The sequence below is a fragment of the Paracidovorax cattleyae genome (assembly GCF_900104515.1).
GTDB classification, from domain to species: domain Bacteria; phylum Pseudomonadota; class Gammaproteobacteria; order Burkholderiales; family Burkholderiaceae_C; genus Paracidovorax; species Paracidovorax cattleyae.
The window spans coordinates 1-41,224 of sequence record NZ_FNJL01000038.1 but is presented as its reverse complement, the minus strand read 5'-3'; the positions used below and the strand labels follow the sequence as shown (position 1 = coordinate 41,224).

General features: G+C 67.1%; 43 protein-coding genes, 2 tRNA genes and 3 pseudogenes. 35 read left to right on the top strand and 13 right to left on the bottom strand.

The annotated features are described in order from the left end of the window. Positions 1-116: 116 nt before the first annotated feature. From BLR05_RS26155 to BLR05_RS22725, 3 genes are all read right to left on the bottom strand, one after another. Positions 117-359 carry a hypothetical protein gene (locus BLR05_RS26155; RefSeq protein ID WP_143015985.1) on the bottom strand — a complete coding sequence of 81 codons (243 nt, stop codon included), beginning with the start codon at positions 357-359 and terminating at the stop codon, positions 117-119. Between the two features lie 225 nt (positions 360-584). Then, positions 585-974, bottom strand: coding sequence for a gamma-glutamylcyclotransferase family protein (locus tag BLR05_RS22730; RefSeq protein ID WP_225979211.1), 390 nt, complete (start codon positions 972-974; stop codon positions 585-587). Beyond that, the gene (locus BLR05_RS22725; protein WP_225979213.1) at positions 971-1,669 is read right to left on the bottom strand and encodes a M24 family metallopeptidase; all 699 of its coding nucleotides are present in this window, start codon (positions 1,667-1,669) and stop codon (positions 971-973) included. The genes BLR05_RS22730 and BLR05_RS22725 overlap by 4 nt, the downstream gene beginning before the upstream one ends. A gap of 430 nt (positions 1,670-2,099) precedes the next feature. Between BLR05_RS22725 and BLR05_RS22720 the strand changes: the two genes are divergently transcribed. Then, entirely contained in the window at positions 2,100-2,447 is a 348-nt protein-coding gene (locus BLR05_RS22720; RefSeq protein ID WP_092839305.1) for a winged helix-turn-helix domain-containing protein, read from the top strand. Further along, a complete protein-coding gene (gene tsaA / locus BLR05_RS22715) occupies positions 2,444-2,941 on the top strand; it encodes a tRNA (N6-threonylcarbamoyladenosine(37)-N6)-methyltransferase TrmO (protein ID WP_092839302.1) in 498 nt (165 codons plus the stop codon). Before BLR05_RS22720 ends, tsaA begins: the two co-directional genes overlap by 4 nt. A 13-nt stretch (positions 2,942-2,954) precedes the next feature. Here the strand turns inward: tsaA and BLR05_RS22710 are convergent, their stop codons facing one another. Both BLR05_RS22710 and BLR05_RS22705 read right to left on the bottom strand, forming a co-directional pair. After that, complete coding sequence (locus tag BLR05_RS22710) at positions 2,955-3,167, bottom strand: TOBE domain-containing protein (RefSeq protein WP_092839299.1); 213 nt, start codon at positions 3,165-3,167, stop codon at positions 2,955-2,957. Positions 3,168-3,251: 84 nt separating this feature from the next. After that, complete coding sequence (locus tag BLR05_RS22705; RefSeq protein ID WP_092839296.1) at positions 3,252-3,758, bottom strand: GAF domain-containing protein; 507 nt, start codon at positions 3,756-3,758, stop codon at positions 3,252-3,254. Between the two features lie 110 nt (positions 3,759-3,868). Here BLR05_RS22705 and BLR05_RS22700 point away from each other — a divergent pair. The 4 genes and pseudogenes from BLR05_RS22700 to BLR05_RS22685 form a co-directional block, all read left to right on the top strand. After that, a pseudogene (locus BLR05_RS22700) lies at positions 3,869-4,018 on the top strand (transposase); the annotation flags it as partial. Between the two features lie 105 nt (positions 4,019-4,123). Continuing rightward, positions 4,124-4,888: a molybdate ABC transporter substrate-binding protein gene (gene modA / locus BLR05_RS22695; protein WP_092839293.1), complete on the top strand. Its 765-nt coding sequence runs from the start codon at positions 4,124-4,126 to the stop codon at positions 4,886-4,888. A 16-nt stretch (positions 4,889-4,904) separates the two neighbouring features. After that, on the top strand, positions 4,905-5,558 hold the full coding sequence (gene modB, locus BLR05_RS22690; RefSeq protein ID WP_225979220.1) for a molybdate ABC transporter permease subunit: 654 nt from the start codon (positions 4,905-4,907) through the stop codon (positions 5,556-5,558). A gap of 1 nt (position 5,559) precedes the next feature. Beyond that, positions 5,560-6,255 carry a sulfate/molybdate ABC transporter ATP-binding protein gene (locus BLR05_RS22685; RefSeq protein WP_167361328.1) on the top strand — a complete coding sequence of 232 codons (696 nt, stop codon included), beginning with the start codon at positions 5,560-5,562 and terminating at the stop codon, positions 6,253-6,255. A 122-nt stretch (positions 6,256-6,377) separates the two neighbouring features. On the opposite strand, the pseudogene BLR05_RS22680 reads toward BLR05_RS22685, so the two are convergent. Beyond that, positions 6,378-6,830, bottom strand: a pseudogene (locus BLR05_RS22680) (recombinase family protein); the annotation flags it as partial. A gap of 36 nt (positions 6,831-6,866) precedes the next feature. On the opposite strand from BLR05_RS22680, the gene rimO reads away from it, so the two are divergent. Then, positions 6,867-8,261, top strand: a complete 1,395-nt coding sequence (gene rimO / locus BLR05_RS22675; protein WP_092839287.1) for a 30S ribosomal protein S12 methylthiotransferase RimO — start codon at positions 6,867-6,869, stop codon at positions 8,259-8,261. Between the two features lie 24 nt (positions 8,262-8,285). Here rimO and BLR05_RS27330 read toward each other — a convergent pair whose 3' ends face one another. Next, positions 8,286-8,522 carry a hypothetical protein gene (locus BLR05_RS27330; protein ID WP_225979222.1) on the bottom strand — a complete coding sequence of 79 codons (237 nt, stop codon included), beginning with the start codon at positions 8,520-8,522 and terminating at the stop codon, positions 8,286-8,288. Beyond that, positions 8,522-8,803, bottom strand: coding sequence for a hypothetical protein (locus tag BLR05_RS27325; RefSeq protein WP_230681213.1), 282 nt, complete (start codon positions 8,801-8,803; stop codon positions 8,522-8,524). The genes BLR05_RS27330 and BLR05_RS27325 overlap by 1 nt, the downstream gene beginning before the upstream one ends. Before the next feature lie 276 nt (positions 8,804-9,079). On the opposite strand from BLR05_RS27325, the gene BLR05_RS22665 reads away from it, so the two are divergent. Both BLR05_RS22665 and BLR05_RS22660 read left to right on the top strand, forming a co-directional pair. Then, complete coding sequence (locus BLR05_RS22665) at positions 9,080-10,402, top strand: Nramp family divalent metal transporter (RefSeq protein WP_092839284.1); 1,323 nt, start codon at positions 9,080-9,082, stop codon at positions 10,400-10,402. Positions 10,403-10,511: 109 nt separating this feature from the next. Further along, positions 10,512-11,825: an MFS transporter gene (locus BLR05_RS22660; RefSeq protein ID WP_092839281.1), complete on the top strand. Its 1,314-nt coding sequence runs from the start codon at positions 10,512-10,514 to the stop codon at positions 11,823-11,825. Positions 11,826-11,832: 7 nt separating this feature from the next. On the opposite strand, the gene BLR05_RS22655 is transcribed toward BLR05_RS22660, so the two are convergent. Further along, positions 11,833-12,369 carry a hypothetical protein gene (locus BLR05_RS22655; RefSeq protein ID WP_092839320.1) on the bottom strand — a complete coding sequence of 179 codons (537 nt, stop codon included), beginning with the start codon at positions 12,367-12,369 and terminating at the stop codon, positions 11,833-11,835. Positions 12,370-12,514: 145 nt separating this feature from the next. On the opposite strand from BLR05_RS22655, the gene BLR05_RS22650 reads away from it, so the two are divergent. Continuing rightward, entirely contained in the window at positions 12,515-13,078 is a 564-nt protein-coding gene (locus tag BLR05_RS22650) for a hypothetical protein (protein ID WP_092839278.1), read from the top strand. On the opposite strand, the gene BLR05_RS22645 is transcribed toward BLR05_RS22650, so the two are convergent. Then, positions 12,999-13,997, bottom strand: coding sequence for a DMT family transporter (locus tag BLR05_RS22645; protein ID WP_225979344.1), 999 nt, complete (start codon positions 13,995-13,997; stop codon positions 12,999-13,001). The two genes, BLR05_RS22650 and BLR05_RS22645, sit on opposite strands and share 80 nt — an antisense overlap. 153 nt (positions 13,998-14,150) lie before the next feature. On the opposite strand from BLR05_RS22645, the gene BLR05_RS22640 reads away from it, so the two are divergent. Further along, positions 14,151-14,714: a helix-turn-helix domain-containing protein gene (locus BLR05_RS22640; RefSeq protein WP_092839275.1), complete on the top strand. Its 564-nt coding sequence runs from the start codon at positions 14,151-14,153 to the stop codon at positions 14,712-14,714. A gap of 113 nt (positions 14,715-14,827) precedes the next feature. Here the strand turns inward: BLR05_RS22640 and efp are convergent, their stop codons facing one another. The 3 genes from efp to BLR05_RS22625 all read right to left on the bottom strand — a co-directional run bounded on the left by efp (position 14,828) and on the right by BLR05_RS22625 (position 17,554). Beyond that, complete coding sequence (efp, locus tag BLR05_RS22635; protein ID WP_013594116.1) at positions 14,828-15,382, bottom strand: elongation factor P; 555 nt, start codon at positions 15,380-15,382, stop codon at positions 14,828-14,830. A 169-nt stretch (positions 15,383-15,551) separates the two neighbouring features. Next, complete coding sequence (earP, locus tag BLR05_RS22630; RefSeq protein WP_092839272.1) at positions 15,552-16,652, bottom strand: elongation factor P maturation arginine rhamnosyltransferase EarP; 1,101 nt, start codon at positions 16,650-16,652, stop codon at positions 15,552-15,554. Continuing rightward, the gene (locus BLR05_RS22625) at positions 16,649-17,554 is read right to left on the bottom strand and encodes a LysR family transcriptional regulator (protein ID WP_092839269.1); all 906 of its coding nucleotides are present in this window, start codon (positions 17,552-17,554) and stop codon (positions 16,649-16,651) included. The genes earP and BLR05_RS22625 overlap by 4 nt, the downstream gene beginning before the upstream one ends. A 105-nt stretch (positions 17,555-17,659) precedes the next feature. Between BLR05_RS22625 and BLR05_RS22620 the strand changes: the two genes are divergently transcribed. The 24 genes and pseudogenes from BLR05_RS22620 to BLR05_RS22505 form a co-directional block, all read left to right on the top strand. Then, entirely contained in the window at positions 17,660-18,883 is a 1,224-nt protein-coding gene (locus BLR05_RS22620) for a CaiB/BaiF CoA transferase family protein (protein WP_092839317.1), read from the top strand. Beyond that, complete coding sequence (locus tag BLR05_RS22615; protein ID WP_092839266.1) at positions 18,880-19,866, top strand: hydroxymethylglutaryl-CoA lyase; 987 nt, start codon at positions 18,880-18,882, stop codon at positions 19,864-19,866. Before BLR05_RS22620 ends, BLR05_RS22615 begins: the two co-directional genes overlap by 4 nt. Positions 19,867-19,950: 84 nt before the next feature. Further along, complete coding sequence (locus BLR05_RS22610) at positions 19,951-20,952, top strand: Bug family tripartite tricarboxylate transporter substrate binding protein (protein WP_092839263.1); 1,002 nt, start codon at positions 19,951-19,953, stop codon at positions 20,950-20,952. A 76-nt stretch (positions 20,953-21,028) separates the two neighbouring features. Then, on the top strand, positions 21,029-22,024 hold the full coding sequence (locus BLR05_RS22605; protein WP_092839314.1) for a Bug family tripartite tricarboxylate transporter substrate binding protein: 996 nt from the start codon (positions 21,029-21,031) through the stop codon (positions 22,022-22,024). 208 nt (positions 22,025-22,232) lie between these two features. Continuing rightward, positions 22,233-23,198: a MurR/RpiR family transcriptional regulator gene (locus BLR05_RS22600; protein WP_092839260.1), complete on the top strand. Its 966-nt coding sequence runs from the start codon at positions 22,233-22,235 to the stop codon at positions 23,196-23,198. Positions 23,199-23,291: 93 nt separating this feature from the next. Continuing rightward, a complete protein-coding gene (locus tag BLR05_RS22595) occupies positions 23,292-24,278 on the top strand; it encodes an isoaspartyl peptidase/L-asparaginase family protein (RefSeq protein WP_092839257.1) in 987 nt (328 codons plus the stop codon). A 53-nt stretch (positions 24,279-24,331) separates the two neighbouring features. Then, a complete protein-coding gene (locus BLR05_RS22590; protein WP_092839254.1) occupies positions 24,332-26,227 on the top strand; it encodes a dipeptide ABC transporter ATP-binding protein in 1,896 nt (631 codons plus the stop codon). 26 nt (positions 26,228-26,253) lie between these two features. Further along, positions 26,254-27,804, top strand: a complete 1,551-nt coding sequence (gene gsiB, locus BLR05_RS22585) for a glutathione ABC transporter substrate-binding protein GsiB (RefSeq protein WP_092839311.1) — start codon at positions 26,254-26,256, stop codon at positions 27,802-27,804. Positions 27,805-27,899: 95 nt separating this feature from the next. After that, positions 27,900-28,820 carry a glutathione ABC transporter permease GsiC gene (gene gsiC, locus BLR05_RS22580; RefSeq protein WP_019700626.1) on the top strand — a complete coding sequence of 307 codons (921 nt, stop codon included), beginning with the start codon at positions 27,900-27,902 and terminating at the stop codon, positions 28,818-28,820. A 40-nt stretch (positions 28,821-28,860) separates the two neighbouring features. Continuing rightward, positions 28,861-29,796, top strand: coding sequence for a glutathione ABC transporter permease GsiD (gene gsiD, locus BLR05_RS22575; protein WP_092839251.1), 936 nt, complete (start codon positions 28,861-28,863; stop codon positions 29,794-29,796). Beyond that, entirely contained in the window at positions 29,793-30,860 is a 1,068-nt protein-coding gene (locus BLR05_RS22570; protein ID WP_092839248.1) for a DmpA family aminopeptidase, read from the top strand. The genes gsiD and BLR05_RS22570 overlap by 4 nt, the downstream gene beginning before the upstream one ends. 67 nt (positions 30,861-30,927) lie before the next feature. Then, positions 30,928-31,746: a M55 family metallopeptidase gene (locus BLR05_RS22565; protein WP_092839245.1), complete on the top strand. Its 819-nt coding sequence runs from the start codon at positions 30,928-30,930 to the stop codon at positions 31,744-31,746. A gap of 283 nt (positions 31,747-32,029) precedes the next feature. Further along, on the top strand, positions 32,030-32,794 hold the full coding sequence (locus BLR05_RS22560; RefSeq protein ID WP_192883893.1) for an aspartate/glutamate racemase family protein: 765 nt from the start codon (positions 32,030-32,032) through the stop codon (positions 32,792-32,794). A 78-nt stretch (positions 32,795-32,872) separates the two neighbouring features. Beyond that, positions 32,873-34,873: an excinuclease ABC subunit UvrC gene (gene uvrC / locus BLR05_RS22555; RefSeq protein WP_092839239.1), complete on the top strand. Its 2,001-nt coding sequence runs from the start codon at positions 32,873-32,875 to the stop codon at positions 34,871-34,873. Between the two features lie 37 nt (positions 34,874-34,910). Further along, entirely contained in the window at positions 34,911-35,477 is a 567-nt protein-coding gene (pgsA, locus tag BLR05_RS22550) for a CDP-diacylglycerol--glycerol-3-phosphate 3-phosphatidyltransferase (protein WP_092839236.1), read from the top strand. A gap of 308 nt (positions 35,478-35,785) precedes the next feature. Next, positions 35,786-36,058 (top strand): HU family DNA-binding protein, encoded by a 273-nt coding sequence (locus BLR05_RS22545; RefSeq protein WP_092839233.1) that lies wholly within the window; start codon positions 35,786-35,788, stop codon positions 36,056-36,058. An 18-nt stretch (positions 36,059-36,076) separates the two neighbouring features. Next, positions 36,077-36,152, top strand: a tRNA-Val gene (locus tag BLR05_RS22540). 60 nt (positions 36,153-36,212) lie between these two features. Further along, positions 36,213-38,141 carry a SurA N-terminal domain-containing protein gene (locus BLR05_RS22535; RefSeq protein WP_092839230.1) on the top strand — a complete coding sequence of 643 codons (1,929 nt, stop codon included), beginning with the start codon at positions 36,213-36,215 and terminating at the stop codon, positions 38,139-38,141. Between the two features lie 52 nt (positions 38,142-38,193). Further along, positions 38,194-38,269 (top strand) — tRNA-His (locus BLR05_RS22530). 367 nt (positions 38,270-38,636) lie between these two features. Next, entirely contained in the window at positions 38,637-39,074 is a 438-nt protein-coding gene (locus BLR05_RS22525; protein WP_092839227.1) for a type II toxin-antitoxin system RelE/ParE family toxin, read from the top strand. Then, the gene (locus BLR05_RS22520; protein ID WP_007858653.1) at positions 39,071-39,511 is read left to right on the top strand and encodes a helix-turn-helix domain-containing protein; all 441 of its coding nucleotides are present in this window, start codon (positions 39,071-39,073) and stop codon (positions 39,509-39,511) included. The genes BLR05_RS22525 and BLR05_RS22520 overlap by 4 nt, the downstream gene beginning before the upstream one ends. 320 nt (positions 39,512-39,831) lie before the next feature. Beyond that, positions 39,832-40,026, top strand: a complete 195-nt coding sequence (locus tag BLR05_RS22515; protein ID WP_092839224.1) for a hypothetical protein — start codon at positions 39,832-39,834, stop codon at positions 40,024-40,026. After that, on the top strand, positions 40,004-40,825 hold the full coding sequence (locus BLR05_RS22510) for a hypothetical protein (protein ID WP_208606052.1): 822 nt from the start codon (positions 40,004-40,006) through the stop codon (positions 40,823-40,825). The genes BLR05_RS22515 and BLR05_RS22510 overlap by 23 nt, the downstream gene beginning before the upstream one ends. Before the next feature lie 125 nt (positions 40,826-40,950). Continuing rightward, positions 40,951-41,211 (top strand): annotated as a pseudogene (locus BLR05_RS22505) (transposase); the annotation flags it as partial. Positions 41,212-41,224 lie beyond the last annotated feature (13 nt).

Here is a 41,224-nt window from a genome sequence, read left to right as displayed (position 1 = left end):
CGTCGTTCTCACCGCCTGCGGCGGGGCAGACGCAACTGCTGGCGAACTACCAGAGCCAGCTGGAGACGACCCTGGCGGCCAACTGGAAGTGAGTCGCGGCACGGTGCGCCCTGCGTTCAGGGGCCGGGCGCATCGCGCTCACCGGTATCAGGACCGGCGGCCTGACCGTGGGTATCGCAGTCTTTGCTGGTCTTCAACCGCAGGAACGGGTTGTTCGGCGGAGGCTCGGACGGGGCCGATACCGTGCCTGCAAGGTCGATGCTGGCAGCAAGCGCGTTGTCGCCACTGCCTCCGCAGCCGGCCAGAGCCAAAATCAACAGTCCGCTGATGCCGTGGACGGCCGATGTCATCCGTTTCATGGGTTTCAGCTTTCGCTATGTTCTGCTGGATGCACCGGTCTGGAAGTGCACCTGATAGTCGGGTTTGTCAGCCGTGCGACGGCTGCACGAAACACGACCTATGCCCATCGATCGATATATTCGCGATCCAAGTGTCTGAGCAACTGAAAGAGCCCGTGTCGGACCATTTCAGTGCAGTGGTCTGAACTCGTTGCCACCGAAAACCGGTTCACGGGCCAGCAGTGTTCAAGTCTGAGTCCTGGCATCGGCGTAGACCCAGGCCTTCATGCCAGAGGCCAACGTGACCCGGATACGCCGGTAGTCCGAGACTTCGTAGGCATCGGCCTGCGCCAGTTCGCTTCGCGAAATCTCAAAAACCGTGCCCTCTACGAAAGCTACGGTCCGATCATCTGTGCGCACCAGGATGGGGTGGTGGGTCTTTCCACTGGCAGCGACCACGGCAGCGTCGCGGATTTCCAATTGCTCCAGCCGGAAGCCCGGCAACCGATCTGCATGGCCGACCAGGCGCCGTCCAAAGGTTGAGAGCTGCACAGCCTCCAACTGCAGCGTTCCGTAGGAGAACAGGCGCTCAGCTTCTTCAGGGGAATTCATTTCCAGAACGCTCGGCGATGTCATTGCACCTCTTCCTCCAGAAGCAAGTCCTCGTAGAACGCGCCAAACGGGCGTGATGGATGGGCAATCTGGATCTCCAGGATCCAGAGTCCGGTGGCAGGGCATAGACCGAAGTCCCCCAGGTTGCCTGCCTTGTAAATGGCATGCGGGAAATCGCAGACCCGGTGGCCCTTGATGTCTTGATTCAAACGCCAGCCCATGGCCTCTGCGCGCTCTGCTGCGTAGGCATACAGGGCTTGGCCGCTCGTCTTGTGGTGCCGCCAGTGTCCGGCAACCTCGTGCCATAGCGCACGAGCAGCCTGTGCACAGGCATGCATTTCAGGATCATCGCCCACGACGAAGGTATCACCCGCGTCGCCCTCATGGGCCTGCCATACAGGGCCGATGTCCACGAAGAAGATGTCTCGATCGCCGAGAACGCGCGTGGGGTCCGTGCGTTCCCTGAATGTGGCGAGTGTTGCTTCTCCAAAGCGGATGATGATGGGATGCCAGATACGGTCCATGCCCATTTGCTGGAGCACCCCTTTGGCGTGTTCCTGAGCTTGCTGCTCGGTCATGCCGGGGCGTATGCCCTCGGCCATCCGGGCGACGGCCTGCCAGGACTGATCTCGTGCGTACTGCATGCTGGCCAGGGAGAATTTTGTGCCCGTGGCTTGCCGCCGGTCCGGAACATCAATCGTGTCGGTTGTCATTGTCATGGAGTGGGCGATCCTGAAGGTGGGCCTCGGTTTAAAAACTGGGTGTGCTGCACGGGTCTGTATTTCGCGGATGCCGGCGAGACCGCAGATCTATCGGACCGGGGGCCAGGCCGATGAATCTCGCCAGATCTGCGCTCCAACACCGGAGCGACCAGAGGCTGCGCTGGACTGGATGAAGCACTGCTCGAGTTTCTCTGTGGCGAAGCAAAAGTCCCACGCCCACGCCTGTTCTTCGAGTTGCATCGAGGGAGTCCAGGTGGGAATGGGCAATCGCTGTATTCTATTGAACATATCGGGTTCTGCGGGTCTCCCTGCTGGGGTTGCGCGTCCCGTGTTCATGGTTTGACGATGGAACTCCCCGCTGCCGCTGCCCCTGAACGGGTTCGGCCATGGGGTACGCTCCAGTGCCTCTTTCTGACCCGCCCTCGCTATGAAGTCCAAAGTCCAGTTTCGGGTGCGCATCTACCGGGATGACAGCATCGCCATCGGTCCCGGCAAGGTGCAACTGCTGGAGGCGATTGCCCAGACCGGTAGCATCTCGGCCGCAGCCCGCCAACTCGACATGTCTTATCGCAGGGCCTGGTTGCTGGTGTCCGAGATGAACAACGCGCTCATCGAGCCCGCCGTCAGTACAGCCAAGGGCGGCTCCCACGGCGGTGGCGCAAATCTATCGCCTACTGGCATCCTTCTGATCAAGCACTATCGCGCGATGGAGGCCGCTTCCCGGGCCGCCGCGTCGGCTGAAATCGCGGCTTTGAACCGGCTGCTGGCGCCATGACCACGCCCGACCACGCCCCGATCATTTGCCGTGCGATAGGCATCGCCCGCAGCACATTCATGGAAACGGCCGGCATGCCTGTCCAGACGGCGGGTTCGCCGGACGAGCCTGGGCATGTGGAAGTGTTCGAAGAGTTTCGCCCAGGCCTGCGCGATATCGAGGGATTCGAGTACCTGATATTGTTGACGCACCTGCACCGTGCACAGGAGCGCCTGGAGATCGTGCCTTTTCTGGACGACGAAAGTCACGGGGTGTTCGCCACGCGAGCGCCGGCCCGGCCCAATCGCATCGGCCTGTCCATCGTGCGGCTGGTGGCCGTGGAGACGGGCGGCGTGCTGCGTTTTACCGGCAACGACATGGTGGATGGCACGCCGGTGATAGACATCAAGCCCTACGTACCTCGCTTCGATGTGCGTGATACCGAGCGCATCGGCTGGTTTGCCAAGCAGATCGGCCGGTTACCCGCCATACGCTCGGACGGGCGCATGGGTTGAGCCCCGCAGCGGATCAGTCGTCGGTGCCGATCATCACGCTCGATGCCTTGATCACTCCGTACGCGTTGGAGCCTTCCTTGAGCTTGAGCGATTCGGCGGAGTTGCTGGTGATGGTGGAGACGATTTGCACACCAGGTGCGATTTCCAGCGTGACTTCCGTCGTCACCGGCCCACGGACGATGGAAACGATGGTGCCGGAAAGGCAGTTGCGTGCGCTGATCTTCATGATGGTCCTTTCAAAGCCTCGAATTCTGGCAGACGCGCTGGCACTACCAGGCTGATGGCTAGAGCGGATATCAAGAACCAGTCATCAAGGCCAGTCGGTGGCCCGCACCAACAGTGCCAGCGCTCCATCCAGGCCGCGCGCGTCTTCTGCGTCGAAGCGGGCGAGGGACGGGCTGTCGAGGTCAAATACTGCGCGCAGGCGACCATTCACCATCACCGGCAGTACCAGCTCCGACCGTGATGCCGAATCGCATGCGATGTGGCCGGGGAACGCGTGCACGTCTCGAACCAGCTGTACTTGTTGCGTGCGGGCACAGGCACCGCATACCCCGCGACTGAAAGGAATGCGAACGCAGGCCAGCTTGCCCTGGAAAGGGCCAAGCACCAATTCTTCCCCATGGGCCAAGTAGAAGCCGGCCCAGTTCAAATCAGGGACAGTGCCGTAGATCAGCGCGGAGAACTGCGACAGGTTGGCGAGCCAGTCCCGTTCACCATCGAAGACGGAACGCACCTGCGCGAGCAGCGTGGCGTAAGCGTCCTGCTTGGCTTGCGGGCTTGACATGTCAAGATGAAGTGCCGAGTCAAAACTCATGGTGCAGACGGGGTATCGGGATGCCGGTAATTGTGCATTGGTATCCGATGTGGCTGAAGCCGCCTCACAGTCACCCACCTAAGATAAGAGGTAGGCATATGACTGTGTTTATGACCAACACGAAGAACGAGAGTGCAACGGAAGTGGTCGGCCCCGAGCGGCGCCGACGCTGGTCGCTGCAGGACAAGCTGCAGATGGTGCGCGAGAGCTACGAGCGGGGTAACTCGGTGTCCATGGTGGCCCGACGCCATGCGGTGTCCGCCGGTATCGCGCTCCTGAACTGCTGACACCCTTCAACCAAGTACAAGCGACGGTTGCTATGATTCCGCTATTACCTTCTGTAATAGCGACCTCAAGGACGGGAAATGAACACCTCTACACGTTGGTTTGGAAAAGCAGTACTGCTCACCGCACTGTCCATGGGATCAGTGGCATTGCACGCCCAGGAGGTAGTGGTCTCCGCGGCGGCCAGTCTGACCAATGCGTTTCAGTCTATCGGCCAGGCGTTCGAGAAGTCGAAGCCGGGCACCAAGGTAACGTTCAACTTCGCAGCGTCCGGTCCGCTCCTGGCCCAGATCCAGCAGGGCGCACCCGTTGATGTGTTCGCATCCGCCGATCAAGAGACCATGGACCGGGCAGCCAAGGCTAACCTGCTGGCTGAAGGCACCCGTGCAGATTTCGCTCGCAACACACTGGTGCTGATTGTCCCGGCCACCGCAGCCAATGTGCCTCAGAAGCTGGCGGATCTTGGAGGCGATAACTACAAGCGCGTTTCGACCGGAAGCCCCAGCACCGTTCCCGTCGGCCGCTACACCATGGCATCCGTACAGGAGGCCGGGTTGACGGCGGCGCTTGAGCCGAAGTGGATCTACGGTGAGAGCGTGCGCCAGGTGCTGAACTACGTCGCTCGTGCAGAAGTCGACGCTGGCTTCGTTTACCGTACCGATGCCTTGATCGAGAAGGACAAAACACGCATCGCGCTGACCGTTCCTACGGTAACCCCTGTGAGCTACCCCATTGCGCAGATTGCTGCCAGCAAGAATGCAGCCCTGGGCAAGGAATTCATCGCGTTCGTGCGCAGCGATGCTGGCCAGAAGATCCTCGACGGATTCGGTTTCTCCAAGCCTTGATCCTGGCGGTCCGTCGTTGCTCGCCCCCCTCTGGTTAACGCTCAAGATTGCCCTGCTCGCCACATTGATGGCAGGTGTGGTGGGCATTGCACTCGGCTGGTGGATGTCTCAGCGGCGCTTTGCCGGCAAGAATGCTGTGGATGCGCTGCTGATGCTGCCGATGGTGTTGCCGCCCACCGTATTGGGCTACTACCTCATCGTCGTTATTGGTCGCAATGGCGTGATCGGAAAGTATCTCTACAGCTGGCTTGGCATCAACCTGATGTTCACTTGGCAAGGTGCGGTGATTGCCGCGGCCCTGGTATCACTGCCGTTGATCTACAAGGCGGCGCGAGCAGCCTTTGAAGATGTCGATGGCCGTTTTTTGCACGCAGCCCGTACGCTGGGAGCGGGTGAGTTCGAGATCTTTCTGCGAGTGACACTTCCACTGGCTGTGAGAGGAATAACGGCAGGAATGATGCTGGCGTTCGCTCGGGCGATGGGCGAATTCGGCGCCACATTGATGATTGCCGGCAACCTGCCTGGCAAGACGCAAACGCTTTCTATAGCCATCTATGATGCCGTCCAAGCAGGCAACGACGCGCAGGCGCTCTGGCTCACCCTGGTGATCTCTGTCGTATGCGTCGTGGTCCTGGTGGTCTCGAGCCGCATGCTCCAAGCAAAGCACTAGCATGATGCCGGTATTGGATCTCCATGTGCAGACGACCCTCGAGTCGCCTGGCCGTAGTTTTGTGCTCGATGCAAAGTTCGTCTCCAACACTTCGCGCACTGCATTGATCGGCGCTTCAGGATCGGGAAAGTCCACCGTCTTGATGGCCATAGCCGGGCTTGCGCACCATGCCCGTGGACATGTAAGGGTGGCCGGAAGAACGCTTTTGGACACGATGCAGGGCGTCAACCTGCCTGCGCGCGATCGTCGAATCGGGCTGGTGTTTCAGGATTACGCGTTGTTCCCGCACATGACGGTCGAACAGAATCTTGCGTTCGGCTTGTGCCGGCATGGCAAGAGGCCGAGCGAGCCGGAGCGCGAACGTATTGCCGCACTCGTGCGGCAGTTTGACCTCGAGGCGCTACGTGGCGCGTGGCCTCGACATCTCTCAGGCGGTCAGCGGCAGCGCGTCGCCCTGGCCCGAGCGCTTGCGCCCGAGCCGAAGCTGCTCCTGCTCGACGAGCCGTTGTCGGCGCTGGACACCCAGCTGCGTACCCGTCTGCGCGGAGAATTGGCTGAGATGCTGGACCGGGTACAGGTGCCGACCCTGCTCGTGACCCACGACCCCAGCGATGTAGAAGCATTGGCGCAGTCAGTGATTCATCTGCAGAGCGGGCAGGTAAAGACGTCATCCAGCTTCGCGCCTACCCAAGAATAAGGCCGAGGAGAGCCTGAAAACGGGGAGATGAGAGGAGAGGCCGCCCAACGCCATGGCGTGCCCCGCTCCACAGCGTCAGTGGCCACATCAGAGGCAACTGACTGCGAACTCGGCGTTCTCCCACGTGTGCAAGCCTTGCCCCGCTTGCCCTTGGTATCGCTCTCTTCGTGGGCGCGGATCATCAGCAAAAGGCTATAGACGAGGTCCATGGGATTCGCCTTCAGTCGCTCCCTGCTGCAGACCTTGCCGTCGCTGGCGGTGACTACCGTGATCCCGGCATTTACAATCTGGGCCAGTTGCGCCTGTGCCTGGATCGGCTCGGCGCGCGAAAGCCGGTCGAGTCCTTCGACGACCAGCACCGATCCCGCCTCGATCCGCCCGGCCTGTACCCCCGCCAGAAACGCTCCAAGCGCCCCTGACGTCACGTGCCGCTGGTGATAGGCTGACAGCCCTTCATCCAGCATCGTGAGCTTGTTGTCCAGCTGCAGACCGTGCTCCGCCGCCCACTTCGCCGCTTAGGCCTCCTGGCGCTCGCGGCTGTGGCCGGCCGCCTGGCTCGGGTCGGAAAAGCGCATGTAGCTATAGACAAGACTATTTACAGTTCACCCCACATGACAGAAACGACTGCACAGGCGGCCCGCCAGCCGCGTATAGGTATGGTAAGCCTTGGGTGTCCGAAGGCCCTCACGGACTCCGAACTGATCCTCACGCAATTGAGCGCCGAGGGTTACCAGACTTCCAAGACCTTCGAGGGCGCCGACCTCGTTATCGTCAACACCTGCGGCTTCATCGACGATGCCGTCAAGGAAAGCCTCGACACCATCGGCGAGGCCCTGGCGGAGAACGGCAAGGTGATCGTCACCGGCTGCCTGGGCGCGCGCGCGGGCGAGGGCGGCCGCAACCTGGTGCGCGAGATGCACCCGAGCGTGCTGGCCGTCACCGGACCGCATGCCACGCAGGAGGTGATGGACGCCGTCCACCAGAACCTGCCCAAGCCGCACGACCCGTTCATCGACCTCGTGCCCGGCGGCTTCGGCCTGGCGGGCGTGAAGCTCACGCCCAGGCACTATGCGTACCTGAAGATCAGCGAGGGCTGCAACCACCGCTGCACCTTCTGCATCATCCCCTCGATGCGCGGCGACCTGGTCTCGCGCCCCGTGGGCGACGTGCTGAAGGAGGCCCAGGCGCTGTTCGAGGGCGGCGTGAAGGAGCTGCTGGTGATCAGCCAGGACACCTCCGCCTACGGCGTGGACGTGAAGTACCGCACCGGCTTCTGGGACGGCAAGCCCGTGAAGACGCGCATGCTGGAGCTGGTGCAGGCGCTGGGCGAGATCGCCGAACCCTACGGCGCCTGGGTGCGCCTGCACTATGTGTACCCGTACCCCAGCGTGGACGAGGTGATCCCGTTCATGGCCACGGGCAGGATCCTGCCCTACCTGGACGTGCCGTTCCAGCACAGCCACCCGGACGTGCTCCGGCGCATGAAGCGGCCCGCCAGCGGCGAGCGCAACCTGGAGCGCATCCAGCGCTGGCGCGAGGCCTGTCCGGAGCTGGTGATCCGCAGCACCTTCATCGCCGGCTTCCCCGGCGAGACCGAAGAGGAGTTCCAGCATTTGCTGGATTTCCTGCGCGAGGCGCAGATCGACCGGGCCGGCTGCTTCGCCTACAGCGACGTGGACGGCGCCGTCGCGAACGAACTGCCCGGCATGCTGCCGATGGAAGTGCGAGAGGAGCGCCGCTCGCGCTTCATGGCCGTGGCCGAGGAGGTCTCCATCGCCCGCCTGCAGCGCCGCGTGGGCGCGACCATGCAGGTGCTGGTGGACCACGCCCCGGCGCTGGGCCGCAAGGGCGGCAGGGGCCGCAGCTATGCCGATGCGCCGGAGATCGACGGCGTGGTGCACCTGCTGCCGCCCGAGAAGATCAGCAAGCAGCTCAAAGTGGGCGAATTCACGCGCGCGCAGATCGTGGGCGTGCAGGGCCACGATCTGGTCGCCCGGCCTGTATGACGGGCCGGCCCGGGGCGCAGGGCGTCAGCCGGCCGCGGTGCGGGATGGGAGCGGTGGCTGCGGGAACGCCCTGTGCCGCACGGCCATCCATTGCAGGAAGGCCTGCAGCCGCGTGGTGAATTCGCCGGGACCGGCCGTGGGTTCGAGGGATTCGGCCATGAAGAAGGCCGTCTCGCCCCGCACCGCGGGGTGGTACCGCAGGAAGAGCTGCGCATGGTCGTCCAGGGACCATGGCCATTCTCCGGAACCTGTGTCCTGCATCACCGGGGTGGCACGCAGCAGCTTGCGCGATGCAGGAGGTGCCTTTCCCGGACGGTGCCGGCGTGGCCGAGGCATGCCAGATAGCCCGCCAGCACGGTCCCGAAGTCGCCGTTCATCCCCAGCGCGATGCCGCGCGAAGGGCGGAAGGGCCCGAAGCGGCGCGACAGGTCGTTGCCCCACAGGCCCCGGCAGTGGTGCCGCAAGCAGAAACCCCAGCGGTTTGCCTGGCCGGGGTCGAGCGCTTCCGCGCGGCTGCCGATATCCACATCGATTTTCACCACCTCGGGGTGGCGTGTCTCCAGTGCGCGGCAGACGTCCGCGAGGAGGGGGGCGAACGCAGGCTGCAGGGGCGCGTCCGCCGACGCGAGATGGAACCCTGTGCATCGACTCCCGGAAGGGTGAAGGGGCGGGCCATGGAAGCTCCGGAAGAAGTGGGGGAAGACATGCCGTCCCGTCTGCGATCGTGCATGCCGGGCAGGTGGCAAGGGGTCCGGGCCTATCCGCACGATAGCCGACCCGTGGCCCCCGCGGGCCCTCCGCTTGCATAAGATCAGGGCATGTTCTTCCCGCTGCCGCGCACCGCCACCGCACCGTTCTGTCCTTCGGAGGTGAAGGGCTCCGTCCGAATTGATCCGGGGCTGCCGTTCCACCGGAAGCTGCTGCGCTATGCAGGCCCCGGGTTGCTGGTGTCGGTGGGCTACATGGACCCGGGCAACTGGGCGACGGACATCGAGGCGGGGTCGCGGTTCGGCTACGGGCTGCTGTTCATCGTGCTGCTGGCCAGCCTGGCGGCGATGCTGCTGCAGGCGCTGTGCGTGCGGCTGGGGCTGGTGGCGCAGAAGGACCTGGCGCAGCTGTGCCGGGAGCGCTACCGGCCCGCTGCCAACCGTTTCCTGTGGGCAGGGGCCGAACTGGCCATCATCGCCTGCGACCTGGCCGAGGTGCTGGGCGGGGCGCTGGCCCTGCACCTGCTCTTCGGAGTGTCGATTCCCGTGGGCATCGGCATCACCGCGTTCGATACGGTGCTGGTGCTGGGCCTGCAGGGCGCGGGCTTCCGGCGGGTGGAGGCGATCGTCCTGGGGCTGGTGGGCACCATTGCCGCCTGCTTCGCGGTGGAGCTGGCATTCGCGCAGCCGCTCTGGTCCGAGGTGGCCATCGGTTTCGCGCCCAGCCTGGAGCGGCTGCAGCAGCCGGGCGCGCTGTATCTGGCCATCGGCATCGTGGGCGCCACGGTGATGCCGCACAACCTGTACCTGCATTCCTCGGTGGTGCAGACCCGGCTGGTGGAGGACAGCGACGCCGGCCGGCGCGAGGCGATCCGCTTCTGCACGCTGGACGCGGTGCTGTCCCTGTCGCTCGCGCTGCTGGTGAACGCGGCCATCATGGTGCTGGCCGCCAGCGCCTTCCATGGCAGCGGCCACCGGGACGTGGCCGACATCGGGGACGCCTACCGGCTGATCGAGCCGCTGGTGGGCAGCGCGCTCGCCGCCACGCTGTTCGGCATCGCGCTGCTGGCTTCCGGGCAGAGTTCCACCTTCACGGGCACGATCGCCGGGCAGATCGTGATGGAAGGGTTCCTCCAACTCAAGATCCCCTGCTGGCAGCGCCGCCTCATCACGCGCGTGCTGGCCCTGGTGCCGGCCCTGGTGGGCGTGTGGTGGCTGGGCGACGAGGGCGTGGGCAAGATGCTGGTGCTGAGCCAGGTGGTGCTGAGCTTCCAGCTGCCGTTCGCCATGTGGCCATTGATCCGGTTCACGGGCGACCGCTCGGTGATGGGGGCTTTCGCCAGCGGCCGGACGGTGCGCGTGCTCGCCTGGGGCCTGTTCGGCGTGATCTCGGTGGCCAACGTATGGCTGATGGGTTCCGTGCTGGCGGGGTGAGCGGCGTACGCATTTCCACGTAATGCTTTCGCGTACGGTTGGGCTCTAATTTCAGGGTGTCCACTTCCGGTCGCGCCGCCTCCGTCGATGGCGCTGCCTCCTGCCTCCCATGACTCCCTCTCACCATTCCTCCATGGCTTCCGGCAGCGAAGCCGCTCCTTCCGCGCCCGCTTCGTCGAAGCTGGCCACCGTCCTGCGGGTGACGGGCGGCAACTTCATGGAGATGTTCGATTTCTTCCTGTTCGGCTTCTACGCCACGCAGATATCCAAGGCCTTCTTCCCCGCCGGCAACGAGTTCGCGTCGCTGATGCTGACGTTCATGACCTTCGGCGCCGGCTTCCTGATGCGTCCGCTGGGCGCGGTTTTCCTGGGCGCCTATGTGGACCGGGTGGGCCGCCGGAAGGGACTGATCGTAACGCTGGCGCTGATGGCGCTGGGCACGCTGCTGATCGCCTGCGTGCCGGGCTACGCCACCATCGGGCTGGCGGCGCCGCTGCTGGTGCTGATCGGGCGCCTGCTGCAGGGCTTCTCGGCCGGCGTGGAGCTGGGCGGCGTGTCCGTGTACCTGTCGGAGATGGCGACGCCGGGCCGCAAGGGCTTCTACGTGAGCTGGCAGTCGGCCAGCCAGCAGGTGGCGATCATCGTCGCGGCAGCGCTGGGCTACTGGCTCAACGTAACCTTCGTGCCGCAGGAGATCGCCGACTTCTACTGGCGCGTGCCGTTCTTCGTGGGCTGCCTGATCGTGCCGGTGCTGTTCATCATCCGCCGCTCGCTGCAGGAGACCGAGGAATTCAAGGCGCGCAAGCACCGCCCCTCCACGCGCGAGATCTTCCGCTCGATCATGTCCAACTGGGGCCTGGTGATCGCGGGGATGATGATGGTGTCGATGACGACCGTGTCGTTCTACCTCATCACCGTGTACACGCCCACCTTCGGCAAGAACGTGCTGCACCTGAGCACCACGGATGCGCTGATCGTGACGCTGTGCGTGGCGCTGTCCAACTTCTTCTGGCTGCCGGTGATGGGTGCGCTGTCCGACCGCGTGGGCCGCAAGCCGCTGCTGGTGGCCTTCACCGTGCTGACCATTTTCACCGCCTATCCGGCACTGAAGTGGCTGGTGGCTGCCCCGGACTTCGCCCGCATGCTGGAGGTGGAGCTGTGGCTGTCCTTCCTCTACGCGAGCTACAACGGCGCGATGGTCGTCGCGCTGACCGAGGTGATGCCGGTGGACGTGCGCACGGTGGGCTTCTCGCTGGCCTACAGCCTGGCGACTGCGGTGTTCGGGGGCTTTACACCGGCCGTCGCCACGGGCCTGATCGAATGGTCGGGCGACAAGGCCGCGCCGGGCTGGTGGATGACGGCCGCCGCAGTCTGCGGCCTGCTGGCCACGCTGCGGCTGTACCGCCGGGCGGCCGGCCGATAGCCCGGCCTCAGTTGGTCGGATAGGCCGTGAGGAGGATCCACTGGCCGCCGACTACCTCGAAATCGAGCTGGACGTTCGAGTACTGCGAGGCCGTCTTGGCGGTGCATTGGCCCTGGCCGTCCGCGGCGGTGCAGTTGAAGCCCCCGATCCGGTCCTTCTTGAGCACGCTGTAGACGGTCACCTTCTGGTGCGCGCTTTTTCCGGAACAATTGACCGCATTGCCGGTGTATTTCTTCGGGTCGAGATAGTTGTTCCAGAAACCCTTGTATTCCTCCACGCTGGAAAACAGGGTCTTGGTGGCCTGGCTGCTGCCTTGTGGCGGCGTGGCGCCGAAGATGTGCTGGTTGAGGTGTCCGCCCGCGGCATTGTTGTTGGCCGAGACCCCGCTTTGCTGCACGGATGCGATCGCGCGGCACGGCTCGGCCTGCGCGCCCTGGGTGTACAGGCCTGCGGCAAGAAGCAGCGCGGCGAGCAGGGGCGTGGCGGTGGGCCCGCGGGTGGGGCGGGGAAAGCGCGTGGCCGGGGTCGGGTCGGTGGTGGTCATGGTGTGTTCTCCCTGGAGAAAAAGCTCCGTGGCCATTTTTGGCAGTGCCCGGCGCCCTGCACTGAAGGGCGGCTGAATCGTTCTGAAAAGCGCTGAACGGCCGGCGCGGCCTCGCCAGGGAGATTTCCGGTCCAATAATGGGCGCATGAGCCTGATCGACCACTACCTGCCGCGCCATCAGTTCGCAGAGGAGCACAGCCGGCATATCCCGGCCTCGCCGGCCCGCGTGCTCGATGTGCTCGGCCGTCCCGAAGTGCTGGACGACCCGATCGCCCGCGGATTGATCGCGTTGCGCGAGACGCCCGACCGCCTCGCCGGCCGGCTGGGATTCACCTCCCGCCTGAAACACCGTCCCGCGTTCAGCGTCGCCAACTTCACGCCCCTCGGGCGGGACGGCGACCGTGAACTCGCGTTCGGCCTGGCAGGCCGCTTCTGGCAATCGGACTATGGACTGATCGAGATGCGCGACGCCGCGGCCTTCGATGCCCTGGATGCGGCGGGCATCGCCAAGCTGGTGATGAACTTCACGGCGGCCCCGGAGGGCGCCGGGACGCGGCTGACGACGCGCACCCGCGTCTGGTGCGGCGATGACGCCGCACTGCGGCGCTTTCGCCTGTACTGGCTGCTGATCAGGCCGGCGAGCGGCCTGATCCGCCGGCGCCTGCTGCAGCGCGCGCATGACGCGGCGCTGCAGTCTCTTCCTTCCTGACGGCGTTGTCGGCCCCGCTGCAGCCTCCGGGCCACGCTCGGCGGCGCAGGGAGCCGATCCGCCAGCCGAAGTGGGTCCCCGCCACGGCCCACAGGATCGCTACCGCGCCGCCGATCTGCACCCGCCCGAGCCAGTGCCCGAACGCCCAGGCATCGACCAGGATGGCCACGATGGGATAGATGAACGACAGCACGCCGACTGTGGACGTCGGCAGCTTCTGGATGGCGCTATAGAGCAGTGTGGACATGAGGCCCGTGTGGACGCCTCCGATAGCTGCCAGCAGGGCCCAGACTGCCGGTGCCGATGCGCCCGTGGGCAGGGCGGCGAACGGCAGCAGAAGCACGCTGCCCACGATGAGCTGGATCAGCACGATCAGGCGGGCCGGCACATCGTGCAGTTTTTTGGTGACGGCGGCTGCCAGCGCGTAGAAAAATGCGGCTGCCAGCGCGAGCCCGAACCCGGACAGGTAGGCGGACGGCGGCACGCCGGATGTCGTTGCGCCGATGACGATGAGCACCAGCCCGACGAATGCCAGGCCCAGCCACCCCCCTTGTGAAGGTGTCATCCTTTCGCCGAAGAACAGCGCGCCGAGAGCTGCCAGCATGAAAGGCTGGGTGTGGTAGGTGACGGTAGCAATGGCGATGGACGCATGCGAATAGGCTGCGAAGAGCAGAGCCCAGCTGGCGGCGAGCGCCACGCCACCGAGCGCTGCCATGCCTGCCTGCCCCAGGCCGATGCCACGAAGGCTTGTCCGATGTTTGCCGATGACGATCCATGCAAGTGCCAGAGCCCCGAATGCGCAGCGCCAGAACACCACCGAAGCCGCCGGCATTCCGGTCAGCAGTACGCACCAGCCTACGGTGCCGGCGATAACCATCGCCGTGGTCATCTGCAGCATGCCGGCGGTTATCGGGTTCATGAGCGGACTCCGTAGGGGACGCACCGGGATCGGCGCCAAAGGGGGAAGGGGGATTCGTTCTCTTGTTCGTCAAAAAGAACAATCGAGCGGTATGATGGGCTTTCATTGGTCGTTCGTCAAATCGAACGATTGTTTGATTTGTTGAATGAAAACATGGCCCCCGTACCCCTGTCATCGCCGATCGACCTGCTGGCCTCCGCCGTCCGGCGTGAACGGGAGCGATTGGGCCTTTCCGTGTCGGAATTGGCCAAGCGCGCCCGGATCGCCAAATCCACCCTGTCGCAGCTGGAGGCCGGCAGCGGCAACCCCAGCCTGGAAACACTCTGGGCGCTGGCGACGGCCCTCGGGGTGCAGGTGACGCGGCTGATCGCCGAACCCTCCGCCCACGTGCATGTCGTCCGGGCGAACGAAGGCGTGGCGCTGGCGTCCGAGCAGGCGAACTACGCCGCAACGCTCCTGGCAGTGTGTCCCGCCGGCATGCAGCGCGATCTTTACCGCCTGGTGGTGCAGCCTGGAGAACCCCGGGCGTCGGACAGCCATCTGCCCGGTACGGTCGAGCATATCGTGCTGTGCAGCGGCCGCGCCCGTGTCGGGCCGGCCGACCGGCCGGTGGAACTGGCCCCGGGGGACTACGCCCGTTATGCGGCGGACGCGAGGCATGTGTTCGAGGCGCTCGAGCCGCACACCACGGCAGTCCTGCTGATCGAGCATCCCTGAGCCCCCTCACGCGCCTGCCCTGGCCGTGCAATGAAAAAGGCACCGGCCATGTGAATGGCGGGTGCCTTTTCCAGGGTGAACGGGATGGGCGCGCCGTGTGGCGCGCAACCTGCTCAGACGCGCTTGCGGTACTCGCCCGTGCGGGTGTCGATTTCGATCTTGTCGCCCTGGTTCACGAACAGGGGCACCGGCACTTCGAAGCCGGTGGCGATCTTGGCGGGCTTGAGCACCTTGCCGGACGTGTCGCCCTTGACAGCGGGCTCGGTCCAGGTGATTTCGCGCTCGACGCTGGTGGGCAGTTCGACCGAGATGGCCTTGCCGTCGTAGAACACCACTTCGACGGACATGCCGTCTTCCAGGTAGTTCAGCGCGTCGCCCATGTTCTCGGCTTCGACTTCGTACTGGTTGTACTCGGAGTCCATGCACACGTACATCGGGTCGGCGAAGTAGGAGTAGGTGCACTCCTTCTTGTCCAGGATCACGTTGTCGATCTTGTCGTCGGCCTTGAACACCACTTCGGTGCCCATGTTGTTCAGCAGGGCCTTGAGCTTCATGCGCACGGTGGCGGCGCCGCGGCCGCCGCGTGCGTATTCGGTCTTGAGGACGATCATCGGGTCCTTGCCGTGCATGATCACGTTGCCGGCGCGGATTTCTTGAGCGATTTTCATAGCAGGTCTGCCTGGGTTGGGGCCGCTCAACGCACCGGAGCGCCCCCCGAAGGCCGGCGGCGAGCGCGGCGGTGCGGCAGGGCGCCGGGCAGGTTCCGCGGCGGGGGGATGCGCCGGCCGGCATGCGGAAATACGCATGCCGCCCCTTTTGGGCGCAAAACCCTGGATTTTAGCTTTTTTCCTGGACGAACCCGAGCAGTTGCGTCACGAGGTCGTCCTGCGCGAACAGGCGGCCGCGCGCCGCCTGCACGCATTCGCGCCACTCGGCGAGGCGGGAGGCCGTCGGAGCGGGCAGGCCGGCCGGATCCGCGATGCCGTTCCAGGCGTGGTGGAAGTGCCGCAGGGCGGCCGGTGCCAGCAGCCAGTCGAGGAAGGCGTCGAGCTTGGCATGGTGCGCGCCGTCGTCCTGCGGGTAGATGTGCCAGACGAAGGGCTGGCCGGCCCAGAGCGCGCGCACCAGCGAGTCTTCGCCGCGCACGGCGTTCAGGTCGCAGGCCCACAGCATCTCGTCGAATGCGGGCTGCGGGCAGTGCGGCAGATAGGTGATGTCCGGCTGGCCGGGGGGCGGGGCCTTCGCGGCCGGGCCGCCCGCCAGCGCGGCGCGCACGGCGGCGGTGGCGCGCCCCGGGGTGGCCAGCAGGTGGGCGCGCGGCGCTTCGCCGAGGTGGCGCAGCAGCGCGGGCAGCCCGGCCGGCTCATAGCAGAACAGCGAGACGGCCAGCGCGTCCGCGGCCACGCCATGGCGGGCGCGCCAGGCGGTGCGGTCGAAGGTTGCCTGGCGCGCGGCCAGGTCCGGCTCGTGCAGCAGGCCGCCCGTGCGCTGCGTGAAGCCCGGGTAGAAGAACCAGCGGGTGCGCCCGGCGCCGGGGCCGGAGAAGAGCGGCGAGGGCAGGCGGTGGCTGCGCTCGACGCAGGCCTCGGCCGAAAGGTACTCCAGGTTGATCCACACGGGGCGCCGTGCGGCCTGCGGTCCGCCGGCGGCGGGCAGGCGGGCGAGGAATGCCCCGGGCACGTCGCAGCCGAAGGCCTCAACGAGCACGTCGCCCGGCCCGGCGGACACTGTTTCGGCGGCAGGCCAGGGCAGCACCTGCACGCCCGGTGCGCCCTCCGGTGCCATCCAGGCGAGGGCGGTGGCGTCGTCCGTCCACAGCCGCACGCGGTGGCCGAGCGCGCCGAGCTGGGCCGCGAGCCGCCAGCAGACGCCGATGTCGCCGAAGTTGTCGATGACGCGGCAGAAGAGGTCCCAGGCAAGGGGCGCGGCGGCGGTCATGGCGCGGCCTCCGCGGTCGGATCCGCGCGCAGGTGGTCCGCGAGCAGGCGTGCCGCGCTGGAGAGCGCGTCGCCCGCCCGTACGCACAGCGACAGCTGGCGCCGTGCCCAGGGCTCGGCCAGCGCCACGGTGCGCAGCGGCAGGGTGCCCAGGTAGAGCCGGGCACTGCCGCGCGGCAGCACGCCCACGCCCAGGCCGGCGGACACCATCAGGCAGAGGGCGTCGTAGCTGGTCACCTGGATGCGCAGCCGCAGGGGCTGGCCGGCTTCCGCGGCCGCGCGCGTGAGCAGGTTGTTGATGGCGCTGCCCGGGTGCACGCCGACGAAGTCGCAATGCAGCGCCTCGGCCAGGCGCACGCTACGGCGCCGCGCCAGGGCATGTCCCCGCGGCGCCACCAGCACCAGCTCGTCCTCCCGGTAGGGCAGCAGCGCCACGCGGTCGCCGTAGTTGCCGTGGTTGAGGATGCCGATGTCGGCCGCGTTTTCCGCCACGGAGCGGGCGATGGCGCTGCTGATCTGCTCCTCCAGGCGCACCTGCACCTGGGGATGGGCGGCCATGAAGCGCTGCAGGTCTCCGGGCAGGAACTGGGTGATGGCCGAGATGTTGGCCACCACGCGCACCTGGCCCCGCACCCCGGCGCGGAAGTCGCCCATCTGCGCGGCGATGCCGTCCAGGTCGTTGAGCACGCCGCGCGCCATGTGCAGCAGCGCATAGGCGGCGGCCGTGGGCTCGCTGCCGCGGTTGCTGCGCGCGAACAGGTCCACGCCCAGGGCATCCTCCAGCTCCGCGAGACGGCGGCTGGCGGCCGAGGCGGCGATGTGCTGGCGCGCGGCGGCGCGGGCGATGGCGTTTTCCTCCATCACTGCCACGAACAGGCGCAGGGACACGGGATCGAGTTTCATGGGCGATAGTCTGCCATGCCGTTTTGCGATGGCACCTTCTCGATTGGGCGTTTTGCGGGCCGTGCCGGCCTGGGCATGATCCGCGCCATGCAGGAAACGACACGCATGGAAGCAACGCAGGCACCGGCGCAGGACGCCACCCCCTCGGCCCTGGCGGGCGTGCGGGTGATCGAGATGGGACAACTGATCGCCGGGCCGTTCTGCGGCAAGACCCTGGGCGAATTCGGCGCCGAGGTGGTGAAGATCGAGGCCACCGGCACGGGCGATCCGCTGCGCAACTGGCGCATGCTCAAGGAGGGAACGTCGGTCTGGTGGCAGGTGCAGTCGCGCAACAAGCGCTCGGTGGCACTGGACCTGCGCCTGCCCGAGGGTCAGGACATCGCGCGCCGGCTGATCGCCGAGGCCGACGTGCTGATCGAGAATTTCCGCCCCGGCACGCTGGAGGGCTGGGGCATGTCGCCCGAGGAGCTGCACGCGCTCAACCCCGGGCTGGTCATCCTGCGCATCTCGGGCTACGGTCAGACGGGGCCCTACCGCGACCTGCCGGGCTTCGGCGTGATCGGCGAGGCCATGGGCGGCCTGCGGCACCTGACGGGCGAGCCGGGCCGCGTGCCGGTCCGCGTGGGGGTGTCGATCGGCGACACGCTGGCGGCGCTGCATGGCGCCATCGGCGTGCTCACCGCGCTCTACCACCGCAAGGTGAACGGCGGACAGGGGCAGGTGATCGACGTGGCGCTGCACGAGGCGGTGTTCAACGTGATGGAAAGCCTGATTCCGGAATACAGCGCCTTCGGCGCGGTGCGCGACGCCGCCGGCAGCGCACTGCCGGGCATCGCGCCTTCCAACGCCTACCCCTGCACGGACGGCTGGGTGCTGGTGGCGGGCAACGGCGACAGCATCTTCCGGCGGCTGATGGAGTCCATCGGCCGGCCGGACCTCGCCGCGGCGCCCGACCTCGCGAGCAATGCCGGCCGCGTGGCGCGCGTGCAGGAGATCGACGCCGCGATCGGCGCCTGGACGGCCCGCCGCACCGTGGCCGAGGTGATGGAAACGCTCGCTGCCGCGCGCGTGCCGGCCGGCAAGGTCTATACGGCGCGGGATATCGCGGAAGACCCGCACTACCGGGCGCGCGGCATGCTGCTGCCGCAGGCGACGCGCGACGGCTACACGGTGGAGGTGCCGGGCATCGTGCCCAAGCTCTCGGCCACGCCGGGCACCATCCGCTCCAGCGCCCCGCACCTGGGCGACGACACCGACGCGGTACTGCGCGAGGCGGGCCTGAGCGACGCCCAGATCGCGCTGCTGCGCGAGAAGGGGGTGGTGCAATGAACGGCAACGCGACCGAACCCGTGTGGCACGGCGCCGGGCGCCGCATCCACATGCAGGAGGTGGGCACGCGCGACGGCCTGCAGATGGAGCAGGCCTTCGTGCCCACCGAAGACAAGATCGCACTGGTGGACGCCCTGTCGGATGCGGGCCTGGCGAAAATCGAGGTGACGGCCTTCGTGTCGCCCGCGGCGATTCCCGCGCTGCGCGACGCCGAGATCGTGATGCGCGAGATCGTGCGCCGCCCCGGCGTGGCCTATGCCGCGCTGGTGCCGAACGTGCGCGGCGCGGAGCGCGCGATCGAGGCGCGCACCGACGAACTGAACCTGGTGATGTCCGCCAGCGAGACGCACAACCTGGCCAACCTGCGCATGACGCGCGCGCAGTCCTTCGCGTCGCTCGCGCAGGTGGTGGCGACGGCGCAGGGCGCGGGCGTGGCGGTGAACGTGTCGCTCTCGTGCGTGTTCGGCTGCCCGATGGAGGGCGACGTGGCCGAGGCGGAAGTGTTCGGGTGGGTGCAGCGCTTCGCGGACCTGGGCGTGGGCGGCGTCACGCTGTGCGACACCACCGGCATGGCGTACCCCGCGCAGGTGGCGGCGCTGGTGGCCGCCGCGCGTGCCCGCTGGCCTGGCATGGTGTTCACCCTGCACTTCCACAACACGCGCGGCATGGGACTGGCCAACGTCCTTGCGGCGATCGATGCGGGCGCGGACCGGTTCGACGCCTCGCTGGGCGGGCTGGGCGGCTGCCCGTACGCGCCGGGTGCCTCGGGCAATGTCTGCAGCGAAGAGGTCGTGCATGCGCTGGAACTGATGGGCTATGACACGGGCGTGGACCTGCCCGCGCTGCTCGCGGCGGCGCGGCGGCTGCCTGCGCTCATCGGGCACGACATTCCCGGCCAGCTCGCCAAGGCCGGCCGGCGCCTGGACCTGCACCCGGTGCCGGCGGATTTCGGTGCCATCCGGGAGCGGGCGATGGCGCGATAAGGCCGGCCGGGACAACTGCCGCGGCGGCGCGAACGCCGGGCAGAGCAGACCAGAACAACACGACGACGACAGGAGACAAAACCCATGCCCACGCTCCCTTTCCTCTCCGGCCATCTGCCGCGCCGCTGCGCGCTGCAGGCCCTCGCTGCAACCCTCTGCGCTCCCGCTCCATTCGCCCGGGCGCAGGACGGCTACCCCTCCAAACCCGTCACGCTGATCGTGCCCCAGGCCGCCGGCGGCGCCAACGACGCGATCGCCCGGGTGGTGGCGCAGCGCCTGTCCGAGCAGATGGGCCAGAGCGTGGTGGTGGACAACCGCCCCGGCGCGGGCGGCACGCTCGCCACCGCGGCCACGGCGCGCGCGAAGCACGACGGCTACACCCTTCTGCTCACGGCCGACAGCGCTCATGTCATCGGCCCGGCGCTCTACCGCAATCCCGGCTTCGATCCGGTGAAGGATTTCGAGCCCGTCGCGCCCGTGGCCACGGCGGGCTACGTGCTGGTCGCGCACCCGTCGTTCCCCGCGAACGATATCGCGGGCCTCATCGCGCTCGCCAGGGCGAAGCCCGGGGAATATGCGATCGCCTCGGCGGGCAACGGCACGCTCAACCACCTGATCGGCGAGATGCTGCAGAAGGCTGCGGGCATCCGGCTGCAGCATGTGCCCTACAAGGGATCGGCCGCCGCCGCGACGGACGTGGCTGGCGGGCAGGTGCCGCTGTCGGTGCAGAGCCTGCCTTCCTGCATCGCGTTCATCAAGGCCGGCAAGCTCAAGGTGCTGGGCGTGGTCAACAGCCGCCCCGTGGCTGCGCTGCCCGGCGTGCCGACCATCGGCCAGACGCTGCCGGGTTTCGGCCAGTCGCCCTGGTACGCGCTGTTCGCGCCGGCAGGTACACCGGCGCCCATCGTCGCGCGCCTGCAGGCCGAGGTGGCCCGCGCGCTGGACCAGAAGGACGTGGTGGACAAGCTGGCCGGCGTGGGCTGCGAGCCGTTCAAGGGCACCTCCGCGCAGCTCGGCGCGCTGGTGCAGGCGGAACTGCCGCAGTGGGCCCGCGTGGTGAAGGAAACCGGCGCCACCGTGGATTGACGGCCGCGCCGCGGTGCCACGCGGCGCGGCGCGCGAAGCAGGCAACGAAACAGATAACGACCCAGGAGACAACGACATGCGACATTCCTTCCCCCGCCGGCCCGTGCTGGCCACCCTCGCGGCTGCGGCCTGCGCTGCCTGCGCAGCCCTGCCGCTGGCCGCGGCGGCGCAGGGCAACTACCCCTCCAAGCCGGTCACCCTCGTCGTGCCCACCGCGGCCGGCGGCACCACCGACCTGTCGGCGCGCATGCTCGCGCAGGCGCTGGGGCCGGTGCTGGGCCAGTCGGTGGTGGTGGACAACAAGGGCGGCGGCAACGGCAACATCGCGGCCGGCGCCGTGAAGCGCGCGGAGCCGGACGGCTATACGCTGCTCATGCAGTATTCGGGCTACCACGTCATCTCGCCGTTGCTCACGGCGCAGAAGACCTGGGACATGGGCGACTTCCAGCCCGTGGCGAACGTGCTCTCCGCGCCGCAGATCATCGTGGTGCGCGAGGGCCTGCCCGTGAAGACGCTGGGCGAGCTGATCGCCTATGCGAAGGCCAACCCCGGCAAGCTCAATTACGCCTCGTCGGGCAACGGCTCGCTGCAGCACGTGACGGGCGCGATGCTGGAGCAGCAGGGCGGCGTGAAGATGGTGCACGTGCCCTACAAGGGCACCGGCCCCGCGCTGCAGGACCTGCTGGGCGGGCAGGTGGACCTGACCTTCGGCACGGCACCGCCCTTCATGCCGCACATCCAGTCGGGCAAGCTGCGCGTGCTGGCCGTCACGGGCAGGGAGCGGCTGCCCAGCCTGCCCAACGTGCCCACCACGGCGGAGGCGGGCTATCCCAAGGTGGATGCCACGTCCTGGTTCGCGCTGTTCGCGCCGGCGGCCACGCCCCGCGCGGTGGTGGACAAGCTGGTGGCCGACGTGCGCACCGTGGTGCAGAACCCCGCGTTCCAGCAGAAGGCGCAGGAGCAGGGCGCCACGGCGGACTACCAGGGACCGCAGCAACTGGGCGCACGCGTGAAGGCCGACCTCGCCAACTGGGCGCAGGTGGTGAAGGCCGCGAATATCCAGGCGGAATAAATCCAGGCGGAATAAAAGCCGGCGCGCCTTTTTTAAGGGTTTCCCCCATTGCGGCCGCGTGCCGCATTTCAGGGCCTCCATGCACCGCATGGGGGCCTTTTTCTTGCGCCGTCGCACCATGCGGGTGCGGTAGCGAAATCGCTTTGAATGATTGATTTTTTTCTTTAATATGACGACGTTGTAAATTTTTTCTCACGGCATCCAGCCCATGTCCGACCTGTCCGAAACCGCCAGCGAAGCCATGTCGATCGCGATCCGCATCGGCCGCGCACGCCCCACGCTGACGCGTTCGCACCAGCAGATGGCGGACTACGTGCTCGCGCATCCGCTGCAGGCGGCGACGATGCCGATCGACGAACTGGCATCGGCGGTGGGGGTGTCCATCGCCACGGCCAACCGCTTCGCGCGGGCCGTGGGCCTGGATGGCTATCCGATGCTGCGCGCCGAGCTGGTCAAGGGGTTCGAGGCCATGCTGGCGCCCATCGAGAAGATGCGCATCAAGCTGGAAAAGCCCACGTCCATCCACGACGTGTTCGCGGCCGCGCTGGAGGAAAGCCAGCGCAATATCGCCGCCACGCGCGATGCGCTGGACCCAGTTGCCTGCGAGGCCGCGGTACAGGCGCTGCTGGGCGCGCGGTGCATCTACCTGGCGGGCTTCGGCGCGAGCGGCTGGCTGGCCGGTCTGCTGCAGCGCGGGCTGGATGCGTACTGCGACAACGTGCACCTGCTCTCGGGCGTGGGCGGAGCCTCGTACGGCGCTCGCCTGCTGCCGCGCATGGGGGCCGAAGACCTGTTCGTCGCGATCAGCTACCCGCGCTATCTCACCGATACCGTCGTGCTGGCACAGGGCGCCTTTGAGCGCGGCGTGCCCGTGCTGGCGCTCACCGACGGTGCGCGCTCGCCGCTCGTGCCGTTCGCGCGCGTCTGCCTGTTCGCGCAGACCGAGAACCAGTACGCGGCCAACTCCGAATCCTCGGCGCTGGCGCTGATCGAGGCGCTCACCAGCGCCGTGGCGCACCAGTCCCGCGAATCCGTGAAGACCGCGGCGCGCATGACCGAGGCAGTGCTGCCGTGGCTGCACGACAGCGCGCACAGCCGGCTTTCGCCGCGGTCCGCCGAAGCCGGAATCCGCAAGACGGAGCTCCGGTCGGCCCCCCGGGGCCCGGGGCGCTGAGGCCGCGCGCCGAGTGCCTTTTCGCTTCCTGTCCGCAGCCCGCCGTTGCCCCGTCCGCCGCCTGGCCCTTCCTCCGATCCATTGCCCGTCCGCATGACCGCTTTCCACGCATCCCCTTCGACTCCCGCCCCGGTCATCGCCATCCATGGCGGTGCAGGCACGCTCAGCCGCGCGCACATCAGCCCCGCACAGGAGCAGGCCTACCACGCCGCGCTGCAGGACGTGCTGCGCGCGGGCCAGGCCGTGCTGGCGCAGGGCGGCAGTGCGGTGGATGCGGTGTGCGAAGCCGTGCGTCTGCTGGAGGAATGCCCGCTGTTCAACGCCGGCCACGGCTCGGTGTTCACGGCCGATGCCACCCATGAGCTGGATGCCGCGGTGATGGACGGCGCGAGCCTGGCCGCCGGCGCCGTGGCGGGCGTGGCGCATGTGCGCAACCCGGTGCTGGCCGCCCGCATGGTGATGCAGCACGGCCAGCATGTGCTCATGGCCGGGGAGGGCGCCGAGCGCATGGCGCGCGACGCCGGCCTGGCGATGGTGGAGCCATCGCATTTCTCGACGGATGCGCGCCGCGCGCAGCTGGAGACCGCGCGCGCCAGCCTGCACGGCGCCGTGCTGGACCACGATGGCGCCGCGGCGCTGGCGGGCCGGGCGCTCGACGAAGACCGCAAGATGGGCACGGTGGGCGCCGTGGCGCTGGACGCGCACGGGCACCTCGCCGCCGCCACCTCCACGGGCGGCATGACCAACAAGCGCCCCGGCCGCGTGGGCGACAGCCCGCTGATCGGCGCTGGCACCTATGCCGACGACCGCACGGCGGCCGTCTCCTGCACCGGGCATGGCGAGAGCTTCATCCGCGTGGCGGCCGCGCACGACGTCTGCGCGCGCATGGCCTATGGGGGCCTCGGGCTCGCGCAGGCCGCCGATGCGGTGGTGCACGGCGCCCTGGCCGCCATCGGCGGCACCGGCGGCCTGATCGCCGTGGACCGCCTGGGCAACGTCTGCCTGCCGTTCAACACCGAGGGCATGTACCGCGGCCTGACCCGCGTGGGCGCATCGCCCGAGACCTTCATCTACCGCTGAGCGCCCGGCATCCGCCTGCACGCCGCCAACGACCGCATTTCCTCCCGGCCCCCATGAAACCCAACGCCCCGACTTCTCCCCAGACCCTCGTCCTGCCCGAGCAGCGCGTGCTGGCCGTGGACGACCTGACCATCCGCTTCGCCAACTCCGAGCGCACGGTGGACGCCGTGCGCCACCTGTCCTTCCACGTGGACCGTGGCGAGACCCTGGCCATCGTGGGCGAATCGGGCTCGGGCAAGTCGGTGACTTCGCTGGCGCTGATGCGGCTCGTGGAGCATGGCGGCGGCAAGATCATCGGCGGCTCGGTGGCGCTGCGCCGCCGCAACGGCCAGGTGCTGGACGTGGCGCGAGCCGGCAACGCCGTGATGCGCGACGTGCGCGGCGCCGACGTGGCCATGATCTTCCAGGAGCCGATGACCTCGCTCAACCCGGTGTTCACCGCGGGCGAGCAGATCGCCGAATCCATCCGCGTGCACCAGGGCAAGGACCGGGCCGCCGCGCGCGCCGAGGCGCTGCGCATGCTGGAACTGGTACGCATTCCCGAGGCGCGCAACGTGCTGGACCGCTTCCCGCACCAGCTCTCGGGCGGCATGCGCCAGCGCGTGATGATCGCCATGGCGCTGTCGTGCAAGCCGCAGCTGCTGATCGCCGACGAGCCCACCACCGCGCTGGACGTGACCATCCAGGCGCAGATCCTGCAGCTCATCCGGCAACTGCAGGACGAGATGCACATGGGCGTGATCTTCATCACCCACGACATGGGCGTGGTGGCCGAGGTGGCCGACCGCGTGCTGGTGATGTACCGCGGCGACAAGGTGGAAGAGGGCGCCGCGGACCGCATCTTCGCCGCGCCGCAGCATGCCTACACCCGCGCGCTGCTGTCGGCCGTGCCCAAGCTGGGCGCCATGCAGGGCGCGGACCTGCCCCGCCATTTCGAACTGCTCGGCGCCGATGGCACGATCCAGGCGCAGCCGGTGCTCGAATCCACGTCCGCGGACACCCGCCCGGCGGGCGCGCAGCCCATCCTGCGCGTGAAGGACCTGGTGACGCGCTTCGACCTGCGCGCCGGCCTGCTCAACCGCGTGAAGCGCCGCGTGCACGCGGTGGAGCGCGTGAGCTTCGACCTCCATCCCGGCGAGACGCTGGCCCTGGTGGGCGAGTCCGGCTGCGGCAAGTCCACGACCGGGCGCTCGCTGCTGCGCCTGGTGAACAGCCAGGGCGGTGCCATCGAATTCAGCGGCCGCAACATCCTGGATTTGCCCACGTCCGAAGTGCAGGCCCTGCGCCGCGACATCCAGTTCATCTTCCAGGACCCGTTCGCCTCGCTCGATCCGCGCCTCACGGTGGGCTTCTCGATCATGGAGCCGCTCCTCGTACACAAGATCGGTACTCGCGAGGAGGCACAGGCCCGCGTGGACTGGCTCATGGAGAAGGTGGGCCTGCCGCGCGAGCATGCGCAGCGCTACCCCCACGAGTTCTCCGGAGGCCAGCGCCAGCGCATCGCCATCGCGCGCGCCCTGGCGCTCAACCCCAAGGTGGTGGTGGCCGACGAATCCGTCTCGGCGCTGGACGTGTCCATCCAGGCGCAGATCGTCAACCTGATGCTGGACCTGCAGCGTGAGCTGGGCGTGGCCTTCCTCTTCATCTCGCACGACATGGCGGTGGTGGAGCGCATCAGCCACCGCGTGGCGGTGATGTTCCTCGGCCAGATCGTGGAGATCGGCCCGCGCCGCGCGATCTTCGAGAACCCGCAGCACGCCTACACGAAAAAACTCATGGCCGCCGTGCCCATCGCCGATCCGGCGCGCCGCCATCTCAAGCGGGCGCTGCTGGACGGCGACATTCCCAGCCCCATCCGCGCCATCGGCGACGAGCCCGCGGTGCAGCCGCTGGTGGAAGTGGGGCCGGGCCATTTCGTCGCGCGCCACGCCATCGCCAACCTGTATTGATGTTCCTTCCCCAACCGGAGTCCACCATGAAGAAGACCCTCGCATCCCGCCGCGTCGCCGCCAGCCTGCTGGCCCTGGCCGCCCTGTCCGCCACCGGCTCCGCACTGGCCGCCGGCAATGCCGTGCTGGCCATCTACCAGCAGCCCGAGACGCTGGACCCCTACAACACGAACACGACCATCACCACGGCCGTCACCAAGAGCTTCTACGAAGGCCTGTTCGCTTTCGACAAGGACATGAAGCTCAAGAACGTGCTGGCCGAGAGCTACGAAGTCTCCAAGGACGGCCTGGTGTACACCTTCAAGCTGCGTTCGGGCGTGAAGTTCCACGACGGCACCGACTTCAACGCCGCCGCCGCCAAGGCCAACCTGGACCGCGTGATGGACCCGGCCAACCGCCTGCTGCGCGCGAACCAGTTCAACCGCGTGGCCAAGGTCGAGGCCGTGAACCCGCAGACCCTGCGCATCACGCTCAAGGAGCCCTTCGGCCCCTTCATCAACGCGCTGGGCCACGCCTCCGCCGCGATGATCTCCCCGGCCGCGCTTGCCAAGTGGGGCAGCAAGGATATCGCCTTCCACCCCGTGGGCACCGGCCCGTTCGAGTTCGTGGAATGGAAGCAGACCGAAGCCATCGTGGGCAAGAAGTTCGCCAACTACTGGAAGAAGGGCTATCCCAAGATCGACCAGATCACCTGGAAGCCCGTCACCGAGAACAACACCCGCGCCGCCATGCTGCAGACGGGCGAGGCCGATTTCGCCTTCACGCTGCCGTATGAGCAGATCGCCACGCTGAAGAAGAGCGACAAGGTGGACGTGGTGACCGGCCCGTCCATCATCCAGCGCTTCCTGGTGCTGAACAACCTGCAGAAGCCCTTCGACAACGTCAAGGTGCGCGAGGCCATCGGCTACGCCATCAACAAGGAGGCGCTGTCCAAGGTGGCGTTCAACGGCTACGCCTTCCCGGCCCAGGGCTTCGTGCCCCAGGGCGTGGAATACGCGGTGAAGATGCAGCCGATTCCCTACAACGTGGCCAAGGCCAAAGAACTGCTGAAAGAAGCCGGCTACCCCAACGGCTTCGAATCGACGCTGTGGAGCCACTACAACAACACCACCAGCCAGAAGGTGATCCAGTTCCTGCAGCAGCAACTGCAGCAGGTGGGCATCAAGGTGACGGTGGAGGCGCTGGAGCCCGGCAAGCGCGTGGAGCTGGTCGATGCCTGGCCGGATCCCAAGACCTCCAAGCTGCGCATGCACTACGTGGGCTGGTCCTCCTCCACCGGCGAGGCCGACTGGGCGCTGCGCCCGCTGTTCTCCACCGAGTCGTGGGCGCCGAAGCTGGCCAACTACGCCTTCTACAGCAACCAGGTGTTCGACGACGCCATCGCCAAGGCGCTGGTGACCACCGACGGTTCCGAGCGCGCCGCGCTCTACAAGACCGCGCAGGAGCAGCTCGCCAAGGACCTGCCGCGCATCCCGCTGGTGACCGAGGAAATCCTCTACGCCCACACCAAGCGCCTCTCCGGCGTGTACGTGATGCCCGACGGCAACATCAACAGCGACGAGATCTCGCTGAAGTAAGCCCCGGTGTCCGGCCCCCCGCGCGCCGCGGGGGCCCTTTTCCCGTTTCCGCTCCGCTCCCGTCTTCCCCTCGCTGCGCACCGCAGCGCCGCATCATGCTGAACTATTTCCTCAAACGACTGCTGGGGCTGCTTCCCACGCTGCTGATCGTGGCGGTACTGGTGTTCCTGTTCGTCCACATGCTGCCGGGCGACCCCGCACGCCTGGCCGCGGGCGCCGACGCCGACGAGGCCACCGTGCAGGTCGTTCGCCAGGAGCTGGGCCTCGACAAGCCCCTGCCCGAGCAGTTCGTGCACTTCTTCTCGCGCATGGTGCAGGGGGATTTCGGCACCTCGATCCGCACGCGCCGCCCCGTGGCCGCCGAGATCGGCGAGCGCTTCATGCCCACGCTGCTGCTCACCGTCGCCGCCATGGCCTGGTCGGTGGTGCTGGGCATGGGCATCGGCATCCTGTCGGCCGTGTACCGCAACCGCTGGCCCGACCGTCTGGGCATGACGCTCGCGGTGTCCGGCATCTCCTTTCCCGCCTTCGCGCTCGGCATGACGCTCATGCAGGTGTTCTCGGTGGAGCTCGGCTGGCTGCCCACCGTGGGCGCCGACAGCTGGAAGCACTACATCCTGCCCTCCATCACGCTCGGCGCCGCGGTGGCCGCGGTGATGGCCCGCTTTACGCGCGCCTCCTTCGTCGAGGTGGTGCAGGAGGACTTCGTGCGCACCGCGCGCGCCAAGGGCCTCAACGAGCGCACCGTGGTGCTCAAGCACTGCCTGCGCAATGCGCTCATCCCGGTCGTCACCATGATGGGCCTGCAGTTCGGCTTCCTGCTGGGCGGCTCCATCGTGGTGGAAGCCGTCTTCAACTGGCCCGGCCTCGGCCGCCTGCTGGTGGACGCCGTGACCATGCGCGACTACCCCGTCATCCAGACGCTGGTGCTGCTTTTCTCGCTGGAGTTCATCCTCATCAACCTGGTGGTGGACATGCTCTACGGCTTCATCAACCCGACCATCCGCTACAAGTGAAGCGCGCGGACCGCAACCCTCCCACGGACGAAGACCCGGTATGACCACGCCCTCCATTCCCACGCCGCCCGACGCCGCCCAGCTCGCGGCGGCCTCGGTGGCCCCCGCCGCCGGCGCCTCCACGGTGCGCACGCCCTGGCGCGAGTTCTGGCGCAAGTTCAAGAAGCAGCACGTGGCCATGGCCGCGCTGGTGTTCGTCGTGCTGCTCGTCGCCGTGGCCGTGCTGGCCCCGGTGATCGTGCCGTTCGACGCGGAGAACTTTTTCGACTACGACCGGATCAACGACGGCCCCTCGGCCATGCACTGGTTCGGCGTCGATCCGCTGGGCCGCGACATCTTCAGCCGCATCCTGATGGGCGCGCGCATCTCGCTGGCCGCGGGCTTCCTCTCGGTGGCGATCGGCTGCCTGATCGGCACCACGCTGGGCCTGCTCGCCGGCTATTACGAAGGCTGGTGGGACCGCATCGTGATGCGCATCTCCGACGTGCTGTTCGCCTTCCCCGGCATCCTGCTGGCGCTGGGCGTGGTCGCCATCCTGGGCAGCAGCATGACCAACGTGGTCGTGGCCGTGGCGGTGTTCAGCGTGCCGGCCTTCGCGCGGCTGGTGCGCGGCAACACGCTGGTGCTCAAGCAGATGACCTACATCGAGTCCGCGCGCAGCATCGGCGCCTCGGACTGGACCATCATCGTGCGGCACATCCTGCCGGGCACCATCTCCTCGATCGTCGTGTACTTCACGATGCGCGTGGGCACCTCGATCATCACGGCGGCCAGCCTGTCGTTCCTGGGCATGGGCGCGCAACCGCCGACGCCGGAGTGGGGCGCCATGCTGAACGAGGCGCGTGCCGACATGGTGAATGCGCCGCACGTGGCGCTGTTCCCGAGCCTGGCCATCTTCCTCACGGTGCTGGCCTTCAACCTGCTGGGCGACGGCCTGCGCGACGCGCTGGACCCCAAGATCGACCGGCAGACATGAGCGTGCGCGAACTCACCGCCACGGCGCCGCCGCGCATCGGCCTGCTGGATGCCGGCCCCCTGGACGCGATCACGGACGTGGCCGGCATCACCGTCGGCCATGCCACGCTGGACGATGGTCCGGTGCAGACCGGCGTGACGGTGATCCATCCCCACGCGCAGGATCCGTACCGCCACAAGGTGCCGGCCGGTGCGGCGGTCATCAACGGCTTCGGCAAGAGCACGGGCCTGGTGCAACTGGAAGAGCTGGGCCAGCTAGAGACGCCGATCGCGCTCACCAATACCTTCTCCGTCGGTGCGCTGGCGCAGGCGCAGATCCGCGACTGCGTGCGCGCCAACCCAGAGACCGGGCGCGCGCTGCCCACCGTCAATCCGCTGGTGCTGGAGTGCAACGACGGCTACCTGAACGACATCCAGCGCATGGCCGTCGGCGAGAGCCACTACCGCGCGGCCTGCGACGGCGCGGGCGTGCAGGTGGCCCAGGGTGCGGTGGGCGCGGGGCGGGGCATGTCCAGCTTCCAGTGCAAGGGCGGCGTGGGCACCGCGTCGCGCCGCGTGCCCCTGCACGGCGGCGATACCTGCACGGTGGGAGCGCTGGTGCTCGCCAACTACGGCCTGCTGCCGAACCTGGTCTGGGGCGGAACGCCTGCCGGCGCGGCGCTGGCCACCGCGCTCCATGCCGAGGAGCAGGTGGCTGCCCGTGCCGTGGAGAAGGGCTCCATCATCATGGTGCTCGCCACCGATGCGCCGCTGGACGCGCGCCAGCTGCGCCGCCTGGCCTGGCGGGCCGCTGCGGGCCTGGCGCGCACGGGCTCGGTCTATGGCCACGGCAGCGGCGACATCGCCCTGGCGTTCTCGACCGCCTACACCCTGCCGCACCTGTCGCACGAGCCCATGCCGGCCGTGGCGATGGTGCACGAGGGCCTGCTCGACGGGCTGTTCCAGGCCGCGGCCGACAGCGTGGAGCAGGCCATCGTCCATGCGCTCTGGCATGCGGAAACCGTCACCGGCAGGGACGGGCACCGCCGCCGCGCGCTGCGCGACCTGCTCGCCCGGGCCGGCTGAACCCATCCGTCCTCAGCCCGCCGCGCCCTTCCTTTCCTTTCCTTTTCCGCCCAGTGCAGCGTTCCCCATGAAAATCCTCATCTCCGTCGATATCGAAGGCGTGGCCGGCGTCTACCACCCCGAGCAGGTGCGCGCCGGCAACCCGGAATACGAGCGCGCCCGGCGTCTCATGGCCGCGGAGGCGAATGCCGCCATCGCCGGAGCGTTCGACGGCGGCGCCGCCGAGGTGTTCGTCAACGATTCGCACGGGGGATTCCGCAACATGCCGCCCGACCTTCTCGATCCGCGCGCCCAGGCCATCCAGGGCAAGCCGCGCTACCTGAGCATGGTGGCCGGCGTGGAACTGGACCTGGATGGCGTGTGCTTCATCGGCTACCACGCCAGATCGCGGGCCCACGGCATCCTGGCCCACACCATCAACAGCTTCGCGTTCGCCCGCATCGCGCTCAACGGGCGCGAGCTGGGCGAGGCCGGCATCTACGGCGCGCTGGCGGGGGCCTATGGTGTGCCGGTCATCGCCGCGTCCGGCGACGATGCCTTCATCGCGGAGACGCGGGACCTGTTCCCGCACGCGCAGTTCGTGCAGACCAAGCGCGCCACGGGCGCCAACAGCGGCATCAGCCTGTCGCCCGAACGCGCCTGCACGGCCATCCGGGAAGGCGTGTCCCGGGCAACGGCCCGGGCCGGACAGGCCCGGCCGTTCCGCATCGACGGCCCGGTCACGGTGGATCTGGAGGCGCAGTCGGTGGCGCTGGCCGACCTGTTCTGCCAGTGGCCCACGCTGGAGCGCACGGCGCCCGACACGGTGCGGTTCACCGCGCCCGATACCGAATCGGCCGTGCGGATCATCAACTGCCTTTCGGCCATGTCGAGCATGTTGAGATGAGGACGAGTACACCCCCTGAGGCGCTGCGCGCCTTCCATGCAGCCGCCAGAGGCGGCAGCCCTTCGGGCACGTCCAGGCCTGCGCAGGCAGGCTCGGAGCCACGGCCTCAGCCCCTTTCTGGCCGTGCTGTGCACGGCGGGCAGGGGGACGACGCCAGTGGCCCGGCGAAGCCGGTTCCACGGCGTCTGCTGGTGTGGCCTGCTCCGCGGCCTTCTTTCTGATGGGTGACGCTGGGCCTGTTGCATGGATTGCGCACTATGCGAGTGATTGTTGGGATGACGAGATGACTGAAACTGCAAATCCGTCCGCTGGCGTCGTGCCTGCGATGACCGTCGGCATCGTGGCCGGCATGGGCCCTGCCGCGGGCGTGGATTTCGCGCGCCTGTTCGTGCGCGCGTCGGAGCAATGGCTGCGCGCACACGGCCAGCCGGTGCGCGACCAGGCGTTTCCCGAGCACTGGATCGCCCAGGTGCCGGTGGCGGACCGCACGCAGGCACTGCGCGATCCGGCGGCGCCCCAGCCGCTCGAGGGGCTGGTGTCGGCGCTGGAGCGGCTGGTCGCGGTGGGGGCCCGAGCGGCAGCGATGTCGTGCAATACCGCGCATGCCTGGCATGCGGCGCTGCAGGAGCGCGTGCCCGGCGTGGAGCTGCTGCACATCGCGCGCGAGACCGCCGCCGAACTGCAGCGCCGCGGCATCCGTCGCGCGGCGCTGCTGGCCACGCAGGGCACCTACGGCATGGGCCTGTACGACGAGGCCTTCGCCACGCACGGCGTGGAATGCGTGCTGCCTTCCGCCGAGGCGAAGGAATGGCTGATGGAGGGCATCTACGACGGCGTGAAGGCCGGCGACATGGCCCTGGCACGTCGCCGGTTCGCCAAGGTGGGGCAGGCGGTGCGCGCGCAGCACGGCGACGTTCCGCTGGTGATGGCCTGCACGGAGATCCCCCTGGCGCTTCCCGATGCGCCGGAGGCCGCCGGCTGGACAATGGTGGATCCGTCCGAGATCCTCGCGGCGGCCCTGGTGAGCCGCGCCTACGGCGGCCGCTGACGGACAAAGCCCCCGCCGGCACGGGCCATCGGACGGCCCTGCCCGGCGCGGCCGTGCGTGCCGGCCACAATACGCACCATGTCCGATGTGCACTCCGATGAACTGCTCGCGCAGGTGGCCTCGCTGCCGCCCCTGCCGGGCGTGTACCGCTATTTCGACGCCCAGGGCGGGCTGCTCTACGTGGGCAAGGCCCGCAACCTCAAGAAGCGCGTCTCCAGCTACTTCACCAAGACCCATGGCGGCACGCGCATCGGCCACATGGTTGGCAAGATCGCGCGGCTGGAGACCACCGTGGTGCGCTCCGAGGCCGAGGCGCTGCTGCTGGAAAACAACCTCATCAAGTCGCTGAATCCGCGCTACAACATCCTGTTCCGCGACGACAAGAGCTATCCCTACCTGAAGATCACGGGCGTGGCCGCGCGCGACGGCACCGGCGAGCAGCCCGGCCAGCGCTTTCCGCGCGTGGCCTACTACCGCGGGTCCGTGGACAAGCGGCACCGGTACTTCGGTCCCTATCCCGGCGCCTGGGCGGTGAAGGAAACCATCCTGCTGCTGCAGAAGGTCTTCCGGCTGCGCACCTGCGAGGACACCGTCTTCGCCAACCGCACGCGCCCCTGCCTGCTCTACCAGATCAAGCGCTGCTCGGGCCCCTGCGTGGACCTGATCTCTCCCGAAGCGTATGCGCTGGACGTGTGCAATGCCGACGCCATGCTGCGCGGCGAGACCAGGGAACTGCTGGAGGCCCTGGAGGCGCGCATGATGGAGCATTCCGCGCAGCTGGAGTTCGAGCAGGCAGCGGACATCCGCAACCAGATCACGGCGCTTTCGCGCGTGCTGCACCAGCAGGCCATCGAGACGGTCTCGGACAAGGACGTGGACATCCTGGCCGTGAAGGTGCTGGGCGGTCGCGCCTGCGTCAACCTCGCCATGGTGCGCGGCGGCCGCCACCTGGGCGACCGGCCGTACTTTCCCGTCCACGTGGAAGACGCGGCCGCGGTGTATCAGCTGGAAGATGGCGATGGTCCCGATGGCGCGGCCGAAGCGGAAGGCGCAGCGGAGGCGTCCCCCGCCGCACCCCGTGCCCCGCAGCGATCGCTGGAGGTGCAGGTGCTGGAGGCCTTCATCGCCCAGCACTACATCGGCGTGCCCGTGCCCCCCGTGCTCGTCACCAGCGAGCCGGTGGACCGCGCGCTGCTGGAGGCGCTCTCGCAGCAGGCGGGCGTCCGCGTGGGCGCGGTGCACCAGCCGCGCGAGCAGCGCCGCGCCTGGCTGGAGATGGCGCAGAAGAATGCCGACATCCAGCTCGCGCGGCTGCTCTCGGAAGAGGGCTCCCAGCAGGCACGCACGCGCGCGCTGGCCGAGGCGCTGGATCTGCCCATGGAGGATCTGGAGACGCTCACCATCGAGTGCTTCGACATCTCGCACACCGCGGGCGAGGCCACGCAGGCCTCGTGCGTGGTGTTCCACCACCACCGCATGCAGAGCAGCGAGTACCGGCGCTACAGGATCGAGGGCATCACCGGCGGCGACGACTACGCCGCCATGCGGCAGGTGCTCACGCGCCGCTACAGCAAGGTCGTGGAGGCGCAGCGCGAGGCCGGCGGTGCCGATCCCGCGCCGGGGCAGGCGCGCCTGCCGGACCTGGTGCTGATCGACGGCGGCAAGGGGCAGGTCAGCATGGCGCGCGAGGTGTTCACCGAACTGGGCCTGGACCTCACCCGCATCGTCGGCGTGGAAAAAGGCGAGGGCCGCAAGGTCGGGCTGGAGGAACTCGTCTTCGCCGACGGCCGTGAGAAGATCTACCTCGGCCGCGATTCCGCCGCGCTGATGCTCGTCGCGCAGATCCGCGACGAGGCCCACCGCTTCGCCATCACCGGCATGCGCGCCGCGCGCGCCAAGGTGCGCGTGGGCGGCGGGCAACTGGAGGAGATCGCCGGCGTGGGCCCCAAGAAGCGCGCGCGCCTGCTGCAGCGCTTCGGCGGGGTGAGGGGCGTGGCGGCGGCCAGCGTGGAGGATCTGGCCACGGTGGACGGCATCTCGCTGGAGCTCGCGCAGGAGATCTACCGGGCGCTGCGCTGAGCAGGCGGCGGTCATGGTGGCATGACACAATCGACCCATGTTCCTGACCATCCCCACCATCATGACCTGGACGCGCATCGTCGCGATACCCTTGATCGTGGGCGTGTTCTACGCGCCGCTGGAGCCGGCCACGCGCAACCTCATCGCCACGGTGATGTTCGTGGTCTTCGCCGCTACCGACTGGCTCGACGGCTACCTGGCGCGCAAGCTCAACCAGACCTCGTCCTTCGGTGCCTTCCTCGACCCGGTGGCGGACAAGTTCCTGGTCTGTGCATCGCTGCTCGTGCTGGTGCACCTGCAGCGCGCCGACGTGTTCGTGGCGCTCATCATCATCGGTCGGGAGATCGCGATCTCCGCCCTGCGCGAGTGGATGGCGCAGATCGGCGCCTCCCGCAGCGTGGCGGTGCACATGCTGGGCAAGGTGAAGACCACGGTGCAGATGGTCGCCATCCCGTTCCTGCTCTACGACGCGCGCATCGCCGGCATCGACACGGGCGTCTGGGGCACGTGGCTGATCTGGCTCGCCGCGGTGCTCACCGTGTGGTCCATGGTCTATTACCTGCAGAAGGCTTTGCCGGAGATCCGCGCGCGCGTCGAGCGCTGACCCGGGCGGCCCTGCCTCATGTCAATGGGGGCTTGCGATAGCGAGTGCGGCGCCCGTGTCACAAACTCAGTGCATCGCCTGGCAGCCCTGGAATTGCCGCTAAAATCCACCGCTTGCGCCGTCGCAAAACGGCCCGTTGTATTGACACTCGGAAAGTCGATGGCTTTAATCTGGCACAGCGGCATCTGCCCCATGCCAGCCCCTCCCTCGCCCCGTACGAACCCCGCACTGCAGCGGCTGTTCCGGCGCGTGTGAAGGCCAGATTCGCGCCAGACATTCCCTCCACACCCTTTCCCGAGAGGCTTCTTGTGAACAAGTCCGAACTGATTGAGCAAATTGCTAACAACGCCGACATCTCCAAGGCCGCCGCTGCGCGCGCCCTGGAATCCATGATCGAGTCGGTCAAGAAGACCCTGAAGAAGGGCGGCACGGTGTCTCTGGTCGGTTTCGGTACCTTCGCGGTGGGCAAGCGCGCTGCGCGCACGGGCCGCAATCCCCGTACGGGCGATACGATTAAAATCAAGGCTGCTAAAGTTCCGAAGTTCCGCCCCGGCAAGGCATTGAAGGATGCCCTCAACTGAGGCTCAAGGTTCAAGGTGGGGTGCTTAGCTCAGTTGGTAGAGCGGCGCCCTTACAAGGCGTAGGTCGGCGGTTCGACCCCGTCAGCACCCACCACCGATCAAAAGGCGAACGAGAGTTCGCCTTTTCTTTTGTCGCCATTGAAAGATCGAAACCATGTTCGAATCCATCCGCAAGCACTCCAAGGTCGTCATGATCGTGCTGTTCTTGCTGATCATTCCGTCGTTTGTGCTCGTGGGCATCGACCGGAACTACTTCACCAGCAAGAGCACCGTGGTGGCGCGCGTGGATGGCCATGACATCACCCAGGACGACTGGGACAACGCGCACCGGATGGAAACCGACCGCATCCGCGCGCAGTCGCCCTCGGTCGATGCCAGGCTGCTCGATTCGCCCCGTGCGCGCTACGCCACCCTGGAGCGCCTGGTGCGCGACCGCGTGATGCAGGCCGCCGCCGTCAAGATGCACCTGGTCACGAGCGACGCCCAACTGGCCCGCACGCTGCAGGGCATTCCCGCGATCGCCGCGCTCAAGCGCCCCGATGGCTCTCTGGACGCCGAGGCCTACCGCGCGCTGGTGGGCTCCCAGGGCCTCACGCCCGAGGGCTTCGAAAACAATGTGCGCCGCGAGCTGTCGCTCAGCCAGGTAATGGGCGGCGTGATGGGCTCCGCCTTCGCGGCCCAGGAGCCGGCGCGCCTCGCGCTGGACGCGCTCTACCAGCGCCGCGAAATCCGGATGGCCCGCTTCGACGCCAAGGACTTCGCCGCCAAGGTCACGCCGACCGACGACGAACTCCAGGCCCACTACAAGGCCCACGAGGCGCAATTCAGCCAGCCCGAGCACGCCGACGTGCAGTACGTGGTGCTCGATCTGGATGCCGTGCGCGCCAGCATCACGCTGAGCGAGGACGACCTGCGCAGCTACTACAAGGAAAACCTGGAGCGCCTCTCCGGCAAGGAGGAGCGCCGCGCCAGCCACATCCTGATCAACGCGCCCAAGGACGCCCCCGCCGCCGACCGCGAGAAGGCCAGGGCCCGCGCGCAGGCGCTGCTGGAGCAGGTGCGCAAGGCGCCCGGCACCTTCGCCGAGGTGGCCCGCAAGAATTCGCAGGACACCGGCTCCGCGCCCTCCGGCGGCGACCTCGGCTTCTTCAAGCGCGGCGACATGGTCAAGCCGTTCGAGGACGCCGCTTTCTCGATGAAGAAGGGCGACATCAGCGACCTGGTGGAGAGCGAATACGGCTACCACATCATCCAGCTCAACGACGTCAAGACGCCGAAGCAGCCGACCTTCGAGGAATCGCGCGCCAAGCTCGAGACGGAAGCCAAACAGCAGCAGGCGCAGCGCAAGTACGCCGAGCTGGCCGAAGTGTTCTCCAACACGGTGTACGAGCAGGCCGACAGCCTGCAGCCCGTGGCCGACAAGCTCAAGCTCAAGGTGCAGACCGCCAGCGACGTGACGCGCACGCCGCGCCCCGGCGCCCAGGGCCCGCTGGCCAACGGCCGCTTCCTGGAAGCGCTGTTCGCCTCCGACTCGGTGCAGAACAAGCGCAACACCGAAGCCATCGAGACCGCGCCCAGCACCCTGGTGGCCGGCCGCATCGCCACCTACACGCCGGCTTCCACCCCGGCCTTCGACCAGGTGAAGGCCCGCGTGCGCGAACTCTTCGTGGCCGGGCGCTCCGCCGAGCTGGCGCGCAAGGAAGGCGAGGCCAGGCTGGCCGCATGGAAGGCCGCTCCGGCCAGCGCCACCGGCCTGGGCGCCCCCGTGACCGTCTCGCGCGACAAGCCCGAAGGCCAGCCCCGCCCCGTGGTGGATGCCGCCCTGCAGGTGAATGCCGATACGCTGCCCGCCTTCGCCGGCACCGCGCTGGGCGCCCAGGGCTACGCCGTCATCAAGGTGGACCGCATCGTGCCGCGCGACCCCTCGGACCCGGTCGTGGCGCGCCAGCAGCAACAGCAGTACGGCGAAGCCGAGGCTCAGGCCGAGGCCATGGCCTACTACGAACTGCTGAAGGACCGCTTCAAGGTCCAGTTCAAGGTGACCCGCCCGACGGGCGACGGCACCCCTGCCGCGGAAAATTGATGCAGTGAACATGGCCGGAGGAGGTTTTATCCGGCTATAATTCAAGGCTACGGTGGCTGTAGCTCAGTTGGTAGAGTCCAGGATTGTGATTCCTGTCGTCGTGGGTTCGAGTCCCATCAGCCACCCCAAAAAATGCTAGTAAAAACAAGGACCTTCGGGTCCTTGTTTCGTTTCAGGGGCATGCCAGGGGCGAAGCGGGAATCGCTGACGGTTGTCCTGTGCTTTGGTGGCCTCATCGGACTGCCAGACTTCGACGGGTCTTTGCTGCGTCTAAGCAGATCGACTCACTCAGGCATTGCCCGCAGGCACTGCCTCAATACGTCATGCGGAATGCATGTCGCCTTTGACTGCTGCCATCAATATGTCGCTTCGAGGTGGGGATCCTCTGTCCTGAGTCGAGCAGGCTGCGGGCAGGGCCTGTCTTGACAGCGCGATCTCTGACAGCCATGCTCTGCTTGTGGGATAATTTTAAAGTGATATCACGTTAAAATTATTATGGCGGGAAGATCCAAGAAATCGTCGTCGGCGTCCGAACCTGCTGTACCGGCACCCTCGGAGAAGTGGGAAGTCATCTTTCACGATGAGTTCCTGCTGGAGTTCCGCGCGTTTGACTTGGACGTACGCCGCGAACTGGCTGCTGCTGCCAAGGCCATTGAGCTGGCAGGACCGAAGACAGGACGGCCTCATGTCGACACGCTCAATGGCTCGAAGCACGACAACATGAAGGAGTTGCGCTTCAAGGCCCACAACGGCTCGGAGATCTGGCGGGCGGCTTTCGCCTTCGATCCCCAGCGAAAGGCCTATGTGCTGGTGGCTGGCGATAAGCAGGGGCAGGACGAGGCAGCGTTTTACAAGACCCTGATCAAGACTGCCGACAAGCGGTTTGACGCCCACCTGAAGAAGCTCGCCAAGGCGAAGAAGGCATCACCATGAGCACCACTCTGCAAAGCATCATCGAAGAATTTTCTGCTGAGGATCAGAAGCTCATCCAGAGCAAGGCGAGCGTCCTGGCCGAAGAGATGGTTCGCCACGCGGACTCGCTGGCCGAGGTCCGCGCGGCATTGGTCAAGACCCAGGACGAAGTGGCGCGAGTGCTCAATGTCAAACAAAACGCCGTGGCTCAGCTGGAGAAGCGTTCGGACCTGCTGCTCTCGACGCTGCGCAAGTACGTGGAAGCCATGGGCGGAGAACTGGCCGTGGCTGTCAGAACGGGCGCGGGGACCGTGATCATGCTTGATAGCCTGAGCTCCCTGGCCAAGTCATCGACACCACATCGCGCGCGCGCGTCCGGTGTGGCTCGCAAGTCGGCAGCTCGTTCTGCCAGCAAATCCAAGCTCAAGGTCAAGCACGAAGGAACTGCGGTTGCCTGACGCTTGGCTCCGACGGCGGAACGACAGGAGTTCCGTGTGATGCTGCCAATCAGCAGCATCGCAAGACCGCCACGCTCAACTGCCAGGGGTAGACGCATTTCGAGGCGCTGCTCGCTCGCATTCACCAGTGCATCGGCGATGCGAGCACACTGCAGCTTTACTTGGCCGGCATCAGCTTACGCCGCCGATCACAGCAAGCCATGTCAGCCATGTCGCGACATCTTCGTTTCGAGGCTAAGCAACTGAAACTGTCGCGGCACATACACATGGATTGAGCCGGGACGCGAGATTCCTTGAATGTTGGACGGCGTCGATTGCGCATGACGTACCAAGAAGTGCCGATCGGCGAGGCACAGCGCGAAATGATTGGCGACCGCGTCGTCATCCTCCTTGGTGAGGCGCTGGTCTTTGCCAAGCACTCGTTTTCCCAAGGGGCCGATGCGGCCAGTTTGTCTTGTTGCGGTTACAAATCTACCGGACAGCAGGGCGTAGATGCCCGGATTCACACCGAATAAAGCGGTGGGCGCGCCGGGTACGAGCGGGGGAATTCGCCGCAAGCCTGAGGCAGGGAATGAGGCCGCGGTGATTGGCCGGGACGCGCACAAGGAGGGAATGATGGAAGACCCAGGAAAGCTTTTCGTCGACGAGCGGTTGACGGGGATTTGCGTTTACTGCGGGACGATGCCTGATACGAGGGATCATTGCCCCTCGAAGGTTCTGCTGGACGAGCCCTATCCGCCCAATCTGCCAGTGGTTGAGGCCTGCTTAGCATGCAACAAGTCCTTTTCGCTGGACGAGCAATACCTAGCGTGCTTTTTGGAGTGCGTCATGTGCGGGTCGACCGAGCCGAAGGAGCTGCGTCGCGAGAACATCAAAAGGATCCTCTCAAAGACGCCGAGGTTGGCCGCGGAAATTCAGTCCACCGTTACCGTCGACGAAAATGGGGGCAAGACTTGGCACCCGGACATGGATCGCGTGCGCAATGTGGTCCTGAAGCTCGCGCGCGGCCATCTGCATTTCGAGCTCAGCGTTCAGGAGCGGGACGATCCCGATGTCTTTGAGATCGCACCGCTTTCGGTCTTGACGGCCGAGAGCCGCGAATTCTTCGAGTGCCCTGAGCCGGGGCCCATGGCGGTCTGGCCAGAGCTGGGGTCCCGCGCTTTCCTCAGGGCGTTGCCTTTAAGAGGTCAGATGCCCGACGGCTGGCTGGATGTGCAGGAGGGGCGCTATCGCTATTTGGTTGGCCAAGGCCACGGGAACTACGCCCACATCGTGATTGGCGAGTATTTGGCTTGCTGGGTCGCATGGGGTTGAAAGCGGCGCGGGAGAGGCCGCCAGGAGAGGTGGGCCTCATCCCCACGGAGCGGCCGATTGACCTGCTCCCCATAGGGCGTACCAATAGAAGGTTAGTAGAGTCCGTTTTCAGAGGAAGAACGGACATGAAGAAGAGCAGATTCACCGACGAGCAGATCATCGGGTTCCTCAAGCAGGCTGAAGGCGGCATGCCGGTCAAGGAACTGTGCCGCCTGGGCGGCTTCAGCGACGCGACCTTCTACAAGTGGCGCGCCAAGTTCGGCGGCATGCAAGCCAGTGAGGCCACACGACTACGCGAGATCGAGGGCGAGAACGCCAAGCTCAAGAAGCTGCTGGCTGAGGCCCACCTGCACATCGAAGCGTTGAAGGTGGGCTTCGGGGTAAAGCGCTGACCCCGCA

What these genes read in the sequence shown, in the direction of transcription:
- BLR05_RS22610 (WP_092839263.1), top strand. Translation starts at nt 19,951, where the DNA reads ATGCCCACGCTCCCTTTCCTCTCCGGCCATCTGCCGCGCCGCTGCGCG.
- tsaA (WP_092839302.1), top strand. Translation starts at nt 2,444, where the DNA reads ATGACCACGCCCGACCACGCCCCGATCATTTGCCGTGCGATAGGCATC.
- BLR05_RS22625 (WP_092839269.1), bottom strand. Translation starts at nt 17,554, where the DNA reads ATGAAACTCGATCCCGTGTCCCTGCGCCTGTTCGTGGCAGTGATGGAG.
- pgsA (WP_092839236.1), top strand. Translation starts at nt 34,911, where the DNA reads ATGTTCCTGACCATCCCCACCATCATGACCTGGACGCGCATCGTCGCG.
- BLR05_RS26155 (WP_143015985.1), bottom strand. Translation starts at nt 359, where the DNA reads ATGAAACGGATGACATCGGCCGTCCACGGCATCAGCGGACTGTTGATT.
- BLR05_RS22605 (WP_092839314.1), top strand. Translation starts at nt 21,029, where the DNA reads ATGCGACATTCCTTCCCCCGCCGGCCCGTGCTGGCCACCCTCGCGGCT.
- BLR05_RS22570 (WP_092839248.1), top strand. Translation starts at nt 29,793, where the DNA reads ATGAGCGTGCGCGAACTCACCGCCACGGCGCCGCCGCGCATCGGCCTG.
- BLR05_RS22685 (WP_167361328.1), top strand. Translation starts at nt 5,560, where the DNA reads ATGATGCCGGTATTGGATCTCCATGTGCAGACGACCCTCGAGTCGCCT.
- BLR05_RS22525 (WP_092839227.1), top strand. Translation starts at nt 38,637, where the DNA reads ATGGCGGGAAGATCCAAGAAATCGTCGTCGGCGTCCGAACCTGCTGTA.
- BLR05_RS22730 (WP_225979211.1), bottom strand. Translation starts at nt 974, where the DNA reads ATGACATCGCCGAGCGTTCTGGAAATGAATTCCCCTGAAGAAGCTGAG.
- BLR05_RS22725 (WP_225979213.1), bottom strand. Translation starts at nt 1,669, where the DNA reads ATGACAATGACAACCGACACGATTGATGTTCCGGACCGGCGGCAAGCC.
- earP (WP_092839272.1), bottom strand. Translation starts at nt 16,652, where the DNA reads ATGACCGCCGCCGCGCCCCTTGCCTGGGACCTCTTCTGCCGCGTCATC.
- BLR05_RS22520 (WP_007858653.1), top strand. Translation starts at nt 39,071, where the DNA reads ATGAGCACCACTCTGCAAAGCATCATCGAAGAATTTTCTGCTGAGGAT.
- BLR05_RS22535 (WP_092839230.1), top strand. Translation starts at nt 36,213, where the DNA reads ATGTTCGAATCCATCCGCAAGCACTCCAAGGTCGTCATGATCGTGCTG.
- BLR05_RS22655 (WP_092839320.1), bottom strand. Translation starts at nt 12,369, where the DNA reads ATGACCACCACCGACCCGACCCCGGCCACGCGCTTTCCCCGCCCCACC.
- BLR05_RS22595 (WP_092839257.1), top strand. Translation starts at nt 23,292, where the DNA reads ATGACCGCTTTCCACGCATCCCCTTCGACTCCCGCCCCGGTCATCGCC.
- BLR05_RS22560 (WP_192883893.1), top strand. Translation starts at nt 32,030, where the DNA reads ATGACTGAAACTGCAAATCCGTCCGCTGGCGTCGTGCCTGCGATGACC.
- BLR05_RS22660 (WP_092839281.1), top strand. Translation starts at nt 10,512, where the DNA reads ATGACTCCCTCTCACCATTCCTCCATGGCTTCCGGCAGCGAAGCCGCT.
- rimO (WP_092839287.1), top strand. Translation starts at nt 6,867, where the DNA reads ATGACAGAAACGACTGCACAGGCGGCCCGCCAGCCGCGTATAGGTATG.
- BLR05_RS22515 (WP_092839224.1), top strand. Translation starts at nt 39,832, where the DNA reads ATGACGTACCAAGAAGTGCCGATCGGCGAGGCACAGCGCGAAATGATT.
- efp (WP_013594116.1), bottom strand. Translation starts at nt 15,382, where the DNA reads ATGAAAATCGCTCAAGAAATCCGCGCCGGCAACGTGATCATGCACGGC.
- BLR05_RS22615 (WP_092839266.1), top strand. Translation starts at nt 18,880, where the DNA reads ATGAACGGCAACGCGACCGAACCCGTGTGGCACGGCGCCGGGCGCCGC.
- BLR05_RS22600 (WP_092839260.1), top strand. Translation starts at nt 22,233, where the DNA reads ATGTCCGACCTGTCCGAAACCGCCAGCGAAGCCATGTCGATCGCGATC.
- BLR05_RS27330 (WP_225979222.1), bottom strand. Translation starts at nt 8,522, where the DNA reads ATGCAGGACACAGGTTCCGGAGAATGGCCATGGTCCCTGGACGACCAT.
- gsiB (WP_092839311.1), top strand. Translation starts at nt 26,254, where the DNA reads ATGAAGAAGACCCTCGCATCCCGCCGCGTCGCCGCCAGCCTGCTGGCC.
- BLR05_RS22565 (WP_092839245.1), top strand. Translation starts at nt 30,928, where the DNA reads ATGAAAATCCTCATCTCCGTCGATATCGAAGGCGTGGCCGGCGTCTAC.
- gsiC (WP_019700626.1), top strand. Translation starts at nt 27,900, where the DNA reads ATGCTGAACTATTTCCTCAAACGACTGCTGGGGCTGCTTCCCACGCTG.
- BLR05_RS22510 (WP_208606052.1), top strand. Translation starts at nt 40,004, where the DNA reads ATGCCCGGATTCACACCGAATAAAGCGGTGGGCGCGCCGGGTACGAGC.
- BLR05_RS22705 (WP_092839296.1), bottom strand. Translation starts at nt 3,758, where the DNA reads ATGAGTTTTGACTCGGCACTTCATCTTGACATGTCAAGCCCGCAAGCC.
- uvrC (WP_092839239.1), top strand. Translation starts at nt 32,873, where the DNA reads ATGTCCGATGTGCACTCCGATGAACTGCTCGCGCAGGTGGCCTCGCTG.
- BLR05_RS22710 (WP_092839299.1), bottom strand. Translation starts at nt 3,167, where the DNA reads ATGAAGATCAGCGCACGCAACTGCCTTTCCGGCACCATCGTTTCCATC.
- BLR05_RS22650 (WP_092839278.1), top strand. Translation starts at nt 12,515, where the DNA reads ATGAGCCTGATCGACCACTACCTGCCGCGCCATCAGTTCGCAGAGGAG.
- BLR05_RS22720 (WP_092839305.1), top strand. Translation starts at nt 2,100, where the DNA reads ATGAAGTCCAAAGTCCAGTTTCGGGTGCGCATCTACCGGGATGACAGC.
- BLR05_RS22665 (WP_092839284.1), top strand. Translation starts at nt 9,080, where the DNA reads ATGTTCTTCCCGCTGCCGCGCACCGCCACCGCACCGTTCTGTCCTTCG.
- modA (WP_092839293.1), top strand. Translation starts at nt 4,124, where the DNA reads ATGAACACCTCTACACGTTGGTTTGGAAAAGCAGTACTGCTCACCGCA.
- gsiD (WP_092839251.1), top strand. Translation starts at nt 28,861, where the DNA reads ATGACCACGCCCTCCATTCCCACGCCGCCCGACGCCGCCCAGCTCGCG.
- BLR05_RS22645 (WP_225979344.1), bottom strand. Translation starts at nt 13,997, where the DNA reads ATGAACCCGATAACCGCCGGCATGCTGCAGATGACCACGGCGATGGTT.
- BLR05_RS22640 (WP_092839275.1), top strand. Translation starts at nt 14,151, where the DNA reads ATGGCCCCCGTACCCCTGTCATCGCCGATCGACCTGCTGGCCTCCGCC.
- BLR05_RS22620 (WP_092839317.1), top strand. Translation starts at nt 17,660, where the DNA reads ATGGAAGCAACGCAGGCACCGGCGCAGGACGCCACCCCCTCGGCCCTG.
- BLR05_RS22590 (WP_092839254.1), top strand. Translation starts at nt 24,332, where the DNA reads ATGAAACCCAACGCCCCGACTTCTCCCCAGACCCTCGTCCTGCCCGAG.